This is a genomic window from Agrobacterium tumefaciens (assembly GCA_025559845.1).
In the GTDB taxonomy this organism is placed as follows: Bacteria; Pseudomonadota; Alphaproteobacteria; order Rhizobiales; family Rhizobiaceae; genus Agrobacterium.
On sequence record CP048470.1, the window covers coordinates 1,916,281 to 1,973,951 of the forward strand.

General features: G+C 56.6%; 50 protein-coding genes and 1 tRNA gene (2 of these 51 only partly in view). 24 read left to right on the top strand and 27 right to left on the bottom strand.

What is annotated here, in order from left to right; all coding sequences use genetic code 11:
• From FY156_25150 to FY156_25185, 8 genes are all read right to left on the bottom strand, one after another.
• A protein-coding gene (locus FY156_25150; GenBank protein UXS04739.1) for a potassium transporter Kup crosses the window boundary here: on the bottom strand, positions 1–1,254 show its 5' portion. It extends 660 nt beyond the left edge of the window; 1,254 of the gene's 1,914 nt are visible here — the first part of the coding sequence; the start codon lies at positions 1,252–1,254; its stop codon lies beyond the left edge, outside the window.
• Positions 1,255–1,490: 236 nt separating this feature from the next.
• A complete protein-coding gene (locus FY156_25155) occupies positions 1,491–2,390 on the bottom strand; it encodes a DMT family transporter (GenBank protein ID UXS04740.1) in 900 nt (299 codons plus the stop codon).
• A gap of 158 nt (positions 2,391–2,548) precedes the next feature.
• Positions 2,549–4,303, bottom strand: a complete 1,755-nt coding sequence (locus FY156_25160; protein UXS04741.1) for a thiamine pyrophosphate-binding protein — start codon at positions 4,301–4,303, stop codon at positions 2,549–2,551.
• A 70-nt stretch (positions 4,304–4,373) separates the two neighbouring features.
• On the bottom strand, positions 4,374–5,663 hold the full coding sequence (locus FY156_25165; protein ID UXS04742.1) for an FAD-binding oxidoreductase: 1,290 nt from the start codon (positions 5,661–5,663) through the stop codon (positions 4,374–4,376).
• Between the two features lie 92 nt (positions 5,664–5,755).
• Positions 5,756–6,877: a cycloisomerase gene (locus FY156_25170; protein UXS04743.1), complete on the bottom strand. Its 1,122-nt coding sequence runs from the start codon at positions 6,875–6,877 to the stop codon at positions 5,756–5,758.
• A 27-nt stretch (positions 6,878–6,904) separates the two neighbouring features.
• Positions 6,905–7,666: an amino acid ABC transporter ATP-binding protein gene (locus tag FY156_25175; GenBank protein ID UXS05244.1), complete on the bottom strand. Its 762-nt coding sequence runs from the start codon at positions 7,664–7,666 to the stop codon at positions 6,905–6,907.
• A gap of 8 nt (positions 7,667–7,674) precedes the next feature.
• A complete protein-coding gene (locus tag FY156_25180; GenBank protein UXS04744.1) occupies positions 7,675–8,337 on the bottom strand; it encodes an amino acid ABC transporter permease in 663 nt (220 codons plus the stop codon).
• 66 nt (positions 8,338–8,403) lie between these two features.
• Positions 8,404–9,237 (bottom strand): transporter substrate-binding domain-containing protein, encoded by an 834-nt coding sequence (locus FY156_25185; protein ID UXS04745.1) that lies wholly within the window; start codon positions 9,235–9,237, stop codon positions 8,404–8,406.
• A gap of 232 nt (positions 9,238–9,469) precedes the next feature.
• Here FY156_25185 and FY156_25190 point away from each other — a divergent pair, with 232 nt between their 5' ends.
• The 9 genes from FY156_25190 (at position 9,470) to FY156_25230 (ending at position 19,683) form a co-directional block, all read left to right on the top strand.
• Positions 9,470–10,369 carry a LysR family transcriptional regulator gene (locus FY156_25190; GenBank protein UXS04746.1) on the top strand — a complete coding sequence of 300 codons (900 nt, stop codon included), beginning with the start codon at positions 9,470–9,472 and terminating at the stop codon, positions 10,367–10,369.
• 225 nt (positions 10,370–10,594) lie between these two features.
• Positions 10,595–11,587, top strand: a complete 993-nt coding sequence (locus tag FY156_25195; GenBank protein UXS05245.1) for an MsnO8 family LLM class oxidoreductase — start codon at positions 10,595–10,597, stop codon at positions 11,585–11,587.
• A 19-nt stretch (positions 11,588–11,606) separates the two neighbouring features.
• Positions 11,607–12,944: an LLM class flavin-dependent oxidoreductase gene (locus tag FY156_25200; protein ID UXS04747.1), complete on the top strand. Its 1,338-nt coding sequence runs from the start codon at positions 11,607–11,609 to the stop codon at positions 12,942–12,944.
• 63 nt (positions 12,945–13,007) lie between these two features.
• Positions 13,008–14,195, top strand: coding sequence for an amidohydrolase (locus FY156_25205; GenBank protein ID UXS04748.1), 1,188 nt, complete (start codon positions 13,008–13,010; stop codon positions 14,193–14,195).
• 26 nt (positions 14,196–14,221) lie between these two features.
• Complete coding sequence (locus tag FY156_25210) at positions 14,222–14,761, top strand: GNAT family N-acetyltransferase (GenBank protein ID UXS04749.1); 540 nt, start codon at positions 14,222–14,224, stop codon at positions 14,759–14,761.
• A 10-nt stretch (positions 14,762–14,771) separates the two neighbouring features.
• Positions 14,772–16,574 carry an amino acid ABC transporter permease/ATP-binding protein gene (locus tag FY156_25215; protein UXS04750.1) on the top strand — a complete coding sequence of 601 codons (1,803 nt, stop codon included), beginning with the start codon at positions 14,772–14,774 and terminating at the stop codon, positions 16,572–16,574.
• A gap of 19 nt (positions 16,575–16,593) precedes the next feature.
• Positions 16,594–17,538 (top strand): ABC transporter substrate-binding protein, encoded by a 945-nt coding sequence (locus FY156_25220; protein UXS04751.1) that lies wholly within the window; start codon positions 16,594–16,596, stop codon positions 17,536–17,538.
• Positions 17,539–17,628: 90 nt separating this feature from the next.
• Positions 17,629–18,570, top strand: a complete 942-nt coding sequence (locus FY156_25225) for an ABC transporter substrate-binding protein (GenBank protein ID UXS04752.1) — start codon at positions 17,629–17,631, stop codon at positions 18,568–18,570.
• A 39-nt stretch (positions 18,571–18,609) separates the two neighbouring features.
• Positions 18,610–19,683: an LLM class flavin-dependent oxidoreductase gene (locus FY156_25230; GenBank protein ID UXS04753.1), complete on the top strand. Its 1,074-nt coding sequence runs from the start codon at positions 18,610–18,612 to the stop codon at positions 19,681–19,683.
• 9 nt (positions 19,684–19,692) lie between these two features.
• On the opposite strand, the gene FY156_25235 is transcribed toward FY156_25230, so the two are convergent.
• From FY156_25235 to FY156_25280, 10 genes are all read right to left on the bottom strand, one after another.
• Positions 19,693–20,631: an aldo/keto reductase gene (locus tag FY156_25235; protein ID UXS04754.1), complete on the bottom strand. Its 939-nt coding sequence runs from the start codon at positions 20,629–20,631 to the stop codon at positions 19,693–19,695.
• Between the two features lie 69 nt (positions 20,632–20,700).
• The gene (locus FY156_25240; protein UXS04755.1) at positions 20,701–21,561 is read right to left on the bottom strand and encodes a VOC family protein; all 861 of its coding nucleotides are present in this window, start codon (positions 21,559–21,561) and stop codon (positions 20,701–20,703) included.
• An 11-nt stretch (positions 21,562–21,572) separates the two neighbouring features.
• A complete protein-coding gene (locus tag FY156_25245; GenBank protein ID UXS04756.1) occupies positions 21,573–22,181 on the bottom strand; it encodes an alkylhydroperoxidase domain protein in 609 nt (202 codons plus the stop codon).
• Positions 22,182–22,192: 11 nt separating this feature from the next.
• Positions 22,193–22,786 carry a CMD domain protein gene (locus FY156_25250; protein UXS04757.1) on the bottom strand — a complete coding sequence of 198 codons (594 nt, stop codon included), beginning with the start codon at positions 22,784–22,786 and terminating at the stop codon, positions 22,193–22,195.
• A gap of 17 nt (positions 22,787–22,803) precedes the next feature.
• The gene (locus FY156_25255) at positions 22,804–23,844 is read right to left on the bottom strand and encodes a putative FMN-dependent luciferase-like monooxygenase (protein ID UXS04758.1); all 1,041 of its coding nucleotides are present in this window, start codon (positions 23,842–23,844) and stop codon (positions 22,804–22,806) included.
• Entirely contained in the window at positions 23,841–25,520 is a 1,680-nt protein-coding gene (locus FY156_25260) for an ABC transporter ATP-binding protein (protein ID UXS04759.1), read from the bottom strand. The genes FY156_25255 and FY156_25260 overlap by 4 nt, the downstream gene beginning before the upstream one ends.
• Positions 25,517–26,398, bottom strand: a complete 882-nt coding sequence (locus FY156_25265) for an ABC transporter permease (protein UXS04760.1) — start codon at positions 26,396–26,398, stop codon at positions 25,517–25,519. Before FY156_25265 ends, FY156_25260 begins: the two co-directional genes overlap by 4 nt.
• Complete coding sequence (locus FY156_25270) at positions 26,395–27,339, bottom strand: ABC transporter permease (protein UXS04761.1); 945 nt, start codon at positions 27,337–27,339, stop codon at positions 26,395–26,397. The genes FY156_25265 and FY156_25270 overlap by 4 nt, the downstream gene beginning before the upstream one ends.
• Before the next feature lie 48 nt (positions 27,340–27,387).
• Positions 27,388–29,016 carry a TIGR04028 family ABC transporter substrate-binding protein gene (locus FY156_25275; protein UXS04762.1) on the bottom strand — a complete coding sequence of 543 codons (1,629 nt, stop codon included), beginning with the start codon at positions 29,014–29,016 and terminating at the stop codon, positions 27,388–27,390.
• A 246-nt stretch (positions 29,017–29,262) separates the two neighbouring features.
• Entirely contained in the window at positions 29,263–30,162 is a 900-nt protein-coding gene (locus FY156_25280) for a tRNA glutamyl-Q(34) synthetase GluQRS (GenBank protein ID UXS04763.1), read from the bottom strand.
• Positions 30,163–30,217: 55 nt separating this feature from the next.
• Here FY156_25280 and FY156_25285 point away from each other — a divergent pair, with 55 nt between their 5' ends.
• Complete coding sequence (locus FY156_25285) at positions 30,218–30,862, top strand: DNA-3-methyladenine glycosylase 2 family protein (protein UXS04764.1); 645 nt, start codon at positions 30,218–30,220, stop codon at positions 30,860–30,862.
• 3 nt (positions 30,863–30,865) lie between these two features.
• On the opposite strand, the gene FY156_25290 is transcribed toward FY156_25285, so the two are convergent.
• Positions 30,866–32,284: an XRE family transcriptional regulator gene (locus tag FY156_25290; GenBank protein ID UXS04765.1), complete on the bottom strand. Its 1,419-nt coding sequence runs from the start codon at positions 32,282–32,284 to the stop codon at positions 30,866–30,868.
• A 121-nt stretch (positions 32,285–32,405) separates the two neighbouring features.
• Between FY156_25290 and FY156_25295 the strand changes: the two genes are divergently transcribed.
• The 8 genes from FY156_25295 to glpD all read left to right on the top strand — a co-directional run bounded on the left by FY156_25295 (position 32,406) and on the right by glpD (position 42,020).
• Positions 32,406–33,938, top strand: a complete 1,533-nt coding sequence (locus tag FY156_25295; GenBank protein UXS04766.1) for an acyl-CoA carboxylase subunit beta — start codon at positions 32,406–32,408, stop codon at positions 33,936–33,938.
• Positions 33,939–34,039: 101 nt separating this feature from the next.
• The gene (gene yghU / locus FY156_25300; protein UXS04767.1) at positions 34,040–34,936 is read left to right on the top strand and encodes a glutathione-dependent disulfide-bond oxidoreductase; all 897 of its coding nucleotides are present in this window, start codon (positions 34,040–34,042) and stop codon (positions 34,934–34,936) included.
• A gap of 125 nt (positions 34,937–35,061) precedes the next feature.
• A complete protein-coding gene (locus FY156_25305) occupies positions 35,062–35,439 on the top strand; it encodes a hypothetical protein (protein UXS04768.1) in 378 nt (125 codons plus the stop codon).
• Complete coding sequence (locus FY156_25310) at positions 35,387–35,668, top strand: hypothetical protein (GenBank protein UXS04769.1); 282 nt, start codon at positions 35,387–35,389, stop codon at positions 35,666–35,668. The genes FY156_25305 and FY156_25310 overlap by 53 nt, the downstream gene beginning before the upstream one ends.
• A complete protein-coding gene (locus tag FY156_25315; GenBank protein ID UXS04770.1) occupies positions 35,665–37,674 on the top strand; it encodes an acetyl/propionyl/methylcrotonyl-CoA carboxylase subunit alpha in 2,010 nt (669 codons plus the stop codon). Before FY156_25310 ends, FY156_25315 begins: the two co-directional genes overlap by 4 nt.
• A 107-nt stretch (positions 37,675–37,781) precedes the next feature.
• The gene (scpA, locus tag FY156_25320; GenBank protein UXS04771.1) at positions 37,782–39,923 is read left to right on the top strand and encodes a methylmalonyl-CoA mutase; all 2,142 of its coding nucleotides are present in this window, start codon (positions 37,782–37,784) and stop codon (positions 39,921–39,923) included.
• A gap of 10 nt (positions 39,924–39,933) precedes the next feature.
• Positions 39,934–40,356, top strand: coding sequence for a methylmalonyl-CoA epimerase (gene mce / locus FY156_25325; protein ID UXS04772.1), 423 nt, complete (start codon positions 39,934–39,936; stop codon positions 40,354–40,356).
• A 152-nt stretch (positions 40,357–40,508) separates the two neighbouring features.
• Positions 40,509–42,020: a glycerol-3-phosphate dehydrogenase gene (gene glpD / locus FY156_25330; GenBank protein ID UXS04773.1), complete on the top strand. Its 1,512-nt coding sequence runs from the start codon at positions 40,509–40,511 to the stop codon at positions 42,018–42,020.
• Positions 42,021–42,040: 20 nt separating this feature from the next.
• Here glpD and FY156_25335 read toward each other — a convergent pair whose 3' ends face one another.
• The gene (locus FY156_25335; GenBank protein UXS04774.1) at positions 42,041–43,282 is read right to left on the bottom strand and encodes an ROK family transcriptional regulator; all 1,242 of its coding nucleotides are present in this window, start codon (positions 43,280–43,282) and stop codon (positions 42,041–42,043) included.
• 242 nt (positions 43,283–43,524) lie between these two features.
• Between FY156_25335 and xylF the strand changes: the two genes are divergently transcribed.
• From xylF to FY156_25360, 5 genes are all read left to right on the top strand, one after another.
• A complete protein-coding gene (xylF, locus tag FY156_25340; GenBank protein UXS04775.1) occupies positions 43,525–44,565 on the top strand; it encodes a D-xylose ABC transporter substrate-binding protein in 1,041 nt (346 codons plus the stop codon).
• A gap of 80 nt (positions 44,566–44,645) precedes the next feature.
• On the top strand, positions 44,646–45,959 hold the full coding sequence (locus FY156_25345) for a sugar ABC transporter permease (GenBank protein UXS04776.1): 1,314 nt from the start codon (positions 44,646–44,648) through the stop codon (positions 45,957–45,959).
• Between the two features lie 19 nt (positions 45,960–45,978).
• Complete coding sequence (locus tag FY156_25350; protein UXS04777.1) at positions 45,979–46,761, top strand: sugar ABC transporter ATP-binding protein; 783 nt, start codon at positions 45,979–45,981, stop codon at positions 46,759–46,761.
• A 522-nt stretch (positions 46,762–47,283) separates the two neighbouring features.
• Positions 47,284–48,075: a serine/threonine protein phosphatase gene (locus FY156_25355; protein ID UXS04778.1), complete on the top strand. Its 792-nt coding sequence runs from the start codon at positions 47,284–47,286 to the stop codon at positions 48,073–48,075.
• A gap of 333 nt (positions 48,076–48,408) precedes the next feature.
• Entirely contained in the window at positions 48,409–48,966 is a 558-nt protein-coding gene (locus tag FY156_25360; GenBank protein UXS04779.1) for an HNH endonuclease, read from the top strand.
• Between the two features lie 28 nt (positions 48,967–48,994).
• Here the strand turns inward: FY156_25360 and FY156_25365 are convergent, their stop codons facing one another.
• Both FY156_25365 and FY156_25370 read right to left on the bottom strand, forming a co-directional pair.
• The gene (locus tag FY156_25365; protein UXS04780.1) at positions 48,995–49,510 is read right to left on the bottom strand and encodes a disulfide bond formation protein B; all 516 of its coding nucleotides are present in this window, start codon (positions 49,508–49,510) and stop codon (positions 48,995–48,997) included.
• 299 nt (positions 49,511–49,809) lie between these two features.
• Positions 49,810–49,894 (bottom strand) — tRNA-Leu (locus tag FY156_25370).
• Between the two features lie 254 nt (positions 49,895–50,148).
• On the opposite strand from FY156_25370, the gene FY156_25375 reads away from it, so the two are divergent.
• Entirely contained in the window at positions 50,149–50,787 is a 639-nt protein-coding gene (locus FY156_25375; protein ID UXS04781.1) for a hypothetical protein, read from the top strand.
• A gap of 61 nt (positions 50,788–50,848) precedes the next feature.
• Here the strand turns inward: FY156_25375 and FY156_25380 are convergent, their stop codons facing one another.
• The 5 genes from FY156_25380 to secA form a co-directional block, all read right to left on the bottom strand.
• The gene (locus tag FY156_25380) at positions 50,849–52,120 is read right to left on the bottom strand and encodes a GNAT family N-acetyltransferase (protein ID UXS05246.1); all 1,272 of its coding nucleotides are present in this window, start codon (positions 52,118–52,120) and stop codon (positions 50,849–50,851) included.
• A gap of 8 nt (positions 52,121–52,128) precedes the next feature.
• A complete protein-coding gene (locus tag FY156_25385; GenBank protein ID UXS04782.1) occupies positions 52,129–53,544 on the bottom strand; it encodes a lipopolysaccharide biosynthesis protein in 1,416 nt (471 codons plus the stop codon).
• A 56-nt stretch (positions 53,545–53,600) separates the two neighbouring features.
• A complete protein-coding gene (locus FY156_25390) occupies positions 53,601–54,800 on the bottom strand; it encodes an acyltransferase family protein (GenBank protein ID UXS04783.1) in 1,200 nt (399 codons plus the stop codon).
• Positions 54,801–54,881: 81 nt separating this feature from the next.
• Positions 54,882–55,775: a DMT family transporter gene (locus FY156_25395; protein UXS04784.1), complete on the bottom strand. Its 894-nt coding sequence runs from the start codon at positions 55,773–55,775 to the stop codon at positions 54,882–54,884.
• A 118-nt stretch (positions 55,776–55,893) separates the two neighbouring features.
• Positions 55,894–57,671: the 3' portion of a preprotein translocase subunit SecA gene (gene secA / locus FY156_25400; protein UXS04785.1), read on the bottom strand. It continues 928 nt past the right edge of the window; 1,778 of the gene's 2,706 nt are visible here — the last part of the coding sequence; its start codon lies beyond the right edge, outside the window; its stop codon occupies positions 55,894–55,896.

The window sequence follows — 57,671 nt, forward strand, 5'->3', positions numbered from 1 at the left end:
AACCGCTTCGATCGCAAAGAGGGGCGCAAGCAGGATTGCTGCAGTGAAGGCAGATCTGCCTCTGACGGAACGAAGAAACTGGAAAGCCATCAGCGTTGTGACGACCATCGCTCCCGTTACCGAGATGCCGTAGGCGGTTGCAAGCGATTCCGAATCCCCGAACGAGAAGATCAGGACCAGCACGCCGATGAATAGAACCATGTTAACAGCCGGCACGTAGATCTGCCCAGTGTTCGTCTCGGATGTGAAGCGGATCATGAGCTTCGGCAGGAAACCAAGGTGAACGGCCTGGCGAGCAAGGGAGAATGCGCCCGTTATAACGGCCTGACTTGCGATCACAGTCGCCATCGTCGCCAGGATCACCATCGGAAGCAGCGCCCACTCTGGGTAGAGCAGGTAGAACGGATTTTCGATTGCCGCAGGGGTGCTGAGGACAAGCGCGCCCTGACCGAGATAGTTAAGGGCAAGAGCTGGAAACACAAGGATGAACCAGGCTGCGCTGATGGGTTTGCGCCCGAAATGACCTAGATCGGCATAAAGAGCCTCCGCGCCCGTAACAGTCAGAAACACTGCTCCAAGAACGATGAGCCCGGCCCAGCCCGCGTGCGTAATGAACCAAAGCGCATTGATCGGATTGAGCGCTTCGAGGATTGTCCAGTCGTCGCCGATATGGATAAGGCCGCCCCAGGCCATTGCCAGAAACCAAACGACGGTAATCGGACCGAAGAACTTTGCAACCGCCCCGGTGCCTTTCGACTGAACCGCAAACAGTCCAACCATTATGAGTGCTGACAACGGTAGAACATAGTCAGAGAAAGCCGGTGTAACCAGCTTCATTCCCTCCAAAGCCGACATCACGGAAAGGGCGGGAGTGATCATCGCGTCACCGATGAAGAGAGCAGATCCGACCAGGCCAGCGAAGAACAGCACGGGCATGTAGCTTCCTGTCTTCTTCATCAGAAGCGCGAGAAGCGATAGCGTGCCACCTTCACCATCATTATCTGCACGCAACAAGAATAGCACGTATTTGAATGTGACGATGATTGTCAGCGTCCAGATCATGAGGGAGATCAGGCCGACAACGTGCTCATGCTGAACACCGTTTGCCGTAAAAGGGCGCAGCGATTCCCTGAACGCGTAAAGTGGGCTTGTGCCGATATCTCCGTAGACGACACCAATGGAGCCGAGGAGTAAAACGAGAAACTTTCTGGTCTCAGACCGAGTGCCGGAGACTTGGGAGTTCGAGGACGTCATATGGTCTCCGGGCGTTCGGTCATTGCGGCTCTTTATGGTGCATCGTGAAACTTCACGCAATTCCCCTGTTCCAAGATCCGGACCGAGGTCGCGAAAATCGCACCATTTGATGCCTGTCGGATTTCATCTTTTAGCGACGTGCTTTGTTCGGCGAACGCATGGACCTCACGCTGGGGCTTAAACGCTGCTTGGACGCTTTCCGCTTTTTTCGCCTGATCAGGCGCGTGGGCAGTTTGCTACGAAGGACACGACTGTTTTGGAGCCGATTTTCCTGCACGGCTTTCCCAGACAACAAGGAAAAGGCTTGAGCTGACAATCAGAAGCGCTCCGGCAAATACACTGGTAGAGGGGATTTCGGACCAGATTGCATACCCATAAACGAAAGCCCAGATCAGGCCGGTATATTCGGTAGGTGCGAGTGCCGAGGCAGGAGCATGCCGAAAGCCCTCGTAAAGGAGATACTGGCCGACCGTTGCGATCAGGCCCAATCCGATCATCAAGGCCCATCCCATCAGGTCAGGCGTTTTCCACAGCCATGGCAAGGACAAGGCACAGGCGATCGCAAACAGCAAACTTGTCGTCCACATCTGTGTCAGGGTGGTTTCGGTTCTGCTCACCAGGCGGATCAAAATTGTGCTCCATGCCCAGCAGAAACCGGCAACCACACACAGTGCAGCCGGGATCAAGCTCGGCGAATGGGTGGGATTGGCCGCAATCAGAACCCCTGCAAATCCACCGAGGCACGCGATCCATCTGCCAGCGCCAACCTTTTCTTTCAAAACCAGAATTGAAAGAAAAACCACGATGATCGGTGCAGAGAAATAAAGCGTAGTCAGTTCGGCAAGCCCGAGATGCCGTGCGGAATTATAGAAGAGAAGCCATGCCGTCAGCATCAGCATGGCGCGCACGACCACCGTGCCACGGTACTGGCTCTTCATGATCGATGGGTGCCGATAATATTGTGCGAGAAAGCCCGCAATCAGGGCGATGACGAGGCTACGCATGAACAGGATTTGCGGAACCTCGTAGTCGGCCACCAACCACTTAACGATGGCATCCTGGGCTGCAAAACATGCATATCCACCAGAGGCAAGGGCGATGCCGACAAGTGGGTTGGTATTCGTTGTGTTCGACATCGTCTCAACGTCTTTATAAAGATCTATTTGAGGCGTGTCTTAGCCGTTGGCTCGGCAGCAAGCCAGTGTCTCGATTGCCATTTTTTACAAGTCCTGACGAGACCTGGAACCGCGATGGAGGACCGGCTGCTGCACGGCCTCCTCGGACGCGTCAAACGTCAGAAATAACGGACCTCCTCGGCCTCGATGCTGAGTGGATCTTTGCCGCGTTTCGTCAGCCAGGAATAGACTGGCGGCACACGATCGGCGATCGATTCCACGTGGATGTCGATCAGGCAGGGGCCGTTCCTATAGGCGAATGCTTCGGAGAGTGCGGCGTCAAGCTCAGTTGAATTCGTCGCCGTCCAGGCCTTGACGTCGAAAGCCTCCGCGATTGCCTGCCCGCGTGGTGGCATGAAGTCGACACCGAAGCACTGGTTATGGCCTTTCAGCCGATGCAGTCCCTTGATCCACCCGAACGTGCCGTTGTTGAACAGCAACAGGATGGCTGGCACCTGCAACCGAACCAGTGTTTCCAGTTCGCCGACAGTCATCCCGAACGAGCCGTCGCCAAACATACCGATCGGGCGGCGTTCCTTGTCGGCGAACCATGCGCCGACGGTTGCCGGTAAAGCCGAGCCAAGGCCGCCGAATGCACGGGGAATTGCGATCCGTGTCCGAGCGTCGGTGAGTTTCAGGAAACGGGTCATATGTGGCGTAGGTGTTCCCGCGTCCGAATAGATATGGGCGGGCTTCCCATAGGCCTCTAACGCTTCATTGAAGCAGCGAACTGCACGCTCTGGTCTGAGCGGTGAAGCTTCAGAGCTTAAAAGGCTTTCGGCATTGTCCCAGAAATTTGCACGAAGATCATTCAGTTCATCAACCCATTCCTGGGTCCGACCATGATCGGCATCGGTTGGAGCCATTGCGATCAGGCGCTCAAGTACGAGGCGCGCATCGCCTTGGACGGAGACGACGTTCTCGTAGTTGTTGGCCATGATTTCCGGATCGATATCGATCTGGGCGACGCGCTTGTTCAGGGTGATCTTGGGGAAGGTCCAGCCGATGGTAACGACAGAGCCCATTTTCGAACCAACGAAGAGAACGAAGTCGGCGTGCTCCAGCGCCCAATTGGCATGAGGATGAAATCCGTTGTCGCCGATAACGCCGACTGCCAGGCGATGATCGTCCGGCATTGTGCCCTGTCCAGTCATGGTCGTGCAGACGGGAATGTTGAGGCATTCTGCGAGTGCGGTCACTTCGGGACCCGCGCAGGATCGGTTCACGCCGCCGCCTGAGACAATCAGCGGTCGACGGCTAGTTGTCAGCAACGACATCAGCGTGTCCAGCTTGTCTGGTGATGGCAGGGTAGGGTAGGCGGGGAACTGCTTGCATTCCGTTTCAACATGGAGCGAGATCCTGGCGGGATCGACATTCGCCAGCAGCATGTCCTCAGGGATTTGCAGGTGGACTGCGCCGGGTTTACCCGAACAGGCAACGCGAAATGCTCGGCGAATGATCTCTGGCAGCTTTTCCGCCGACTTCACCTGAACAGACATCTTCGTGATCGGATCGAACAGGCGCGCGCAATCGAGTTCTGTCAGAACGCCGCGTCCTTCACCCGGAAGAGGAATGTCGATGGTCAGCAAGATGACCGGCACGGACGACGAATTGGATTCAGCCACGGGCGGCAGCGAATACATGGCGCCGGCACCCGATGGGCATTCGAAAACGCCGGGTTTTCTGGTGAACCGACCGTAAGCATCGGCCATGTAGCCGGCAGACCGCTCATCGCGGGCCATAACGTGACGAATTTTGCCTTCCCGCTCCTGCAAAGCTTCATAAAGAGGGACGTTGGTGTCACCTGGCACGCCGAAGATGACTTCGACGCCATAACCGATCAGCATGTCCACTAGAATATCCGCGCCGCGCACAGCGATCTCCTTTTGTTTGTGAATCCGAGGTTGGACAACTTTCATCGCAAGATGTGATCCGCGATGACGCTCATGCATTCTTTCCGGCGAACCTGAATCGACGCGGCGAATAGCAACCTATCTCGTCGCCCTGGGGTTTACCGGAGAGCTGTTCAGCGACGATGCGGCCGGTAATCGGGCCAGTCGCAAAGCCGACATGTCCGTGGCCAAAGGCGTAGAAAACATCCGGGGAGCGCGAGGAGCGACCGATGACGGGCAGGCCATCGGGAGTAGACGGGCGGTGGCCCATCCACTTGTCTACCGAGATGTCACGCATCGTGGCCAATGCGGGGTAGGTCTTGCGCGCGTGATTGAGCAGGATCTCGACGCGTCGCCAGTTTGGCGGCGTGTCGACGGACGCCAGTTCAACCTGGCCGGAAAGGCGCAGGCCCTTCAGCGTGGGCGTATTGGCCATCTTGCCATCGCTTGGCATGACCGGATGTTGCGGTCCGCCATCAGCAAGAAAAATCACGCCGTGATACCCTCTTTCGCTCTCAAGAGGCACCTTGTCACCGGCCTGTCTTGCAAGGGTCTTGGACCAGGCGCCGGCAGCAACCACGGCCTGATCACATTCGATCATCCCATCGGTTGTCTCTACGCCGCGCAGCCGATCTCCATCAAACTTCAGTGCGTTTGCCCTGGCCCTGACGATGTGCAGGCCGCGTTTGACCGCAGTTTCGGCGATACGGGTGATGTAGGTTTGGGGATCGACGCAATGGGCGCCGTTTTCTGCCACAACGCCGAACGTATAGTGTCCGTCGAGGCCTGGTTCCCGTTTCAGAAGCGCATCCTTGTCGAGTTCTTTCCATTGAAGTCCCGTCATCCTGCGCAAATGCCACGCCAGAGCTTCCTTCTCGAAAGCCTGCCGGTCCGGATAGGCATAAAGGAGCCCCTCGCGACGGACGAGGTCTGCAACACCGACTTCGGAACTCAAGGCTTCGTGGCGATCCGGACTGTCCTTGAGCAGCCGGTTCAGGGCTCGTGCCGTCGCCTCTACCCGCGATATGGAAGCCCCTGCCCAGAGAAAGCGTAAAAGCCAGGGTGAGAGCCTCAAAATATGGCGCCACCGGATGACCAAGGGGCCATCAGGGTTCATCAGATATCCGGGAACCTGCTTCCAGAGCCCGGGCATGGACATCGGAACAACTGAGGCAGGGCTGATCCAGCAGCCATGGCCGTAACTCGCAGACTGCCGGCCACCCGGCTCGCCACTTTCCACCAGGGTAACCTGATGCCCTGCGCGAAGTAGCTCGAGAGCGCTACAGACACCGACGATACCGCCTCCGATCACGACCGTGTGCTTCGCTGCAGCCTTGGGCATGTGAATTTCCTGATAATGAGTCAACAGTTCACCCTCCCGCCGCAGATAGCCCGCGGTCGGCACTTCATCTCTTTGTCTTTCGACCTGTGGCGTTAGCGCTCTGCGATGACTTTCGCGTTGGAGCGCAGCGATTGCTCCGAAACCCGAATACCCAGCCCCGGACCATCCGGTACGATGACTTCGCCGTTACGGTTTTCGATTTTGACCTCCAGAACATCTTCGGTCAGCACGTGGTGCGGCATGTAGAATTCGCATCCGAGCGAAATGCCGGGTGTTGCGGCAATAAACTGGGTGCCAGCCGCAAGGGCCACACCACCTTCCCACAACGTGCCGCCATAGCCGGGAAGGCGGGCCGTATCGGCCAATGCCATCAAGGACTGCGCCTCAAGAAGCCCACCGGTTTTCATCAATTTGACCGAAATGGCGTCTGCTGCTCCAAGTCGGATGATTTCCATCAGGTCGCGCGTATCGAAGCAGCTTTCATCGGCCAGGATCGGCGTGTCCAGATCGGCCGCGAAAGATGCCATCGCCGCGAGGCAATCCCTTGGAACGGGTTGTTCAATGAAGGTTGGTCGAAACTGATCGACATCGCGCAACGTCTTGATGGCACCAAAAGGCTGGAGTGCCTGATTATAGTCAAGGCGAAGGTCGATGGTGTCGCCAAACGCGTTGCGCATGGCTTCAAGATGCGCAAGATCATCCTGATGCGATTTCACGCCGGTTTTCACCTTGAAGATGCGGTTGCCCTGGGGAACCATTTCTTCCATGCGTCGCATGTCCGCGCCGAAATCGGGATCGGCGATCGAGAAGGAGAGGGGGATGGTATCGCGGACCCGACCCCCAAGCAGATCGGCAATCGAAAGGCCTGATGATTTGCCGAGAATATCGAGCATCGCCGTTTCGATCGCGAGTTTCGCCTCGCCATGGCCCACCAGCACTTTTTTCATCTTGAGCGTCAACTCGCGGACGCGGTTGACCGGAGCACCGATCACCAACGGGCGAAGATAGATGTCGATCGCCGCGAACGCGGCTTCGGCTGTACCCGTAAACACCTCCCAGGGCGCAGCCTCACCCCAGCCAACCGTGCCGGACGAGGATGTCAGTTCGACCAGCACGCGTTTTACCGTGCCCTTGACGTTTCCCACTCCCTGCAGCCGAGCCATCTTGATCGGGCTTTCGATCAGGAACACGCGGAGTCTATCGATCGTTTCCATCTTGTCTTACCTGCAATCTTGGTCCGTTTACCTCGCGGCCGAACCTTTGTGAAAATGACTGAGAAATGTCTTGGTCGCGTCCATCTGCGGTGCGTCAATGACCTGTTGGGCGGTGCCTTCCTCGACGACATATCCATCGCGCATGAAGACGATGCGATCTGCGACTTCGCGGGCAAAGGCTATCTCGTGGGTCACGATCACCATCGTCATTCCATCTGCTGCGAGCTTTTGCATTGTCTGAAGCACCTCACCCACCAGTTCAGGGTCGAGCGCGGAGGTGGCCTCGTCGAAGAGCATGACTTCGGGTTGCATCGCCAAAGCGCGAGCAATGGCCACGCGCTGCTTTTGGCCGCCAGACAGGGTTTGCGGCGCCTGCTTGGCGCGATCAGCAAGCCCAACCTTTTCGAGTTGGAACATGGCAAGGTCCGTCGCTTCCTTCCGTCCCATGTGTTTCACATGGATCGGTGCTTCGATGACGTTTTCCAGCACCGTCATATGCGGGAACAGGTTGAAATTCTGGAAGACCATCCCCGTTCTGGAGCGAAAGGACGCCAGTGCCTTGATGTTCGGCTGCTTGACCGCTTTCCCAAATTCGAACGTCGTATCGCCGACACGAATGCGCCCGTCGTCGGGGGTAACGAGAAGGTTCATGCAGCGCAGAAGCGTAGACTTTCCCGACCCGGATGGACCGATCAGTGCCAGCACACCGCCTGGGTCAACCTTCACACTGATGTCCTTCAGGACCTCGAGAGGGCCGAACGACTTTCGCAGGTTCGAGATTTCGATCATTGGCGTTGTCATCGTGCCTCTCCCAGCTTGCGTTCGCGGTTGCGGACAAACAGTGTCAGCGGGAAAAGGATGATGAAGTAGGCTACTGCGATCGCCGTATAGGTCTCGAGTGGACGGAAGCTGTCGTGGGCTGCCATCTGTCCCTGGTAGACGAGATCGGGCACCGCGAGAACGGAGACCAGTGATGTATTCTTGAATTGCAGGATCGACTGGTTCATCAGCGATGGCAGCATGCGCCGCAAGGCCTGCGGCAGGACGATCCGGCGCATGGCGAGTGCCGGTGTCATGCCAAGAGCTGCGGCCGCTTCCGACTGCCCTTCATCGATCGATACGATCCCGCCGCGAATGATCTCTGCGTAAAATGCTCCGCCGTAAAAGGAGAGTGCCAGGAGGGAAGCCGTAACCGGTGTCATCTCGATCCCGGCGATGATCGGTAGTGCGTAGTAACACCAGATCAACTGGACAAGGATCGGCGTGCAGCGAAAGATCTCGATCACGGCAAGAGATATGCCGCGCAAAACGGAAAATCGCGAAAGCAGACAGATGGCTTCGATGAGCCCGACGGTCAGCCCGCCGATGATGATTGCGATGGTAAACCCGACTGTCACGCCGAGGCCCTGGAGAAGTAACCATCGGTACTCCCAAAGGGTCCAGAAATCCCATTCGTACATGATTCAAGTGTCCGGATATCAGAAGTCAGCTGGGGCAGCGGAGGATGGCTCCGCTGCGTTCGGATATTAGATCTCGAAACCGGCCGGGAAATCGGATTCCTTTACGCCAACAAGCGCCATGTTGCGAATGATGGCATCTTTGACGAAGCCGCTTGCGCGGTTGTCTTCGATCCACTTCGTCACGTGTGTACGCCAGGTCTGGTCTTCCTCCCGGCGGAAACCGGCATTGGACGTGGTCGAATCCAGAGGTGTCGGTAGAAGCAGCTCGCCGATCGACGGGTTCTTGGCGCGCAGGGACATGGCGAGGACCAGAACAAGGCACTGTGCATCGGCTCGCCTTGCCTGAAGAGCTGCGGTGGCGTCGCTTGCGGTTTTCAGGCGGGCGACCTCTGCTTTCGGGGCGTGGCGTGTGACCGCAGAATCGTGCGACGAGCCGGCGTCGACCGCAATGCGCATTTCAGGTTTGTTGAAGTCGTCCCAGGTCTGGCCTTCTACACCTTTGCGAACGATCAACGTGAACGCGTTCTTGAATACGGGGCCCGAAAAATCGATAACTTTCTGGCGCTCCGGTGTCGGGTTGAGGCCGAAAAAGACGTCGATCTTGTCGGCTTGCAGATCAAGCACCGAGTTGCCCCAGGTGGTCTCAGTGATGGAGAGTTTTACGCCCAGATCTTCCGCAAGCTTTGTGCAGATATCGATGTAGAAACCGCGCCAGCTACCGTCAGCAAGGCTCTTTTGATAATAAGGAGCCCCGTCCGCGACAGCGCCGATGCGAAGCACGCCTGAGGCTTTAACCCGCTCCAGAGAATCTGCGGCTAGGACCGGGGTGACAAAGGCGCCAATACCTGCGGCGGCAACGCCCATTCCAACCAACTTACTGAAATCTCTTCTTTTCATCATGTTCCCCTTTGTTTTGGGCATCGAATTCTGGTCGATGCCTCCTACCTGCAAAGTCTCTTTGCATTCGCACCGCGGCATCAACGACGTTCTCGCGACTGGCATCAACCGGCCGGGGTGTTGTTTGGGAGCGGATACTCGCCGGATAATTCTTGAACCAGGGGGAGGCAAAATAAAAACGTTGAAAAATCTCCTTTGCATGAATTAAATTCATGGTGAAAATCGGGGGAATGCGATGAGACGTTACCTTCCTTCTTTGGCATCCCTGCATGCCTTCGAAGCTGCCGCACGGTACATGAATTTCACCAAGGCAGCCGATGATCTTGGTCTGACACAAAGTGGAATCAGCAAGCAGATACAGAACCTTGAGGAGTTTCTCGGTGTCACTCTTTTTCATCGTTCCGGCCCTCGGCTTGTGCTGACGGAACTTGGCGCCAACTACTATCGTGACGTTGCACTGACGCTCGACAGGTTGCAGGAAATTTCAATCGATGCCGTGCGAGGACGCACGGTAGACAGCTCACTCATGATCGGCACGCACCCGACCTTTGCCGCACGCTGGTTACCGGAACGGCTATCATCGTTCATCGAGGCTCATTGCGACATCCCGTTGGAGATCACGACAACAACCCCCGCTATGGATTTCGAGACCACTCGGTTGGACGTGACCGTTCTTCGTGGGGCTGGCACGTGGCTTCATGCCCGAGCGATCGAACTGTTTCCGGAAACCTTGGCGGTCGTTGCGTCGCCACGCCTCATTCCGTTCGGGCAGAAGCTGCAACCGCTGGAATTTTCGAACTATCCGATGCTGCAAAACGCTGGCCGGCCGAGCCTATGGCTGAATTGGCTGAGGCTCGCCGGACTGTCCTATAGCGGCAGAATTCAAGGCACGCGGTTTTCAAATCACGAGATGATTATCAACGCGGCCCTTAACGGTATCGGCATCGCAGTGGTACCAACGTTCTATGTCGAGCGCGAACTGGAAAGCAAAGCGCTTCATATGCCTTTCGGAGAACCGATCCGGTCGGATGACTCCTATTTCGTGGTTTACCCCGAACGAAAGGCCCACAACGCCAACATCATCCTCTTTCGGGATTGGCTTCTTCGCCAAACGAAGAAGCCGGCACACAAATAGCGTTTTTGTAACGCGGGCAAGGGCCGGTTGATGCTTGAATTCAAGCTCGGAGCAATGATTGTCTGCGCCGCGGCAGCAAAAGACCTCACTGCAAATTGTTCGCTCCGTCTGAAAACCCGACAAAGATTTTCTCTCTTTCGGCAGGCAATCGGAAATTGCGCCCTTCATTGTCTATAAAATAAGTAGACTAATAAGCGCATGATCGAAACTGCCAGCGAGGCGACGATGTATGCATTGAGTCTGCTCGATAAGAGCCCGATCTCTTCAGAGGAAAATGCCGTCACGGCACTTTCCAATACGGTCAAGCTCGCAAGACGAGCGGAAGAGCTGGGTTATCGGCGGTTCTGGGTTGCAGAACATCATGGAAGCTCCGCCCTTGCGAGTTCGGCGCCTGAAGTGCTGATCGCCTGGATTTTGTCGAACACGTCTCGTATTCGCGTCGGTTCGGGCGGCATCATGCTGCAGCACTACAGTCCCTACAAAGTAGCAGAAGTGTTCAACGTGCTCTCGTCGCTGGCTCCGGGTCGTGTTGATCTCGGTGTAGGCAAGGCGCCAGGCGGATTGCCGCAATCGACGGCGGCCTTGCAAACGTATCATTCTTCCAAACCGGATTTTAATCAGCAGCTTGCTGATCTGCAGACATTTCTGGCCCATTCGCTGGATGCTGACAGATCAGTCGGGGCTTTTCCCGGTCCGCAGCCTCTGGTGGCTGCCGAGCGGTTTTTGCTCGGCGCAAGCCCGGACAGTGCCCGGCTTGCCGCAGCGCAGGGATGGGATTTCGTCTTTGCAGGGCATCTGAATGGCGATCCCGAAAATCTGAGGCTTAGTCTCGAAGACTATCGTGGCAAGAGTGGCGGCAAGGCGCCCATTTTGGCGCTGTCCGCCTATGCGTCCGAAAACGCTGCTGATGCGGCGGCGCTTGTTGGCGAACTGAAGGTGTTCAAGGTTTTCCTTGAAAACGGCCAATCAGCCAGCTTGGGCAGCCACGAACAGGCCGAAGAATTTGCAAGACAGGCCGGCTCAAGGGATTTCCGCATCGAGGAGCGCAAGCCGAGCGTACTGCATGGCACGCCGGATAGCATTCACGCGGAGCTGTCGCGACTTTCAGCGCTCTACCAGATCGAGGAATTCATTCTCGAGCCGCCGCCCGTCGGCGCCAACCGGCGGCTTGCATCCATAGAGCTTCTGGCTCGCCACCCCCTATCCGCGGCAGCGTAACGTCTTGAGGAGATATCCTATGGCAAATAAGATCAAGTTCGGCATCATGTTGCAGGGCGCCGGTGGTCACATGAACGCCTGGAGGCATCCAAGCAGTCCGGTTGACGCCAGCGTCAATCTCGACTTCTTCAAGACCATAGCTCTGAAGGCGGAAGCCGCCGGTATCGCATTCGCCTTCGTGGCAGACGGGCTCTATATCAACGAGAAATCGATCCCGCATTTCCTCAACCGTTTCGAGCCTCTGACGATCCTTTCAGCTCTTGCAACGGTGACGAACAGAATAGGGCTCGCAGGCACCGTCTCCACCTCGTACAGCGACCCCTTTACGATCGCCCGGCAGTTCGCATCACTGGATCTCATCAGCTGTGGACGTGGCGGCTGGAATGCGGTCACGACGCCACTTGAGGGGACCGCCAAAAACTACAGCCGAAACCATCCGGAACACGCGCTCCGATACGAGATTGCCGACGAGTATCTTGAGGTCGTCAAAGGGCTCTGGGACAGTTGGGATGATGACGCATTCACGCGCAACCGTGACAGCGGGCAGTTCTTCGATCGTGAAAAATTGCACACGCTCGGTCACAAAGGGCGCTTCTTTCAGGTTGAAGGCCCGCTCAATATCCAGCGCTCAGCACAGGGGCAGCCGGTGATCTTTCAGGCGGGGTCGTCAGATGCGGGCGTAGGGCTTGCCGGCAAACATGCCGATGCCGTCTTCACAAATGGCGTTTCGCTCGAGGACAACCAGACCTTTTCACGACGGGTCAAACAGGCTGCAGTCGCCCAGGGACGGTCCGCCGACCACGTCAAGATTTTTCCCGGCATTGGGCCGATCGTGGGCCGGACACAGGCAGAAGCCGAAGAAAAATACAACGTGATCCGCAATCTGATTTCGATAGATGAAGCGCTCGCCTATCTCGGTCGCTTCTTCGATCATCATGACTTCAGTGCCTATGATCTCGATGCGCCTTTTCCCGAGCTTGGCGACATCGGCAAAAACAGCTTTCGCTCCACCACCGACCGCATCAAGCGTGTTGCGAAGGAACAGGGACAGACCTTGCGGGAAGCGGCGCTTGGTGCGGCGACACCGCGCGAAGGTTTTGTCGGCACACCTGACGCGGTGGCCACAAAGCTCATCGAGTGGTTCGATAGCGGCGCGGCTGATGGCTTCATCCTCGGCTTTCCTGTTATTGCCGAGGGCTTTGATGATTTTGCCCGCCATGTTTTGCCGATCCTTGAGGAGCGCGGTTATTTCGACCCGGAGCTGAGGGGAGTAACCCTGCGGGAAAACCTCGATCTTCCCTACCGCCAAAGCGTTTATGCAGGCGTCGACGACGAGGCGGAGAAGGCCCACGCATAACGATCGGAACAGGTGAAACACCCGGCCGAGATCGGCTGAAGCCAACCTTCGGAAAGTAAAATCATGAACATCCATATTGACGGCGCGCGTCATCGCGACGACGCCGAACGGACAATCCATGCCTTCATCAGCGAGTTGGTGACGATCCGTCGGGACCTCCATCAGTATCCGGAGCTTTCCTTTCACGAGGGGCGGACCGCAGGCATCATCGCCAAATATCTTCTGTCCTACGGTTACGAGGTGACGGAGGGTGTCGGCGGCTATGGCGTCGTCGCCACCCTCAGGCGGGGGAATGGCGATAAACGGATCGGGATCCGTGCTGACATCGATGCATTGCCAATCGAGGAAGCCACAGACCTTGCTTATTCCAGCCGCAATCCGCGCGTCATGCATGCCTGCGGTCACGATGGACATACTGCCATTTTGCTCGGTGCTGCACGCTACCTAGCCGAACACGGGCGCTTTTCCGGCACATTGACGCTGATTTTCCAGCCTGCCGAAGAAGTGGGTGCAGGCGCGAAGAAGATGATCGAGGACCGCCTGTTTGAGCGTTTTCCGGTCGATGCGATCTTCGGTCTGCATAACTGGCCGGGGGTCAAGGCAGGACAGTTCGGCTTTGTCGAGGGACCAGCCATGGCCTCGGTCGATCAGGCTTTGATCCGTATCATTGGTCAAGGTGGGCATGGTGCCTCACCACACGAAACGGTCGATCCCGTCCTTGCCTCCGCATCCTTCATCACTGCGTTGCAGAGCATCGTTGCCCGCAATGTCGATCCACTAGAAATGGCGGTGCTGACGGTGGGCTCCATTCACGGGGGCTCTGCCTCGAATGTCATTCCTGACAGTGTCGAACTGAAGCTCACGGCGCGAGCCTATTCTCCGGCCGTCCGCGACAGGCTGGAACAGCGAGTGCCGGCGCTCGCCCGCGCCCAGGCTGAAAGCTTCGGCGCGGAGGCGGATGTGCAATATCGCCGCGGATTCCCTCCGGTGATCAACCACAGCGAGCAGACCCGTTTAGCGCGAGGCGTGGCAGAGGCCGTTTTTCCCGCTGAACAGGTTGCTGGCGATTTCCGGCCCCGCACGGCGAGTGAGGATTTCGCCTACATGCTTCAACAGCGACCGGGCTCCTATCTCTTTGTCGGTAATGGCGAAAGTGCCCCGCTACACAGCCCACTTTACGACTTCAACGACGACATTATCGCACCGGGCGCACTTTATTGGGCCCGTCTTGCCGAGACCTTCCTTTCATGACCGAACGAACCCGAGGAGTAAGCCACGTGAGTGATCGCTTTTATTACACGACACCCCTCGATCCACTGGCGCGGCCACTGATCGAGGAACTGACGTTCGAATACGATTCCCGATACGGCAGTTTTTATGATGCCGAAGGCGCGACGAAGGAGATGAACCGTTTCGCGCCGGAAGTCTTTGCGCCGCCGCACGGCAACTTTGTACTGGTCTTACGCCACGGGAAGGCAATTGCCGGTGGCGCCTTCATGCGACACGAAGATCACGGAACGTCCGAAGTCAAACGCGTCTGGACACATTCAGGCTATCGCCGCCAGGGGTTGGCAAAACGCGTTCTCGCCGAACTTGAAGAACAGGCTCTGCGACAGGGGTATTCGCGCATTTATCTGACCACTGGATTTCGTCAGCCAGAGGCGGTCGGCCTTTATCTGACCAATGGTTACACGGCGCTTTTCGACACCAGTGCGGATCCTGAAACCATCCGCAAGCTGCCTTTCGAAAAGTATCTCTCGGCAAGCCACTTCGTTACGAGCACGGCGAGCCAAATATCTCCCCGGCATGACATTTGAGGAGATCATAATGACGATCTCGACGGATTTTCACGAGGTGCAGGCAACGGGCCAGTCGGCAGCGGTAAAGCGGGGTGACTACTCCCATTACCGGATCGTTCCGGCGCGCTATCCCGCCCGCACAGTCGGAACGATTTTCGCTCTCCTGGTCATTGCTGCTACATTGCACTCTGTTCTGGGCAATCCGCGCTGGGGCTGGGATGTGTTCGCTGAATGGTTTTTTGCCGAACCGGTTCTGGTGGGCCTTGGCCGCACGCTTTTACTGACTGCACTCGGTGCCCTTTTCGGCTTCATTCTCGGAACGGGCCTTGCCCTTGCCCGGGTTTCACGCTCGCCGCTTCTGGTCGGCGTATCCTGGACCTATATCTGGATATTCCGATCTATCCCATTGATCGTACTGCTCCTGATCCTCAACAATCTCGGTTATCTGTATGAAACGATTACCGTTGGGGTGCCCTATACCGGTGTAAACTTTTTCAGTTGGAATACGACGCAACTGATCACTCCCTTTGCCGCTGCTGTGCTTGGTTTGACACTCAATCAAGCTGCCTTTGCATCGGAAATCATTCGTGGCGGGATCCTTTCCGTTGACCAGGGGCAATTGGAAGCGGCCTCTGCGCTCGGTTTGCCGCGTCACCGCCAGGCATCGCGGATCGTCTTGCCGCAGGCTATGCGTTCGATCCTGCCGACGGCCTTCAACGACATCATTGGTCTGGCCAAGGGTACGTCACAGGTCTACATCCTGGCATTGCCGGAGTTGTTCTACACAATCCAGATCATCTATCGCCGAAATCTGGAGGTCATCCCTCTGCTGATGGTGGCAACCGTCTGGTATCTCGTCATTCTCACAGTCCTGTCCATCGTTCAGCATTACATCGAACGGCACTATGCGCGGGGTGCGCTGCGCAACCCTCCACCGTCGATTTTCTCTGCTCTCTATCGAACGATCGTGCCTGCCAGAACAGCGGCATCCGTCACAGACGATGAGCCAGTGATCAGGACACCCGCCAAGACGACCGTCTCGGGTCCCAAGTCCAGCCCGCTTCACACACGCGGCGGCGAGGTGACGATCCACGGCGTTTCCAAAAGTTTTGGTCAGCTCAAGGTTCTGGATGACGTGTCTCTGCGTATTCCAGTTGGCAGCGTAACGACCATTCTTGGTCAGTCAGGGTCGGGTAAATCCACCTTGCTGCGCACCATCAATCACCTCGAACGCGTCGATGACGGCTTCATTGCAATCGATGGTGAACTGATTGGCTACAGGCAGGACGGCGAGACGCTCTACGAACTCAAGGAGAAGGACATTCTGAAGCGACGTGTCGAGGTCGGCATGGTGTTCCAGAATTTCAATCTTTTCCCGCATTTGACCGCCCTGGAAAATCTCGTCGAGGCACCGATCACCGTACGTGGAATTTCGCGTGAGCAGGCAGAAGCAGAAGCACGGGATCTGCTCGCTCGCGTTGGACTGGCGGAGAAGGCACATGCCTATCCCCGCCAGCTTTCCGGTGGCCAGCAGCAACGTGTGGCCATCGCCCGCGCACTCGCCCTCAAGCCCAAGGTTTTGTTGTTCGATGAGCCAACGTCGGCACTCGATCCGGAACTGGTCGGCGAAGTGCTCGACGTCATTAAGGAACTCGCCCGTTCCGGCGCGACGCTGGTGATCGTCACCCATGAAATCGGCTTTGCCCGTGAAGTCTCCGATCAGGTGGTCTTCATGGAACAAGGCCGCATCCTTGAAACCGGTACGCCGGACAAGGTCTTCAGCCGGCCGGACCATCCGCGCACGGCTGCCTTCCTCGCCAAAGTCCTCTAACAATAAGGAAACACCCAGAATGTCTTACACACAAAAACTTCTTGGCATTGCCACGGGCGGCTTCCTGTCGCTTGCAGCGCTGGCGTCCCTCTCGTCGTCCGCCCAAGCGCAAGCGCCTGATCTTTCTCCGGAGCAGAAGGATCGTATCCGCGCGGAAAAGGTGGAGGCGGCTGCCAAGCTCGTCCCTGACAATTTCAAGCTCGTCACACCGGGCAAACTGACGGTCGCATCCATTCCCGGACGACTGCCCTTTGCAGTCTATGCAAGTGACAACAAAACCCCCGTCGGAAGTGAACCGGATATCGCCCAGCTTGTTGCTGACAGTCTGGGGCTGGAGCTGGAACTGGTGCCGATTGCCTGGGCCGATTGGCCGCTTGGTGTCACATCAGGTCGTTTCGACGCTGCGATCCACAATATTACCGTGACCGAGGAGAGAAAGCAGAAATTCGATTTCTCGACGTACCGCACCGACCTTATCGGCTTTTATGTGCCGCTTAACAGCAAGGTGCAAAGCATCTCCAAACCTGAAGACGTTGCAGGCCTGAAGGTCATCGTTTCTTCCGGCACCAATCAGGAGCAGATCCTGCTGCGCTGGATCGAAGCCAACAAGGCCAAAGGACTGCCGGCAAGCGAGGTTCAATATTATGACGACGAGGCTGTTCTCGATGTTGCCTTGCAGTCGGGACGAGCCGACGCGTATCTCGGTCCGAATGCGACCTCTGCCTATAAGGCTGCACAGGAAAATAAGACCAGGCAGGTCGGGACGTTCTCCGGTGGATGGCCGGAAACGGCTGAAATCGCCGTCGCGACGAAAAAGGACTCCGGGATCGCCGAGGCGATTACCACTGCACTGAACGCGCAGATCGAAAATGGCAATTATGCCAAGGCGCTGGCTCGCTGGAACCTCTCGGCAGAGGCCATCAAGCAGTCGCGGACGAACCCACAGGGATTGCCGAAGAGCTGATGAATTCTGCCGCTGTCAAAGCGCAGGGCGAAAGGAGCGTGGGCTGTTCGCCGGCCCGTGCTCCAAATATTCTCAACCGGATTTAACAGAATGACGATCATCAGAAAAGTCGGCCGTGCAATTCGTGCCGGTCTCCTAATGTTACCGCTATTGACGGTCAGTGCCCCTGCCGCAGACGACATCTTCGATCTTTCTCCGGAGCAAAACGGACGGGTACGGGCAGAAAAGGACGAAGCTGCAATTGCCGCGATCGCAAATGAGTTCAAGTTTGTGACACCCGGCAAGTTTACCGTCGCCATATCGCCAGGGGGGCCGCCGCTCGCCACCTATGCAACCGACGCCAAGACCGTGGTCGGTGCCGATCCGGATTACGCTTTGGCCGTTGCCGACAGTCTCGGCCTTCAGCTCGAGCTCGTTCCTGTCGCTTGGGCTGACTGGCCACTTGGCCTCGCGTCGGGAAAATATGACGCAGTGATATCCAATGTCGGTGTGACCGAACTGCGCAAGGAGAAATTCGACTTCTCGACCTACAGGCAAGGCCTCCACGGCTTTTTCGTGAAGGCCGACAGCCCGATCAAGGAAATCAAGGAGCCGAAGGATGCCGCGGGGTTGCGGATTACGGTCGGCGCCAGCACCAATCAGGAGCGTATCCTGTTGAAGTGGAGCGACCAGAACGTCGCCGCGGGGCTGAAGCCTATCGAGTTGCAGTATCATGATGACGAAGCGGCGCGTGTGGTCGCGCTGCAAGCCGGCCGCGTCGACGTTATCGTCCAACCGCACGCACAGCTGGTCTACATCGCAGCGCGCGACAAGAGCATCAAGCGTGTTGGTACGCTCTCCGCCGGCTGGCCGGAAAGGTCGGACGTGGCGATTGCAACCCGCAAGGGGGCAGGTTTGGCAGACGCGCTGACGCTTTCAACCAACGACCTCATCAGGAGCGGCGCTTATGCCAAGATTCTCGATCGTTGGCAGCTTTCGGAGGAGGCCTTACCGGAATCACGCACCAATCCGCCAGGCTTGCCCAAAAGCTGAAACCCGTCCTTAACCGATAACGGCTGAAAGATCCGAGACATGGCATCACGCGCAATTGCTATCCGGCGCATTGGTTTTTTGACGCCGGGAAATTATCCGGACCACGATCCGGCATCGGGTCTGGAGGCGACCCTCAAGCTGTTTGAGGCGGGCGAAGCGCTCGGCTACGACAGTGCCTGGGTGCGCCAACGTCATCTCGAACATGGAATTTCGTCTGCGGCTGTGTTTCTGGCTGCGGCCAGCCAGCGGACCACACGGATCGAACTCGGCTCCGCCGTCATTCAGATGGGCTACGAGAGCCCTTTTCGCCTGGCAGAAGATCTCTCCATGGCAGACAGCCTGTCTGGTGGTCGGTTGAATGTTGGTGTCAGTGCTGGACCTCCCCTACATGCAGAACTCGTTGCCCCGCTGGTCTTCGATGGGGATTGGCGGAGTTTTGATTTTTCCTATGGGCGTGTCGAGCGCCTGCTCGCCAATCTTTCCGGCGAATTCATTGGAGACGGCGAGACCTATGTGGTTTCGCCCGGCAATCGCCAGCGGGCGAGGCTGCAACCATACGCGAGGGGTTTACGGGACAGGGTCTGGTATGGTGGCGGTTCTCTCAAGTCCTGCGAGTGGGCAGGAAAGGTAGGGCTAAACCTCTTGATCGGCAGCCTGACATCGGGTGATGTGTCCGACGATCTTTTTGAGGCGCAGACGATGCAACTGCAGGCATATCGGCTTGCACTTCCGGAAGGCCGGTTTCCTCGCGTTGCGGTCGGCCGTGTCATCTTGCCGACCGATAGCGCCGATCCCTCCACGCGTCGAAAATACCAATCTTACGCGGCTGGTCGTCATGAGCGCACGCTTTCGCCGCAGGGGCCGCGCCGGACGTTGTTTGGACGCGACCTTGTCGGCAGCGCGAGTGAAATAATTGAGCAGCTCCTTGCCGATCCTGTGCTCGCCGAGGCCAATGAACTTCGCCTCGAATTGCCCTACGAGTTCGCAATTGAGGAATATCTGCAGATTATCAGTGATTTTGCAGAGAAAATCGCGCCGGATCTCGGATGGACACTCTCCACCGCTGACCAGCGAGGCCAACAGAGTTCCAAGGCGCATACGTCTTTTGGATAGGCTTTGCGCTTAGAATTTCAGGATAGTGGCCTCAGTGAGGGCGTTCCAGAACGCTTCTGGAATGGTCTCGTTGAAGGCTTCAACGGTGCGGTCGACATTGACCGGCTGGGTTGTCGACCAAAGTACGGAAAGAACAGAAGGATAGCGACGACCGAACTGCAGAAGAGCCGCATTTTCCGAAATGTTGAAGTTTTCACACACGGCCTGCAACGCTTGGCGAAAACCGGTATTCGTTTCTGCAAAATACTGGCCACTGGAAAAGGGCGAGGCAGCAATGATCCCAATGCCACGGCTCTCACAGGCGTTGATGACAGGCTGAGCGAGGCTGTGATCGAGAAGAGAAAAACCGCCCGCAAACAACAGGACATCGATATCGAAACGCTCAATGAAGGCCATGGCGATTGCCGGAGTGTTTGCGCCGACCCCGACCATCCGGACATGTCCCGCTTCGCGGAGGTCGAGCAGGGCAGGCATGCCCGTTTCAAGCGCAGCCTCCAACCCTCCCGGGCAAATCGACAGGCCGTGCATGTAGGCAATATCGACAAGAGGCAAACCCAGTCTGTGAAGCGAGGTCTCGAACGAGTGCCAGATAGCGTCATGGCTGTAATCGCAAACCGGCTGGAAGTTCGCATGATAAGGGTAGTGGCGGGTCACCGCTGTGCCACGACCAAAAGGATCGAGATCGACACCGACCTTGCTTGATAGAAGATAGTCGGAGCGGTCTTTCCAGGCCAAGCCGGCGCCAAGTCGGCGCTCACAAAGTCCGCTCCCATAATAGGGAGCGGTATCGAAGTATCTGATACCTGCCTGCCAGGCTTTCTCGACGATGTTCTGCGATGTTTGGTCGCCGTCTCTGCCTGGAAGACGGCTCCAACTGCTTGAACCAAGAGAAAGCTCGGAGAACCATGCGTCGTGGCGTGGATGTTTGCGTCTTGATAGTGAGTTCATTCTCTGTCCAGGCAGTAAGGTGATCAGGGGCTGGCGACTCCTGCTCGAAGCACACCAGCAGATTGACCCTCACACGACAAATTCGATGATGGTTCCGCTGGCGTCACCTGGCGCAACAACAATGTTGCCGCCTTCTGTAACCGAATACGCGACGTCATTATCGGCCAGAACGTTTTTGACGCGTTCGATGTCCGAGACGGAGATGCGCAGCGCGAGCAGACGGTTGGTGTCGTTTTCCCGGGGTGCAAGGGATGGGTAAAGCGCTAGCGCGGTGTCTGCGTTGACGAAAAGCAAGGGGGCGGATTTTTCCCCTGTTTTGACACTGAATCCACCCTCTGCCGCAGATACGCTTCCATTGGCGTAGAACCGGGCATAGGTTTCCGCGGTCGCCTGCGGATCTTCGTGAATGCCGATGATCCCCGCAATGGAGATGGCACCATTGTCGTGCTGCTGCAATTCCTTTCGCCAGACAAGATGAGGCGTTTCATGCTGGCAAAGGAAAAAGTGTCCGAGCGGCACGCCATCAGGCTCGAAGCTCAGGGTTCTGAAACTGGCAAGCCCTTCGCCACCGCCGGGTAGGGGCAGGGGGCGGGAGAAGGCACTGACATCTCCCGTTGCCAAGCCCAGTTCGGCCAATGCCTGCTTGGCGGCATCGGCGCTCTCAGTGCGGTTGGCGATCGCCTTCAGACCTTCCCCGTCCCGCGCCAGCATTTGCCGTTGCGGAAGATTTTGATCCGTCTCCCTGACAATGCCGAGAAGTTCGAAATAGTCATCCGCAAATATGATCGTATGATTTGCCGTTCCCTTCTGCGGACTGTGGAGCCCGCGTGGAGACAGTGTAAAACCGAGTTTTCGATAGACCTCGGAACTTGCGTTCAGATCATCGACCAGCAGATAGGCATGGTCTACGCCGAGTACGGGATGGGGCATGGTCTTGGTTCTCAGGCTTGTGGTGCGGGTGTTGGTTCGCCGATCGACAGCATCAGGCGGTTTGCCCAGTTGAAGAACGCAGCGCCATGCACCACGTCGGAGATTTCCTCGTCCGACAGTCCCGCTTGCCGCAGGCGGTTGACATGGTCTTCAGCGAAAGACGGAGGCGTGGATGTCAGGGCTACGGAGGCCGCTATGATGGCATTCCAACGCTCTCCGAGATCAGCAGTGATGCCGTCGTCGAGAAGTTTCTGGATATCTGCTTCACGCTTCGAAAAGTGAGCGGCAAAACGGGCATGGACAGATGCGCAGAAGATGCAGCCATTGGAACGCGAGGCGGCGGTGGCGGCCAACTCGCGCTCGGCGCGAGGAAGACCGTCCTTCGTGTTGTAGAAAATGTCGTTGTCAGTCTTCGTCCGGGCTTCCAGAATATCCGGATCACGCACCAGAAGGGCAAAGTAGGGCGATTTGGCACGAGCGCGATCGACCAGCGCTTCGTAGTCGCGGTCTGTCAGTTCAGTTTCCTTGAGCGGCGGCAGCCATGGTGTCCAGCCAATATTGTCACGTGTAAAGGCGACAGGTGGTGTTTCGACGATCGGCTCGATGATGCTGTTGGTCATGATGATCTCCGTTAGGCGGCCAGAACCTTGAGGCCCGCGACGACGCGGATCTGGAAAGCGAGAAAAGAAACAAGCTGCGACAGGGTGACGACACCGGTAGCACTCCAGCCGGCAGACAGGAGTTTTTGCAGATGCGCCGGCTCTGCATCGCGAGGATGAAGGACGAGCAGATGTGCATGTTCGAGAGCTGCCGCCAGCCGGGGGGTGAGTGCCTTGCGTTCAACATCCGACAGATGCAGTGTTGGTCCTGCGACATCCTCCTGGCTCAACGGTCCGGACGGATAATGGCCGTAAGGACCGCTTGCCTTGATGGTATCTGCGGCCGCCTTCACCAAAGGCAACAATGTTGCACCCGTCTCTGTCTGGGAGAGCTTTCCGGCGTAGAATTCGGCAACCTTCCACTCACCATGCAAGGCGGCGACAAACGTGGCTATGGCGAAGCGTTCGGTCAGCGATACCTCGCTTTCATCTTTCGGAGAAAAGAGCGCTAGCCAGCTTCTTTGTGCATTCTCCTTGGTGATAGGTCGCCGGTTGCGCAGCGTATCGCCGCGCGAACCTGGTTTAATGCCCAGGAGATGATCGATGATGTCTATGGTTTCGGTCATGGAGTGTCTCTTTCCGTCTATTGAGCAGCGATCAGATGAGGTGTTGAGGAACGGGTCCAGCCGAGTGCCGGTGCGACTTCGGCGGCAATCAATTCGATGGAGCGAAGAATATCCGCGTGCGGAGGGTCAACCGAATGCACCTGGAAGGTAATGTCGGTCACACGTGCTAGCGCACTGTCCGCCTTCAGCGACGCGATCACGTCATCAGGCGTACCAACGTGCGTATCCAGCGCCCTCGTAAGATCTTCGATTGTGCTGCCGGGAATCTTGTGGCCGGCCGCGGCAAAACGATCGGCCACACGTCGAAGGCCGATCTCCGCGAGGTCGAGGGCGCGCCGGCGGTCATCCGCAACAAAGAGGCTGCGGGAGCCAAGAATTCGGGGAGCAGCGCTTTGCGGCAAGGACGACAAATAGGCGTCTATGATGGGGTTTTGGATGTCATCAAGCTTTGCATCGGGAAAGCCGACCGGCCGAGGCTGCGTCCGCGACAGCATCAATCCATGTCCGCTGCGACCAGCGAGCTGCGCTCCAGATGTGGAGAAGGTTGCAAGCCAGACACGGTTCAAAAGTTCAGGGACAACAGGATAGAGATGATTTTCGCCCTTGAGCGGTTTTCCCTGCCAGGCGTCATAGAGGGTTGCCAGCTTTTCCGCGTAAACTTCACCCTTCTTGTCCGGATCAATTCCAAAGGCTTCGAAGGATTCCCGCGTTCCGCCTGTCCCGAACCCGACCTCAAGCCGCCCGTTGGATAGGAGGTCCAGAACCGCCGTGTCTTCTGCGACCCGGAGAGCGTTCTCCATTGGCAGGGTAATCACGCCCGTTCCAAGTCGGATCGACGAGGTTTTAGCCGCGACATGGGCAAGAAAGACGGTGGGAGAGGGAAGGCCGCCTTCATCGGCATGGAAGTGGTGCTGTGCGATCCATGCACTGTCATAACCGTGTGTTTCGGCGTGGACGATCTGCTCCGTCGCCAACCGGTAACGTTCGCCAGCGGGTACATCATCGAGAAGGCGCGTGAAAAATCCCAGGCGTTTGCTGGTGGGTATCTGATTGGTCATGAGTGCAATCCTGCTGCGGCTGTTTGCCGGCTTGCGGCAGTCAAATGAAGCGCCTTTCCGGGGATCGCTTCGATAAGTTCGCGCGTGTAGGCGCTGGACGGATTGGAAAACACATTTTCCACTGGCCCGTAGTCCACCTGTTTGCCGTTATGAAGAACGGAGACCGTGTCGGCGATCTGCCGTACAACGGCGAGATCGTGGGACACAAAAACATAGGTCAGGCCCAGATCTCTTTGCAGTTCAGCCAGGAGATTCAGAATTTGTGCCTGAACCGTTACATCCAGAGCGGAGACGGCCTCATCGAGAATGACCACTTCTGGTTCCAGGATCAGAGCGCGAGCAATTGCCACACGCTGACGTTGCCCGCCGGATAGAGCGTGGGGAAATCTTGATAGAACATCCGCGGGAAGTCCTACCTTCTCGATGATCGCTCTGACACGGATGTCTCGCTCATCGCGCGGTATCTTATCGAAATTCAGTAGCGGCTCCTCGACAATCGCCCGAATGGTCTGACGCGGATCCAGTGACGCCCAGGGATTTTGATAGACGAGCTGGACCTTGCGTCTTAGCTGCCGCAGCGCTTCGGAACGAAGGCTCGCAATATCGATGCCGGCGATCTGCACATCGCCGCCGCTTGGCTTCTGAAAGCCGGCGATCGTTCGGATCGTCGTTGTTTTGCCCGAGCCGGATTCGCCGACAATGGCATGTGTCGTGCCGCGTGCGACGCTGAAAGAAACGCCGTCAACGGCGCGGAAATTTCTGTTTCCCGTCAGACCGAAAGTCTGGATGAGGTCCGTGACTGTAACGATTGCCGGTTGTTGCGACGGCACCGGGGAACGGCCCGGCACAGATGAGAGTGCCGGTGCGTCCGACAGAAGCTTGCGTGTGTATGCACTGCGTGGTGCTGACAGAACCTCCTTTGTCACACCCTGCTCCTGAATTCGCCCGCCCTGTAGAACCACAATCCTGTCGGAGCGATCTGCAGCGACGCCGAGATCATGTGTCACCAGCAACAGAGCCGTTCCATACTCGCGACGAAGATCGTCGATGAGGTCAAGAATGCGCTTTTGGACCGTGACATCCAGTGCTGACGTCGGTTCATCGGCGATAATGAGTGCGGGCCTGAGCGCGACAGCGATGGCGATCAGCACGCGCTGTTTCATGCCGCCGGACAACTCGTGCGGATATTGCCTTGTTCGCAATGCGGGATCAGAAAGACCGACCTGGGTCAGCAATTCGATGACGCGCTTGTCTGCTTCCCGGCGTGAGATCCGTCCATGAATACTGAGCATCTCGCGGACCTGCTCGCCGATGGTCAAGACCGGGTTGAGTGAGTTGCCCGGGTCCTGAGGTACAAGGCTCACCACCGTGCCCCGGATGTTTCTCAGCCGTTTTGCATTCCAGTGGGATATCTCTTCTCCATTGATGCGGATGGATCCGGCTTCGACGCGACCGTTATCGGCAAGCAAACCGATGACAGCCTGTGCGGTCGATGTCTTGCCGGAGCCACTTTCCCCGACCAGGGCAACGACTTCGCCAGGATTGACACTGAAAGAGACACCATGGACCACAGTCGTACGATCGGAGGGACCGGCATAAGATATCTGGAGATCCCGGACATCGAGGATGGGTGCCGCTGCTGTCGCAACGACGGTTTCAGGCACAGGAATGCTCATGGCGCCTTCTTTCCGATAGATTGGCTGATACGATTGGCGGAAAGAACGACCGCGACGACGATGAGGCCGGGCGCTGCAGTCAACCACCAGGCGGTCGCCAGGTAATTGCGCCCTTCCGCTATCAACAAGCCCCATTCGGGTGTGGGAGGGGGAGCACCGTAGCCAAGGAAACCGAGTGTCGAAATCTGCAGGATTGCCCAACCGAATTGAACGGCCGTGTAGGCGACGACTGACGTGAGGGAATTCGGCAGGATATGTCGCCAAAGGACCTTGCCAAACGTGCCGCCGCTACCGAATGCCGCCTCTACATATTCCGCGCCGCGGACCCTGATGACTTCCGAGCGCATCAGGCGCGCAAAGCCGGCGATGGCTGTGGCACCAACGGCGATCGCCGCGTTCATGGTTCCGAAGCCGAGCAGAATGATGATGCTGAGTGACAGCAGCAGCGTCGGGATCGACAGCAAGACGTCGACAAATCGCATCAGTATTTCGTCAAACAGTCCGCGAACCGATCCGGCAAGAAGGCCGAGCACTGTCCCTGCAACAAGACCGACACCCACGGCTGCTATCGCACCGGAGAGCGAGTTGACGGCACCGTAGACGATGCGGGCAAAAAGGTCGCGGCCAAGTGAATCCGTCCCGAGGAGATGGACGGCAGACGGTGCTTTCAACTGCCCGCCGGGAACCCCGAGCAACGGATCGTAAGAGGTGAACAAGCCCGGCGCGACGGTCCAGAGAAGAACGAGACCGATTACAAACCATGCAAGCGCCAGGCTGATGGGGAAACGTACCAACCTGCTGGTCAGGCTTATTTGCCCGCGACCGGTTTGATTTGCCGCTGCCTTCGGAATGACGTCGTAGTTATCGGCAGTGGTCATTTGCTGTTTCCGTTCGTGGTTCTCAGGCGCGGGTCGAGAAGTGGGTAGGCAAGATCCACAGCGAGGTTGATGGCGACGAAGGCGGCTGCCGAAATCACGACGACAGCCTGAAGAACAGAGAGGTCCTGATTGCTGACAGCTTTTTCCGTTAGTCCGCCAATGCCGTTCAGCCCAAAGACTGTTTCTGTAACAACTGCGCCGGCAAGCAACTCGCCGAACAGAACGCCGGCAATTGTGAGGGTCGGTAGCAGCGCATTTCGGGCAACGTGCTTCCAGAGCAGACGGCTTTCGCTCGCGCCCTTGGCGCGGGCCACCGATACGAATGGACGTGTGCGAATTTCGTCGATGTTGCGGATGAGGATCTGCGCGAGTGGAGCCGCGATCGGTACAGCAAGAGTGGCGACCGGCAAAGCCAGGCTTTCCCAGGGGCCAGGGTTGATGACCGAGACCAGCTTCAGCCTGAAGGAAAAGATCTGGATGAGCATGATCGCCAGCCAGAACACCGGTATCGAAATGAACAGCGCCGGTACCGACTGGATCGCATTTCGCAGCCAGGCGAAGGGCGCCATTGACGAAAGGATTGCGATCAGCACAGCCAAAAGAACCGCGGCGGCGAAACCAAGACCGGCCAGTTTCAATGTCGGCGGAAGATTGGTTGCAAGTTGTGCTGAGACGGATACTCCTGCCTGGAGAGAGTACCCGAAATCACCCTTCAGGAAGTTGGTGAGCGTACTGAAATACTGCACGAACACACTGGAATCGACCGCGTAGGATTCTCTGATCTCGCGGATCTGATCGGCGCTGAGCCCAAACTCTGGGTTCAGAAATTTGATCAGAACGGCGTCGCCAGGCATCGCCTGCAGCAGAATGAAAGACAGCGTGAATGCGGCCCAGAGTACGAGCAGCGCCTGGCCGACCCTTCCGACGACATATCTTGTCATATTGCGTCTCCGGAAAACGGGACGGCGTGAGCGCCGCCCCTGAAAGGCTTACTTGTCGAGCCAGGTGCTGTAGAAAGAAGGCCGACCGACGGCTTCGAACGCAACGCCCTTGACATAAGGGGCACCGGCGAATGCCTGTGGTTCCTCAAAAAGCGGCACCGCGTAAGCCTGCTCCAGCACATATGCCTGAGCATCTTTGACGGCGTTCAGGCGTTTCTCGCGATTGGGTTCAGAGGCAATGTCATCGAGAATGGCATTCAGCTTGTCGTCTGAGAAGGATTTTACCTTGTCGCTGGTCCCGCCCTTTTGCAGCAGCAGATTTCGGTTGGTCGGGTAATACTGGCTTTTGACCACATCCGGATCGGCGCGACCCACCATGGCCACAGCAACAGGTGTTTTTGCCGGATCGAGTTCATCGACCGTCTTGCTGCCGGCATCGCCCGCGAGCACGTTGAATTTGACGCCGATTTTCGCCCACTGCTGTGCAATCAATTGCAGCGTCGCCCGGCTCTGAGGTTGTGGCAGAGACTCGTATCCTGTCAGGACAAGCTGCTGGCCATCCTTGGCACGAATGCCATCTGGTCCGAGCTTGTAGCCTGCCTCGTCCAGGAGGGCCTTAGCCTTTTCGGGGTCGTACTGAAGCTTGTCGGTCTGCGGTACATAACCGATGGCACTCGATGCTAGGATCGAAGTGGCTTTTGGATAATTCTTTGAAAAGATCGTGGAGATGATCTCGTCGCGATTGACGGCGAGAGACAGACCCTGGCGGACACGGAGGTCGGCAACAAGCGGGTTGTCGGCGCGGAAAACAATGGAGTTGTTCACGCCGCGCGTGCCGGGGGCGTAGATATTGAAGCCTTGGGTTTCCACCTGAGGCTCATCATAGGCCTGGATCTGGCGAATATAATCGGCCTGTCCGGCAAGAAGCGCGCCGATACGAACGCTGTCTTCTCCGGTGATGATGTACTTGATACCATCGAGATAGGCGCGGCCCTGATGATCAAGCTTCGCAGGTCCCCAGTTGTAGTCCTCGCGTGCTTTGAGATCGAGCGACTTGCCAAGCGTCTCACCCGAAACAACGAAAGGACCTGAGCCGATGATCTTGGTTGCGTCGCCAAGCTGTTCAAAGGGAAGCTCAAGTGTCTTGAGCGACACGATGCCGGAGCCAATGACGGATGTACCCTGAAGGAAGCCAGGTGAGGGCTTCTTGAAATGGAACTTCACTGTCAGTGGATCGATGACTTCGCTGCGATCATAATTGTTGACGACTTCGGAGACAGGCTGTTTGAGCGCCTTGTTGCCCAGTCCGAAGGTGTCGAAGTTCTTGGCGACCGCCGCAGCGTCAAGTGGGGTACCATCAGAAAAGGTAATTCCCGGGCGTAGTTTGAATGTGTATTCCGTTGCATTATCATTGACTTGCCAGGTTTCGGCCAGCCATGGCTCAATCTCGAGCGTTTTGGGATTCTGATAGGTCAGCTTGTCGGTGATCTGGTTGAGAATACCGCCATTCGGATAAAAACCGCCGGCTGGTGGGTAGAGATTGGTGTGTGCCTGTTGCTCAAGATAGACAAGTGTTCCGCCTTTGACAGGTTGATCAGCCGCGCTGCTTTGCGATGTCAGGGCGGAGGCAGCCAGGAGGCCAAGGCTTAGGGCAATAATTTTTCGATAAGGCGTCATCGGCAAAATCCGTCGTTAATGGTTTGCCGATCCTATGAGGAAAACTGATAAATCTATCGATTTTATATTCTATTTTCCTGGCAATCTGCGGAATGTTCTTTTGTTGATTTTTCGCAATGAGGAACTGCTTTTCACGGGCGGGAAATCCCGATCAAGGGTGAGCATGTTGCCGTCTGCTGCTATCGTCGTCACGCTGTGCATCAGTCAGGTCGGCAGACGACATTCTCATCACCATCATACCGTGGATCAGTCGAGACCTATGAGACGGCGAACATCTGCAGCGGTAGCGCCTGCTGTTTTGAGTGCGGCAAGACCAGTGCTGCCTTCACTTTTCGAAAGCTTGCGTCCGTCAGTTCCCAGGATCAGCCGGTGGTGATGATAGAGTGGGGCGGGCAGATCAAGCAATTGCTGCAGCAGCCGGTGGATGGCGGTCGCAAAAAATAGGTCCATGCCTCTTACAACATGGGTAATCCCTTGCAGTGCATCGTCCAGCACAACGGAGAGGTGATAGCTCGACGGCGCATCGGAGCGAGACAGAATGATGTCGCCCCAGATCGCAGGATCAACCGCAATTTCTCCCGTTTCACCATCACCGCTTTCTCGCCAGAAGAGCGAAGCGCCCGCTGTTTCTATTGCCTTTTTCATATCCATCCGCCAGGCAAACTGTCTTCCCGACGAGAGTAGTGCGGCGCGGTCGCTCGTTGATCGCTCCCTGTCGATCGATGGATAGTGTGGCGCACCATCAGGATCGCGCGGCCAGATTTTGCCATCCTCTTCATGAGCCCTGACGAGCGCCTTCGTTTCGCCGCGACTTAAAAACGCCGGGTAGGCCAAACCTGCGTTTATCAGGTTCTCAAGTGCACGGCGATACTCGTCGAAGTGCTCGGATTGGCGGCGAACCGGCTGCTCCCAGTCAAGTCCAAGCCAATGGAGATCGTCGTAGATCGCTTCTTCGAAATCCGGTGTGCAGCGCGTCCGGTCGATATCCTCGATACGCAGCAGAAAGCGTCCCCCAGCTTCCAGAGCCATATCGTGGTTCAGGAATGCGGAGAAGGCATGTCCCAGATGCAAGGGACCGTTTGGGCTCGGTGCAAAACGATAAACAGGCTTTTGACGGGCGGGCGAAGGCATGGTTTCTTCTGCCATGTTTTGTAGCGCTTCGCCATCCGGCTTGAAATAGGCGCAGTCATGGTAGGCGTAAATGAAGATTATCAGGGGTATCGACGAGATCAGCGAAGGTCTTGATCATCTTGTGCGTCTCGATCCACATCTCCAGCCGGTTGTCGAAAAAGCCGGGTCTCTGGAACTGCGTCTTGCTGAACCAGGTTTTGCGGGTCTGGCCCATATCGTCGTGTCACAAATGGTGTCCCGTGCCAGTGCCAACGCAATATGGGGCCGGATTGTCGCGGGAACGGGTAAAGTCACTGCGGAGAACTATCTTGCTGTCTCGTCGGAGCTGCGTGCCGGTTTTGGCCTTTCAGGCGCCAAGGCGCGCACGTTGGAAGGTTTGGCCAAGGCTGTCATAACCGGGGAGATCGATCTACAGGCGGTCAGTCGGATAGAGGCACCTGACGCACTTGCACAACTGACAGCTTTACGCGGCATCGGTCCCTGGACGGCTGAAGTTTATCTGATGTTTTGCGGCGGACACCCCGATATTTTTCCGGTGGGGGATGTGGCTCTAAGAGCGGCGGTTGGACACGCGCTGGTGCTGGAGAACCGGCCGGAGGCAAAATGGCTGATGCAGCGTGCCGAGGTTTGGACGCCATGGCGATCAGTTGCGGCCCGTCTGTTCTGGGCATATTACGCCAGTGTCATGCGGCGCGATGCGATACCATTGCCTTGATCGTCAGTAGTCCACGATCTGATAGGGCAATGGGCCACGAGAACGGTGGTCGACATGCAGTTTGCGCTTCAATGGCGGCACGGCACGCTGCACGCAATCGACACGCTCGCAGACGCGACAGGACACACCAATGGGTTTGAAAGAGGAGGTGTTGGCGAGATCCAGCGTGTCGGCGTAGACGAAATTGTCCGCATGGGAAATTTCACAGCCCAGTGCGATGGCATAACGTGGTCTGTCGGCATCGAAACCGGCGCTTGCTTTCTCGATTTGTGTTGCGATGGACAGATAGCGCACCCCATCCGGTGTTTCGGCAAGCTGGCGAACGATGCGGTCAGAGCTTTCAAAGGCCTGATGGATGTTCCATAGCGGACAGGCCGCACCAAAACGGGCAAACTGCAACTTTGTCGCACTGTGTCGCTTGGTGATGTTGCCGGCCCGGTCGATCTTGGCAAAAAAGATCGGGACGCCCTTCATCCCTGGCCGCTGCAGCGTGCTTAACCGATGAGCAACCTGCTCCAGACTGGCGCCAAAACGCGCCGACAGCAGCTCCAGATCGTGACGTAGCTCTTGGGCCGCCCGGTGGAAGTGGCGGTAGGGCAAAACAAGGGCTGCGGCGAAGTAGTTGTGGAGACCGATGCGACAGATTTCTTTCGCTTCCGTTGTCCGGAAACCAGCATTCGACAAGACATTTTCGATTGCGTGACCGGCATCGAGCTGGGCGATCTGCAACGCCACCTGAAAGCTGCGCGTCGCCATAGGTGCATAAGCGTTAATCGTCAGCGTCTTTCGTTCCGGATCGAAGCGCCGGATCAGGGTGCCGGCTGCATCCGCTCTTTCAATGCGGATGGCATGGTTTTCACGCAGATGCGCGGAAAGGATGCCGTAGGTCTCGCCGCCGTCGATGTCCAACTGATATGCTAGGTTCTCGGCAAGTGTGTCGATTTCATCGACATAGTTGTCAACAAAATGAAAGAAGTCTCTGACTTCCTCGTATGGCGTGGTTTCCACCTGAGAGGCACCTCGTCCCAGGCTTTCATCCAGACGAAGCAGTTGCTCGCTGTTCTGGCGATAGGCCTGATGGGCACGCAACAATGCGTGCGCGAAACCTGGGGCGTTTTGCGCGATCAGCTTCAATTCCTGCAAGCCTGGCTCATAGTTGAGGAAGAGAGGGTCTTTCAGGGCTTCTCGGACCGCCGATACAAGGCGGTCACTCTCGCCCGCCGAAAGTTCGGTCATGTCGAGCTGAAATTTTTCCACCAAGGTAACGAGGACAGCCGCTGAAACCGGGCGCTGGTTGTTTTCGATCTGGTTTAGGTAGCTTGCCGAAATGCCGAGCCTCTCTGCAAACTGTGCCTGCGTTGTGCGGGCGTTCTCGCGCAGGCTGCGCACTTTGCGGCCAATGAAGAGTTTTTCTGTCGCCATGTTTGCAACTTTGCAAATTTTAATATTGCAAATATTTATTGCACACATACGCACACGATCAAGCCTTCTTGGCAGCTTCATTCTCGGCTATTGATACCCTTGCAAATTGCGTGGAGGAAACATGTCAGGCATCATCGACCAACTGGAAGCCCGCCGAGCCGAAGCACGGATGGGAGGCGGCCAGAAACGCATTGATGCGCAACATGCCAAGGGCAAACTTACTGCCCGTGAGCGTGTCGAGGTGCTTCTTGATGAGGGGTCCTTCGAAGAATACGACATGTACGTCACGCACCGTGCGGTGGATTTTGGGATGGCGGACCAGAAGATCGCTGGTGATGGCGTTGTGACCGGCTGGGGGACTATCAACGGGCGGCAGGTTTACGTCTTTTCACAGGACTTCACCGTGCTCGGTGGCTCGCTTTCCGAAACGCATGCACAAAAGATCTGCAAGATCATGGATATGGCGGTTCGAAACGGCGCGCCTGTCATAGGTCTCAACGACAGCGGCGGCGCGCGTATCCAGGAAGGTGTTGCTTCCCTCGGCGGTTATGCCGATGTGTTCAAGCGCAATGTCGTGGCCTCCGGCGTCGTGCCGCAGATTTCGGTAATCATGGGGCCGTGCGCGGGCGGAGCGGTCTATTCTCCCGCCATGACTGACTTCATTTTCATGGTCCGTGATACGTCCTACATGTTCGTGACGGGACCGGACGTAGTAAAGACTGTGACCAATGAGATTGTTACGGCTGAAGAGCTTGGCGGTGCATCGACCCACACAAAGAAATCTTCGGTTGCTGATGGTGCTTATGAAAATGATATCGAGGCGCTGGAAGCTGTGCGCGCTCTTTTCGATTTCCTGCCGCTGAACAATCGCGACAAGCCGCCGATCCGTCCGTTTTACGACGATCCGGCCCGGCTTGAAGAGCGCCTCGATACACTGATCCCGGATAGTTCCAACAAGCCCTACGACATGAAGGAGTTGATCCACGCGCTGGCCGATGAGGGCGATTTCTTCGAGCTTCAGGAAGCTTTCGCCAAGAACATCATCACCGGTTTCATCCGTCTCGAAGGCCAGACGGTTGGTGTTGTCGCCAACCAGCCGATGGTGCTTGCCGGTTGCCTGGACATTGACAGTTCCCGCAAGGCAGCACGCTTTGTCCGTTTTTGCGATGCCTTCAACATTCCGCTGCTGACATTGGTCGATGTGCCCGGCTTCCTGCCGGGAACGGCGCAGGAATATGGCGGCGTGATCAAACACGGCGCTAAGTTGCTCTTTGCTTATTCGGAAGCGACCGTACCAATGGTCACGCTGATTACCCGCAAGGCTTACGGTGGAGCCTATGATGTCATGGCGTCGAAACATATTGGTGCCGATGTGAACTACGCATGGCCGACAGCAGAAATCGCGGTCATGGGCGCAAAGGGGGCTGCTGAAATCCTCTACCGCTCAGAGCTTGCCGATCCGGACAAGATTGCTGCCCGCACCAAAGAATATGAAGAGCGCTTTGCAAATCCCTTTGTTGCGGCAGAACGTGGCTTCATTGACGAAGTCATCATGCCGCATTCATCGCGCCGTCGCATCGCGCGCGCCTTCGCTGCCTTGCGCAACAAGCAGGTCGAAACGCGGTGGAAGAAACACGACACGATACCGCTATGAAGGAGGCGACCTTTAAAAACGCTTCGGCAACCTTACTATAGTGATGTTGAGGCGTCCGGTTTGATCCGGCGCAGTCTTTCAAAAGCACAAGGACAGATTTCATGGCCGAGAATTCCCCCGCAGATAATTTCCCCGCCGGTTACGTGGTGCCGAAGGTCTGGACCTGGGACAAGGGCAATGGTGGTGCGTTTGCCAGTATCAACCGGCCGATCGCCGGTCCGACGCAGGAGAAGGAATTGCCTGTCGGCAAGCACCCCTTGCAGCTTTATTCGCTGGCAACACCGAACGGCCAGAAGGTCGGGATCATGCTGGAGGAAGTGTTGGCTGCAGGTCACAAGGGTGCAGAATACGATGCATGGCTTATCAAGATCGGCGACGGCGATCAGTTCGGCTCCGGTTTTGTCAGCGTCAATCCGAACTCAAAGATCCCTGCATTGATGGATCACTCCACGCCGGAACCAACAAGGGTGTTCGAGAGTGGCTCCATTCTGGTCTACCTCGCAGAAAAATTCGACGCGTTCCTGCCTAAGGAACACAAAGCCCGTACAGAAGCTTTGAACTGGCTGTTCTGGCAAATGGGCTCTGCACCATTCCTTGGTGGCGGTTTTGGTCACTTTTATGCCTATGCGCCGATCAAGATTAAATACGCCATCGACCGTTACGCGATGGAAGTGAAGCGCCAGCTCGACGTGCTGGACCGGCATCTGGCTGAAAACCGCTATCTGGCAGGGAGCGACTATTCTATCGCCGACATGGCTGTCTGGCCCTGGTATGGCAAGATTGCACTCGGTCAGGCCTATGGCGACGCAGGTGCATTCCTTGAAGCGGACGGCTACAAGAACGTCATGCGCTGGACGCTGGAGATTGGCGAACGCCCTGCGGTAAAGCGCGGGTCCATGGTCAACAAGACCTCGGGCGATCCGTCAGAGCAACTGCATGAACGCCACGATGCCTCTGACTTCGATACGAAGACGCAGGACAAGATCGGCAAGGCATGATCAAAGCGCCTCTCGCAAACGTGCGATGGGTTAGGCGAGAACGGCGCGCAACGAAATAAAGCTGAAAGCATGTCGCGAATCTGAAAGACCGCGACATGCTCTAGAAGACGAAAAAGGGAAAGACCATGGCGAACCTGCCTGAAATGACCAAGCATAGGGGATTTCCGTCCGGCATGCCGAGCACGGGCGTCCAGTTCACGATACGTCGCGCCAATCCAAAAGGGGTGACGCCTATCAAGATGATTCCGAGAAGGGCACGCAACGATACCAAGGAACACCGCATCGACGCTGCCTTCCTGCACTCGCTCTGGCATCATTTCGGTGCCGAACCATTCGAGCGCGGTAATCTCGATGCCGCCCGCCTCAACCTGCTGTTTGGCCGTGAGGTCGTGGCTGCAGACAAGAACTTCGATCCGCTTTCATACCAGGCAATGCTGAGGATCGACGAACGTGTTGCGCGGCAGAATTTCCCGGAGTCTTTCGAGAACTTTTTCGAGATTTGATGTAGTTGTCCGCCAGCAAGGGCCACGGTTCGATGTCGACAAACACCAAGTTCTTGAGTTTGGGCAGCGACATGGAAAAACGGTAATTCTGGTGGTCGATTATGACCGCATGCATGCCGATGGTTACAGTTTTTATCATGCCGACAATGGTGTCTGGCTTGCCGATGCGGTTCCTGTCGCGAATTTCGCATTGACTGAAAATGACGTCGCGGGAGGCGACGGCAAATGATCAAGAAAATTCTCATTGCCAATAGAGGCGAAATCGCCTGTCGGGTTATCAAAACGGCGAAGAAACTGGGGATCGCCACAGTTGCGGTTTATTCCGATGCCGATGCCAATGCGCTGCATGTGAAAATGGCGGATGAGGCGGTCCATATCGGACCGGCGCCCTCTTCTCAGTCATATATCGTCATTGAGAAAATTCTCGATGCGATCAAGAAAACCGGCGCAGATGCCGTGCATCCAGGCTACGGGTTCTTGTCGGAAAATGCTGCATTCGCTGAGGCTCTGGAAAAGGCGGGTGTGACCTTTATCGGTCCACCGGTCGGTGCCATCAAGGCAATGGGTGACAAGATCACCTCCAAGAAGCTGGCGGCTGAAGCGGGTGTTTCGACCGTACCCGGCCATATGGATTTGATCGCGGATGCCGATGAGGCAGTGAGAATTGCTACAGAGATCGGTTATCCCGTCATGATCAAGGCATCCGCTGGTGGTGGCGGCAAGGGCATGCGCATCGCCTGGAATGATACGGAAGCACGCGAGGGGTTCCAGTCTTCGAAAAACGAGGCGAAGGCCTCCTTTGGTGATGATCGAATCTTCATTGAAAAGTTCGTGACCGAACCGCGCCACATCGAAATTCAGGTCTTGGGGGACAAGCACGGGACAGTGCTCTATCTTGGCGAGCGCGAGTGCTCCATCCAGCGTCGAAATCAGAAAGTCATCGAAGAGGCACCGTCTCCGTTTCTGGATGAGACGACACGCCGCGCGATGGGTGAGCAGGCTGTGGCGCTGGCCAAAGCTGTGGGCTATCACTCTGCCGGGACTGTCGAATTCATCGTCGATGGCAAGGCGAACAAGTTCTATTTTCTTGAAATGAACACCCGTCTCCAGGTGGAGCATCCCGTTACCGAGCTTGTGACGGGCATCGATCTGGTCGAACAGATGATCCGTGTCGCATCCGGAGAAAAACTGACCTTCCGTCAGGAAGAGGTGAGATTAAACGGCTGGGCGGTCGAAAGCCGTCTTTATGCGGAAGATCCCTATCGTAATTTTCTGCCATCGATCGGCAGGCTGACCCGATACCGTCCACCGCAGGAGGGATCTCGGGACAACGGTACTGTTGTCCGCAACGACACCGGTGTTTTCGAGGGCGGTGAAATCTCGATGTATTATGATCCGATGATAGCGAAGCTCTGCACTTGGGCGCCGGATCGTCTAACTGCCATTGATGCAATGGCGGATGCATTGGATCGGTTTGAGGTCGAAGGCATCGGTCATAACCTGCCGTTTCTTTCTGCAGTCATGCAGCACGAGCGTTTCCGCGACGGCCGTCTGACGACCGGCTTCATCGCCGAGGAGTTTCCGGATGGTTTCACCGGGGTTGATCCCGACGAAACGATGAGGCGAAAATTGTCGGCGGTAGCAGCTGTTATCCATCAGCGTCTCCAGGCCCGAGCAGTCGAGATTTCCGGGACCATTGGCAACCACCGCCGTATCGTTGGCAATGACTGGATCGTGTCGTCTGGTGTATCGTCAAACCACCGGGTACGAGTTGAGGCAAACGCCGATGGAGGCGTTGCCCGCTTCAAGGACAATGAGGCGCTGGCAGTCTCTACCAGTTGGTTGCCGGGGCTGACACTCGGCCTGTTTAAAGTTGATGGTGAGGTTCTTTCCATTAAGGTTGATCTTACTGTTTCAGCCATTCGCCTTCGGCTGCAGGGTGTTGATGGGCTTTTCCGGGTCCGTAGCCCTCGCGTTGCAGAACTCGCGCAACTGATGCCGGAAAAGCTGCCGCCGGATACATCGAAATTGCTCTTGTGCCCCATGCCCGGGGTCATCACAGGCATCTCTGTTCAGGAGGGAGAAGATGTCGAAGCCGGTCAGGCACTCGCGACCGTCGAGGCGATGAAGATGGAGAATATCCTTCGTGCTGAAAAGCGCGGACGGGTTTCAAAAGTTGCCGCCAAACCGGGTGACAGTCTCGCTGTGGACGAAATCATCCTGGAATTCGAATAGTTGGGAACGGATTTAAGGCGCGGGCGGTTGTCACGGCGTCAACAGGGTCACGGCCGCACTTGTGGCAGGCCGTGAAAAACGCAGAGACGGCAGAAGGGATGAGGTGCATGTCCGACGAAAAGAAGCGCAACGACTGGCAGCTTCTTGCCGAAAAGGAACTGAAGCGTTCGCCCGATGATATTGTCTGGCATACGCCGGAGGGTATCGACATCAAGCCGGTTTACACGGCCAGTGACATTGCTGACGTAGCCCATCTCGATAGTCTTCCCGGGTTTTCTCCTTTTGTGCGCGGTCCTCGTGCCACCATGTATGCCGGTCGTCCCTGGACAATTCGCCAATATGCCGGTTTTTCGACGGCAGAGGCGTCCAACGCCTTTTACCGCAAGGCATTGGCTGCCGGACAGCAAGGCGTTTCGGTGGCTTTCGACCTTGCAACACATCGCGGTTACGATAGCGACCATCCGCGTGTTGAGGGCGACGTCGGCAAGGCCGGAGTGGCGATCGACAGTGTCGAGGATATGAAGATCCTGTTCGACGGCATTCCGCTCGAGAAGGTTTCAGTGTCGATGACCATGAATGGCGCCGTCATTCCGGTTCTGGCGAATTTCATAGTTGCGGGAGAGGAGCAGGGTGTTTCGCGTGCCGAGCTTTCGGGCACCATACAGAACGACATTCTCAAGGAGTTCATGGTCCGCAATACCTACATCTATCCGCCCGAGCCGTCGATGCGTATCATTGCCGATATCATCGAATACACGGCGAAGGAGATGCCGAAGTTCAACTCGATTTCCATTTCCGGCTACCACATGCAGGAAGCCGGAGCGACGCTGGTTCAGGAACTGGCTTTCACGCTGGCAGATGGTCGTGAGTATGTCCGTGCCGCACTCGCCAAGGGCTTGAATGTCGATGATTTCGCCGGCCGCCTGTCATTCTTTTTCGCCATCGGCATGAATTTCTTCATGGAGGCGGCGAAGTTGCGTGCTGCACGTCTGCTCTGGTCGCGCATCATGGAAGAGTTCAAACCCCAAAAGCCATCGTCGCTCATGCTCCGCACCCATTGCCAAACATCGGGCGTATCACTTCAGGAGCAGGACCCTTACAACAATATCGTGCGTACTGCTTTCGAAGCGATGTCCGCGGTTCTCGGTGGTACGCAGTCGTTGCATACGAATTCCTTTGACGAGGCGATTGCCCTGCCGACGGAGTTTTCGGCACGTATTGCCCGCAACACCCAGCTTATCCTTCAGCACGAGACCGGTGTGACCAAGGTTGTCGATCCCCTGGCTGGTTCCTACTATGTCGAGAGCCTGACGACAGAACTGGCAGAAAAGGCGTGGGCACTGATCGATGAGGTCGAAGCCCTTGGTGGTATGACCAAGGCTGTGGCCGAAGGCTTGCCCAAGCGACTGATCGAAGAAGCTGCGACCCGCCGTCAGGCAGCCGTAGACAAGGGCGAGGAGGTCATTGTCGGGGTCAACCGTTACAGACTTGAAACGGAAGACGAAATCGAGGTTCTCGATATCGACAACGCGGCTGTGCGGGCGGCGCAAGTTCGCCGGATTGCGGATACGAGGCGGCGTCGAAACGCCAAGGAAGCAGAATCTGCCTTGGCAGCTTTGTCCGAGGTGGCGCGCAGCGGAACGGGCAATATTCTCGAGGCTGCCGTGGTGGCTGCCCGGGCCCGCGCGACGGTCGGCGAGATATCTGATGCACTTCGCTCGGCCTACGGGGACCATGCGGCAGTTCCAGAAGTGGTCAGCGATATCTATGGTGAAGCCTATAAGAACGAGCCGGAGCTTGCTACACTCGCTGCCCGCCTTTCGGGCGTGGCGGAAAAGGTTGGCACCAAACCGCGCATCATGGTCGCCAAGCTTGGGCAGGACGGACATGATCGCGGTGCTAAGGTCATCGCTTCGGCCTTCGGTGATATCGGTTTCGATGTGATTGCCGGGCCGCTGTTCCAAACCCCGGACGAAGCCGCAGACCTCGCCGTGAAGAACAGAGTGCATGTCGTCGGCATGTCGTCGCTGGCGGCGGGGCACAAGACGCTGGCTCCGCAGCTTGTCGAAGCCCTTAAAGCCAAGGGCGCACAGGATATCATCGTGGTGGCCGGTGGGGTCATTCCGCGTCAGGACTACCAGTTCCTGCTCGACCACGGCGTTTCGGCCATTTTCGGACCGGGCACCAATGTCATGGATGCGGCCAACAAGGTGCTCGACCTTCTGGAAGGCATCCGCCGCAACGCGTGAGGAAACAGGAATGTTTGGAAAACTGAACCACATCGCCATCGCGGTGCCGGATCTCGATGCCTCCGTGGCGCATTACAGGGCACTCGGGGCTGCCGTGTCGGAACCGCAATCGCTACCGGAACATGGCGTGACCGTCGTGTTCATTCAGGCCGACAATACCAAAATCGAGTTGTTGTATCCGTTGGGAGAAGGGTCTCCTATCGCTGCGTTTCTCGGCAGGAATCCAATGGGCGGCATGCACCATATCTGTTTCGAGGTGCCTGATATTTTGGTCGCCCGCGACGGTCTTGTTGCGAAGGGCATTCGTATTCTCGGAGATGGAGAACCCAAAACAGGTGCACATGGCAATCCGGTTCTCTTTCTACATCCCAAGGACATGTCGGGAGTGCTTTACGAACTGGAAGAAGTCAAATCCCCGCCGACACATGTCTGAAACACAACTGCCGTAGGGCTGCGTCGACTTAAGACATGCGCGTGAAATCGAATGTTCGTTTCCTTTCTTTTGACATTCGTTTAATTTTCGTTTTTATGGTTGCTGTCTTTCAACGGCCGAGGAAATCGGCCCGGTAACGACGTGGAGGCAGCATGTCTGGCAAAAAAATATACGACATTTTCGTGATTGGCGGTGGCGTGAACGGCTGCGGGATTGCGCGCGATGCGGCAGGCCGTGGTTATTCTGTTGCGCTTGCGGAAAAGGGTGATTTTGCCTCTGGCACGTCGTCTGCTGCAACCAAGCTGATCCATGGCGGTCTGCGTTATCTCGAACATTACGAATTCCGGCTGGTGCGCGAAGCGCTGATGGAGCGCGAGGTGCTGTGGGCGATGGCGCCGCACATCATCTGGCCGATGCGCTTCGTGCTGCCGTTCCAGAAAGGCGGCGTGCGCCCGGCCTGGCTGATCCGGCTCGGCCTGTTTCTCTATGACCACCTGGGTGGCCGCAAGCTGTTGCCGGCGACGAAGACTCTCGACCTTCGCCGTGATGTGGCCGGCAAGCCGCTGAAGCCGGTGTTTGCCACGGCGTTCGAATATTCCGATGGCTGGGTCGATGATGCGCGTTTTGTGGTGCTGAATGCCCGCGATGCGCAACAGCGCGGTGCGACGATCCTGAACCGCACCCGCGTGGTGTCGGCACGGCGCGAGGATGGCCTGTGGCGGATCGAGACCTTTGACGAAAAGAGCGGGCAGGCGGGTGTCTATACGGCCCGCATGCTGGTCAATGCCTCCGGTCCCTGGGTCGATACGGTGCTGTCAGGCGTGTTCGGCCGCAACAATGTGCACAATGTCCGGTTGGTGCAGGGTAGCCATATCATCGTGAAGAAGAAGTTTGCCGATCCGCGTGCCTACTTCTTCCAGAACCCGGATGGGCGTATCATCTTCGCCATCCCCTATGAGCGGGATTTTACGCTGATCGGCACGACCGACCGCGACTATACCGGCGATCCGGCCCATGTGCGTATCAGCGCCGAAGAGACGAGCTATCTGTGCAATGCGGCAAGCGAGTATTTCTCCGAGCCGGTCAAGGCTGAAGATATCGTCTGGACCTATTCGGGGGTTCGCCCGCTGTTCGATGATGGTGCATCGAAGGCGCAGGAAGCAACGCGCGATTACGTCCTGAAGGTGGAAGGCGCCGATGGCGAGGCACCGCTTCTCAACGTGTTCGGCGGCAAGCTGACAACCTACCGTCGCCTGGCCGAGCATGCGCTGGAAAAGATCGGTTCAGCCATTGGAGCAAAGGGCAACGCGTGGACAGCGTCTTCCCATCTGCCGGGCGGTGACTTCGGGGTGAATGGTTATGAGGAACAGGTGAAGGCGCTTTTGGCTCGCTACCCGTTCCTTGAGCGTGTGCATGGTGAGCGACTGGTGCGCAACTACGGTACGGATGCTGGTGAGTTGCTTGGCGCTGCATCGGGCGTTGCCGATCTCGGTCGCCACTTCGGTGGAACGCTCTATGAGATCGAGGTGCGCTGGCTGGTCGAACGTGAATGGGCCGTCACCGCAGATGACATCCTCTGGAGACGCACAAAACAGGGTTTGCGGTTAAGCAAGGAGCAGATCGCCGGGCTCAACGACTTCTTGCGGGTGCCTGAAGCGGCCTGACCGCTCGTGCAGCAAATCGTTCAATCCGTATTGGCGTTTCTGCCGTTTTTCAGCACGCTGTCCTGTGTAAGGATATAGTCGTCTGCAGCCGACAGAGCGAGGTCCAGATGGCCTTCGAAAACCAATTCGGATTCATCGGGTCTAATCTGGAGTTTCGGCATTCCGCCAAAACGAACGGCCTGAGATTGGGCGAGGCCGTCGGTGATCCCGCTTTCCAGAAGGTCGAAATATCGTGTGCCCGGTCCTGTCAGGTAAACAGGCATGTGGCCGTGCAGGCTGAAGAGCCGTGACAGTCCGTTGCCAAGCGACAGTCCGGCTGTACGAAAGGCAAGACGTGGCATGCGTGCGCCAACACGTGCGGCGACAGCAATCTTGTCGACTTCTGCGACTGGCACGAATTTAGCCGGTTCGGCATGGGCTGGCGCTTCAAAGGCTGAACGGAGGATCGCGTAAAAACCGCTATAGGCCTCGATACAGCCTCTCGTGCCGCAACGGCACAAGGCACCGTCAGCGAGATGGAGCATGTGCCCGAAATTGGGGGCGCTGAGGTCGATGGTGTCACCGTTTCGTCGCGCAATCCCAAGTCCGATGCTGTGACCCAATGACAAGGTGACAAGCGCCTCTGCGCCGGCCGCCAGCTCATCTCGCATGTTTTCCCTGATTGCCACCGCTTTTGCTGCAAGCAGGGTTTCATTGTTCAGAGTGACCCGAACATGCCCGTTCTCGCCCAGAATTTCCTGAAAGTTGATTTTCTCGTTACCCAGTACCGGCGACCAGACAAGCGTGGCGTAGGTCGTGTCGACCAATCCTTTACTGCTGATGGAGATCTGGAGAATGTCTGCTCTAGATATGTGTGAACGTAGTGCGAGCCTTTCCATGCCGGCGACGATGGAGTTGGCGAACGTACCTTTTGCGGTCACGTTCCGTTGTTCTGCGAACCTGTCGACCAGTTTGCCCGAGTAATCCACAAGCGAATACTGCACGCTGTCGGACGAGATGATGATAATTGCGACGTAGCAAAACGCTCCGTTTGGACCAAAGAGAATTCGGGGACGTCCGCGTCCTGCAGCGTTTTGTTGTTCCTTGCGCTGTATCAGTCCAGTCCGTTCAAGATCTGCGGTTATGGCAGAGACCGTCGCTGATGCCAGTCCGGTGAAAGATGACAGATCCGTGTGTGACAGGCTGCCTTGGCGACGAAGGGCCGACAGCACCGAAAGGCTGTTTTTCTGGCGCACCAGTTCGGTACTTGCAATGACGGACATGTGCCGTGTCTGCTCCCTGAAGGGTCTGTTCTTGTTGTGCCTGCGGGCATGCCAATGGCCGAAGCCACAAGCCAAATCAAGACACCAAAGGACTACCCGCAGCCGTTGTTGACAGCCTGGGGAATCTCTGACATTAATTTTCTCGACTGTCGAGAAAATTGTGAAATCACAGTGGCCGGCAGCAGTTTTCGGGCGGTTTTCCTGCATGGAGGTGCAGGCTTCGCCCTTACCGGGAGGACATCATGAATTCATTTGCCAAGCTTTTGGCGGGCACCGCTGTGCTCGTTTCTCTGCATACCGCCGCTATTGCTGCCGACCTCGTCGTGGGCGTTTCCTGGTCCAACTTCCAGGAAGAGCGCTGGAAGACCGATGAGGCAGCGATCAAATCCGCACTGGAAAAAGCCGGAGCGAAATATATTTCTGCGGATGCTCAGTCATCAGCTGCCAAGCAGCTGACGGACGTTGAATCGCTGATCTCGCAGGGCGCCAATGCGCTTATCATTCTTGCGCAGGACAGCGACGCAATCGGCCCGGCGGTAGAAAAGGCCGTTGCTGAGGGTATTCCGGTCGTTGGTTATGACCGCCTGATCGAAAACCAGAGCGCGTTCTATATTACCTTCGATAACAAGGAAGTTGGACGTTTGCAGGCTGCTGAAGTCTTCAAGGTCAAACCTGAAGGCAACTACGTCTTCATCAAGGGGTCGTCTGCCGATCCGAACGCCGACTTCCTGTTTGCCGGGCAGCAGGAGGTCCTGAAAGCCGCTGTTGACAGCGGCAAGATCAAGAATGTCGGCGAAGCCTATACGGATGGCTGGAAGCCAGAAAACGCCCAGAAAAACATGGAGCAGTTCCTGACCAAGAATAACAACAAGGTCGATGCTGTTGTTGCTTCGAATGATGGAACGGCTGGCGGTGCAATCGCTGCTCTGGCGGCGCAGGGTCTTGCAGGTTCCGTTCCTGTTTCGGGTCAGGATGCTGACTTTGCAGCCCTTAATCGAGTTGCGCTCGGCACGCAGACGGTTTCCGTCTGGAAGGACAGCCGTGAACTGGGCAAGGAAGCAGCGGGCATCGCGCTGGAACTTGCCGGTGGCAAGAAGATGACAGAAATCAAAGGTGTGACGACCTTTGAAGGTGGTCCGAAGAAGGTCGCGATGCAGTCGGTATTCCTCAAGCCGGTTGCCATCACCAAGGACAACCTCGGTGTTGTGATCGACGCTGGCTGGATCAAGAAAGAAACAGCTTGCCAGGGTGTGAAGGCCGGAACCGTCAAGGCCTGCAACTGATACATCAAGTGTCCGAGCTTGGGCGCTGCGCTGCAGATTGTGGCGCGGCGCCTTTCAGCCGTGAGGAGGACCGGCAGTCCATGGCCGACATTACCCAAACCAATTCAACCACGCCGTCCAAGAGCGACAAATCTGGTTCAATTGCGCGCTTCATTGGCGCGACCGAACTGGACACTCGTCTTCTTGGCATGGTCGGTGCGCTTCTTCTGATCTGGATAGGATTTCATATCCTTTCCGGCGGCCTGTTTCTGACGCCGCGAAACCTCTGGAACCTGTCGGTACAGACAGCCTCCGTTGCAGTTATGGCAACGGGGATGGTGCTTGTAATAGTAACCCGCAATATTGATCTCTCGGTCGGATCCATACTTGGCTTTTCCGGCATGATCATGGGTGTGACCCAAGCAGAGATTTTGCCGCAGATCCTCGGTTTCGAACACGGCGCGACATGGATCATCACGCTTTTGGTCGGCATTCTCGTCGGTGGTGGCATAGGCATGCTGCAAGGCTCCATCATTGCCTTCCTCAATGTGCCGTCCTTTATTGTCACGCTTGGTGGCCTGCTGGTTTGGCGTGGTGGTACGTGGTTCATCACCAGTGGTCGTACGGTTGCCCCAATGGACTCGACCTTCCGGCTTATGGGTGGTGGCACAAGCGGGTCGATTGGCGCTACGTGGAGCTGGATCGCTGCCATCGTCGCCTGTCTCGCCATTGTTGCAGCGATCCTGAATTCAAGGCACCAGCGTCGCCGTTTTGGCTTTCCATTGCGTCCCGTCTGGGCGGAGTATTTTCTGGCAGCACTCGGCTGCTTCATCGTTATTGGCTTCGTTGCGATCGTGAACAGCTATCCGTGGCCGGTCAACATCGCCCGCAACTACGCGGATGCGAATGGTATCGCTTGGCCGGATGGTGGCTTGTTCATCTCTCATGGCATTGCCATCCCGGTGCTGATGGCGCTCGCTGTCGGTGCCGTGATGACATTTATTGCCACTCGGCTGCGCTTTGGCCGTTATGTCTTTGCCATTGGCGGAAATCCGGAGGCGGCGGAATTGGCGGGGATCAAAACCCGCTGGGTGACGGTGAAGATATTCACGTTGATGGGCGTGCTCTGCGCCATCGCAGCCGCAATATCGACAGCTCGACTTAACGCCGCAACCAACGCGCAAGGCGAGCTGGATGAACTCTACACCATCGCCGCCGCAGTGATCGGCGGGACGTCGCTTGCTGGCGGTGTCGGAACGATAGCGGGCGCGATGCTCGGTGCGCTGGTCATGCAGTCGTTGCAGTCCGGAATGGTGCTTGTGGGGATCGATACGCCTTTCCAACGCATCGTCGTTGGCGTGGTGCTCGTCGTTGCCGTGTGGCTCGACACCATCTACCGCGCTCGCGCAAAGTAAGAACCGAGGAGACACCGATATGGTTGAACAAATCACTCCCCTCGTGGAAATGCGTAACATTTCCATTTCCTTCGGCGGTATTCATGCGGTGGAAAACGCCTCCGTCGATCTTTTCCCCGGAGAGGTCGTGGCCCTACTGGGACACAATGGCGCGGGAAAATCGACGCTCATCAAGATTCTTTCCGGCGCCTACAGGCGGGATAACGGAGAAATTCTCATCAACGGCGAGGATGCGGATATCCGCAATCCCCGCGACGCCAAGAAATACGGGATCGAGACGATCTATCAGACCCTGGCCGTCGCCGACAACGTCGACGCCGCAGCAAATCTTTATCTCGGACGTGAGCTGAAGACGAAGTGGGGTACGTTGGATGACGTTGCCATGGAAGCCTCGGCGCGTGAGGTCATGGGGCGGTTGAACCCGAATTTCAGACGCTTCAAGGAGCCGGTGAAGGCGCTTTCAGGTGGTCAGCGGCAGTCCGTCGCGATTGCACGGGCCATTCTGTTTGATGCCCGCATCCTCATTATGGATGAACCAACTGCAGCGCTTGGTCCCCAGGAGACGGCGCAGGTCGGTGATCTAGTAAAGGAATTGAAACGGCAGGGGATTGGCATCTTTCTCATCAGCCACGATATCCATGACGTGTTCGATCTCGCCGATCGGGTATTCGTGATGAAAAACGGAAAGGTTGTTGGTCACGCCCGCACACAGGATGTGACGAAGGACGAGGTCCTTGGCATGATCATCCTCGGCAAGGTGCCGGCTGGTGCGGTGCCCGGTCCGGGTGCGACGCAATCCTGACCCGATTTTCAGCTTGTACTCACTTCAATCCAATTGGCGTTCGTTTGCCCTTAGATCACGGCGCAACATGGTCTGAATCGGGTGAGGTTGGAACATAGTTATGATCTGGTGGGCACCGGGTAGCCGGTGCTCATTTCTATTTTCGCGAGAGCCAAAGGAAAATTTAGGATCCGCACAAATTTGGGCGGCCCACTTGGCCTGATGAATCGCAGAAATTTTGTTAATGCGCTCGTTTCACCATAGGGCGCACGGCACCAGGAGTTTGAATAGTCCCTTGGAAAATAGGGCAGGACTCGCGCCATGTGGCCCAGCAGTTGATTGCAAACTACCTGAAAATTAGGTTTGCGGAGAATTGAGCGACCTCCACCGAAAATGTGTCGGTTTAAAAAAACGAAGCGAATATCATCGATACAGAAGTAGTCTTCACATAGGGCTCGGTGTAAGGGAAATGTAATCCACGATGTTTGGCGTGGCACGCCCTCTGCCGGGTGTTCGAGTGGAAGTGGAGATTGCCTTCTGGTTATGTTGCGTATTTTTAAGACGCTGTTTACCCGCAGAAGCCCCGAGTTTTTAAAGGCACCGCCACGCCGGCGGATTGATTTGGGAGCCGGGACCTCCGCATTCTCGCTTTACGCGATCGGCGATGTGCACGGCAGGTTGGACCTGCTTCTTGATGCCGAGCGAAAGATCATGAATGACCTCAAAACGTGGAACGGCCGAGGGCTCATCATAATGTTGGGCGATTACATTGACCGTGGACCAAACTCAGCGGGTGTTATCTCGCATCTATTGGGTCGCACACCAGATAATCTGAAACGCATTTGTATTTGCGGGAACCACGAAAGTGCCTTCCAAAGTTTTATGCGCGATCCTCTCAGGAATATGTGGTGGTTGGACTTAGGAGGGAGGAACACACTCCTTTCGTATGGGATTGACCCAGATTATTACATTGACCAGCGTAAACGTTCGGTTGGGGATCTTGGGAGAGCAATGCTCGAGGCGATACCTCCGGAGCACAAAGAGTTCCTGGAAAACCTGCCGATTAGTGTCCAGAGTGGAAAGTATTTCTTCGTCCACGCGGGCGTACGGCCCGGGATACCGCTTGATGAACAGTCGGAAGACGATCTGATGTGGATTCGCGAGCCCTTTTTGTCCAACGGACCAGGCCTACCGATTACAGTTGTTCATGGACACACGCCAGTGGAGGCGCCACGGCTTTTTAAAGATCGCATCGGAATCGACACTGGCGCTGTGAATACAGGCCGACTTGCGATCTTAAAAATTAGTTCCGGGCATCCAACGCTCCTCGTCTAGGAGGCGTAGAACTCGGTTTCGCTCCGGCTCGGATGTCGTTAGATCTGGCGCAGTCTCAAACGCGATCGCTAACAGTGAACGTTTCCCGCCAAGTATCTTAAAGCCAGTTCTGACCCCAAATATTTTCTGCTATTGTGAGCGTAATGGGCATTGGCTTGGCTGACCATGTTCCAGTTTGAATGCTCGTTCCTGAAGGGCAGCTGGACGCATGTTTCTGAGCTTTCGTGGCGGTTAAAATACAGTCGGCATGCCGCGTAATTTATAGGCTTCACAATCCTGTAACAACGGCCCTAATATATGAAATGCAGATGCCGAATCGGTCAGGAGACGCCCTTGACGATTGCAGTTTCACCACAGGCCCTGCCGGCGCTCGTTTTGAACGCAGACTATAGGCCACTGAGTTATTACCCCTTGTCGTTATGGTCCTGGCAGGACGCGATCAAGGCTGTATTCCTAGACCGTGTGAACATTATTGCCGAGTACGATCACGCGGTCTCGTCCCCCAGCTTTTCTATGCGGCTGCCGAGTGTCGTCAGCCTCAAGACCTATGTGCAACCAACCCGCAACCCTGCATTTACGCGCTTCAACGTTTTCCTGCGTGACAAGTTCGAGTGCCAGTATTGCGGTTCTCGGGATGATCTCACGTTCGATCACGTCATTCCGCGCGCTCATGGCGGCGAAACAACCTGGCACAACGTCGTGGCAGCGTGCTCACCATGCAATCTCAGGAAAGGGAGCAAGCTTCCCAAGCAGGCGGGCATGTTCCCCTATCAGCGGCCTTTCCAGCCGACGGTTCAGGATTTGCACAATAACGGGCGGTCGTTTCCGCCGAATTATTTGCACGAGAGCTGGATGGACTATCTTTACTGGGACACGGAGCTGCAACCCTGATCTGTAAGGGTCGCAGCTTCGTTTCTGATCAGGCGCTTTTCCGGCTTGCACCAAAAAACGCAACGGCCGAAAGAGCGAGGCTCGCAATGACGTTCCAGCCTGCGAAAGACAAGCCGAGCACGCGAAGCGCTGCGTCGTTGCAGGACGGTGCCTTGATCGCGTTGAGATTGCCAAGCAGATCTCCTGCATTTGTGGTTATTGAGGGTGCGCCGGTGGCACAGGTGATCGGGCCTGGCCAGAAACCCCACTCAACGCCGGCGTGATAGGCACCCATTCCGGCACCAATCAGCATCGCGATTCCGATGAGCAGAAGAAGTAGACGCGTGATTCCGGCAGGAAGCCTGAAGATGCTGGCCGCGACTGCAAGAATACCAATCGGGATAGCGTAATAATAAGGGTCTCGCTGCAACAGGCAGAGCGCACAGGGCGTATAGCCTCCGATATGCTGAAACCCCAGTGCGGAACCAACGGTAAAAATCATTCCTGCTGTTACTGCCAGCGCGGTAAGGGTGCGGCTGTTGTCTGCGGACGTTGCATTGGCCATGTAATTTTCCTCAAACTTCGCGAAGAAGCGATACCCAGAACGGGATCAAAGAAGGCGGGCGCGATGGCGGAATTAAGTCGCACATCGAAGAGTGCGTTCCCGTGGAATCTGGAAGCGCTTTAGCCCTCTAATCCAGTCTTCTTTCGCTTGCAAACAAAAGCCTGTCCGTCATCTCGCAGGATGCAAGCAAAGTTTCGTGAGGTCGATGCGGCAAGAGCATTTAAATGGTGGGATTTCTTTGCTTTCGTGGGGGAGCCGCTACGAAAAGAATCAATAAAATCAAACTGATTTCATGAAAATGGTACCCCAAGCCGGGATCGAACCAGCACTCCTTTCGGAACCGCATTTTGAGTGCGGCGCGTCTACCAATTCCGCCATTGGGGCAACGGTGGTAATGCAACGGCGTCTATCATGGTTCTGCAGGAACGTGCAACCCCAAACCTGTCTAATCTCGCCAATTCTGTCTCTTTCCTGAGCGGCTGGATTTCCCAGTGCGAGACACGTTCCAAAGGGCGTTAATCCTACATTAGCAATCATTGATAAATTGGAATATGCGCAATTGCTAATTGAAGTATTATGGCGATGTGGATTGTCCATGGGGGGACACGGGATAGCAAAGAACGCCCAAGGAGGAAAATATGCGCTCGCTTTCTCGCAATTTGTTGTTGTCTGCATGCCTGGTGTTTCCAATTAGCGCCAATGCGCTGGATATTGGCATCGGCGGTGAAAATGGAATCAATGCCAGCGTTGGTAGCAACGACAGTGGCGGTCTTGGTGTTGGTGCTTCCGTAGGTGGTAGCGGCGGTGTCAATGCCAATGCAAATGTCGGCGGGAATGGCAGTGGCGGGCTGGGAGCAGATGTAAATGCTTCGGTCGGTGGCAGCAGCGGCGTAAACGCCGACGTTAATGCATCCGTAGGTGGATCCGATGGCATCAACGCCAACGTCAATGCGTCCGTCGGCGGATCAAACGGGCTCAATGCCAATGTCGGTACCAGTGTCGGTGGAGCAAGCGGCCTCGGTTTGGGGGTCGGCGTTGGTCTCGGAACGAGCTCGACGGGAACGCCGGGAAGTCCAGGCAGCCCGACAACACCTGGAGGAGCGGCCAATCCGGGTGGGGTGCCTCCGGCTGTCATTCGACAGGCCGTTCGGGCCTACAACGATATGTCGCGCACCGAGCAGATCAAGCTCGCGCGCCGTTGTGTTGATATCCTTGGCGGTGGGTACGATGCGGCGTTGACGCAACTTTGCAAGATGATCCGGACTGCGTCCCGCTAACGTCATGAAAGCCCCAGGACGCGATGGAGGGCGCTCGAATGCGCCCTCTTTCGTTCTATCTTCAACTGCCCTTACGGCCGAATGACATAATTTTCTGGCGAAGGCTTCGGGCGAGATTACGTGTGCTGCGGTACATATCTACGTGCGTTGAAACCTGGCGCACGTCGCGGTCGCTGTTTTGCGCCAGGCCGACAATCAGCGTGCCCATTTCCTGCCGCTCTTGCCAGAAGCGGCTCATGATCGGGTGATCGGGTACCGCACAACTATCACTGCGCAAAATGTTGGCGTCGTCCAGATGCCAGTCTGTCAGCTTCTGGATCAGCAACTTGCCAGGTGAGTATTTCGAATAAGACTCATCGAAAGCAGTTTTCCAAGTGTAAGCCTCACCTGCGGTCATGAAAACGACGATCGAGGCAATGGCACTTCCGTTCAGATCAATCGTATGGATGCGAACCGCGTCTGCTTCCGCGAGATTGGTGATGGCTTCGCGCGCAAATGCGGCGCGGTAACGGTCATTCACCAACGCACTGCGCTTGCGACCTTTCCAGCCGCTTGCCTCGAGTGCCAGAAACTCCTCCATACGGTATCGTATGTCTTTTGCTTGCCGGCTTACGGTGTAGGACACGGCCCCCAGTTTTTCGAGTTGGCGCCACTGTCGGCGCATCTCCCGCAAATGGTGTGGTGCAAGTGCTTGCTGGAGGTAGGTTTCTCCATCTTGCAGGCTCTCCAAGGTCGGGCGTTGATATGTACCGGTTGTCGTCAGGGGCAGGTTGCGGCTAAGGGCAATGGCTTTGACCAGTCGCGCGAACGGACCGTCCAGTCTGATATCGGGCAGAACCAGAACGTTCGGAAGCTTCATTTCCTTATCAGCAAGCGCATCGAAAAGATTATCGAGGGTCTCGGCGGCGCCTTCGGTGTCGACGAGCGGTGTCCCCAAAGGACCGAACGGATTTGCCCAGATGCGAATGATCGAAGGCCCGATGGCAAAACCCGGCTTTTCGACGGTAAACGGCATCAGAAGCCGCATCCGGCTCCTCGCCCCATTCTCATCGCGAATAAGGGCAAAGCGGACCGACTTGTCCTCAAGGCGCGGCATGGCTGGCGCGAGCAATCGTCCGGTAAAGAAGACATTTGCTTCCATGACGCGGTTCGACAGGAAATCGAGTTCTTCCTGCATCTCATATCCGAGCTGACCAGGGTAGATACAGAACTCGCGTCCTTCACGCCCGACACGCTTACTGCTGTCGGCAACAGGACGATCCTTCGCCGACGAGGCGACGAGCGCCGCAATCCGCGGGTCCTGAAGGTCCGGATTCTTGGGGTCGCTGGACATGGCCACCGTTAAACCGCCTTCCCCGTGTCAGTATTCGCCCGAAGATCGTTGAAGGCAAAAAGCACGATCCCGAGTGTGCGGCGAATAGCGACATGCAATAGCACAGCTTCAATCAGCATTGCCATTGCAGCGGCACCCGCGGCCCCAGCCAAACCATAGACCGGAATGAGCAACATGTTGAGTGCAATGTTGCAGCTAAAGATAAGAATATAAAGAAAAACACACAACTTCTGTTTGCCGGCCATATTGAGCAGGGTTTCGCCCGGTCCGATAGCAGCCTTTGCCAGGAAACCCGCAAACAGAAAGAACATCAGTTCGTAACCCTGGGTAAAGGCTGCGCCGAATAGCGACAGCAGAAACGGACCTGCGGCAAGGACCACCAGCCCCATGAAAAGAGAGGGCCAGAACGCCCAGCGGGCAGCTTGGCTTGCGAAGCTCGCAAGTCCGCGCCGGTCATCAGATGCGATGAGAGCAGCCAGACGGGGTGCGGCGGCAGCCTGAACCGAGAAAAACACGAATTGCATCAGCACGATGGTTTTTGCAGCCGCGAAATAGATGCCGACCTGGTCAGGAGGCAGGTAGAGGCCGACGATAACAACGTCGGAGTTCGTCATCAGGAACCCGATTCCATCGATCAGGAACATCGGGAAGGCGAAGCGCAGCCAGTGGCGAAAGTGAACGACGCGGGATGTGCTGTGGAAGTGGCGGTTGAGCCGGCGGTTCATGAAAATGAAGTGGAGAAGGGTGGTGACGTAGGTTGCCGCCAGTGCGGTCAGCATCGCTGTGGTCGCGGTTTTGTCTGCTCCAAGAGCGATAGCCGTAACCATGAAGACAAGAATGAGCACGGGGCGAATTATGTAGGTGGGGCTGAGTGCCGATATGGCCCAGCCATTTGCGCGTGCCGTTCCGTTCAGCACGTCGCCCAGTGCTACCATCGGTAATGTGAAGAGGGCCAGGAAAATTGGAATGACATAGTAACTGGCAATCCATTCGCCGAAGAAAAACAGGAATGCCAAGCCGAAAACGGCCACTGTGCTGGCTGAAAGCATGGCAAAGACCCGGGCGGTCGAGGTGAGGCCCATGATCTTGTCATTGGCATCTTCCAGTTTGTAACCCGGCAAAAACCTGATGACCGTCGCGTGAAAGCCAAGACAGGACAAATTGCCGAAAAGGATGACGAGAACCCAGACAAAAGCAAAGATCCCGTATTCGAACTCGCCCATCAGGCGCGCAAGAATGATCTGGGAAAAGAATGCAATGCCGGCACTGACGATACGAACCGCAAATGCGACCAATGCCATCCGCTGTGCGCGTGCGACGTCATCGCGACCGGAGACGATTGCGGAAAGCTTCTCCAGCACGGGAGCAAGTTTTGTCCGCAGGCCCACGGGCAAGGCTTTTTCCACCGTGTTCAGGATAGCCATGATCCGCACGCCATCATTTCCAGTTGAATGGTGATTCAACTGTAACAGACCCAACCTTAACGAAGGGTTTGGGAGACGTTTTGCGCCGATGGATGTGTCGGCGCCTGTGTCCTGCGGACCCCGTTGAAGAGCAAGAGGGCGAGGTCATTCTGGCGCAACGCCCGATGCAAAAGATAGGCAAGCCCAACTGTTGCGACGACGATGACACTGAATTCGACACTAGGGGGCAGGTTAACAGCGATAAAGGCCGTGCCAAACGCGTAAATCAAAGGATGGTGGACGAGATAGATCGTGAAGGACGCATCCGCCAGTCTTTTGAGGATGATGTTTGGCCGAACAAAAAAACGGCAGCAAAAATCCAGGAGAAGCCGCGCTGCCGCAATCGCGGCGACGGCGGAGGCCAGAACCTGCCAAACCGAGTTGCCGTAGGGTTGTTGCAGCCGTAGCATCACTGCGGCCGAGATGGCAACGACTGTGAGACATGCTGTGCCTGGTCCAGTTTGACGAAATCTATGAAACAGCGCCTTGTCACGGTTGAGGAGCGCGCCAATGAGGAAAAACGGGAGATAGCGAGCGTAGGGATCTGATGCACGTTCGTAAAAGCTCAGGATATCGTTTTCCCTGTCCCGCGCCATGAAAGCGGTTGCGTAAACGGCGAGCTCCCACACGATCGCAAGCATGCAGATGGCAGAGAGAAAAAAAACCGGATGTCGGCTTTTCAGCCGTTCGCAGGTTTGCTTGATTTGAAGACCCGGTCGCTGTTGCCCAAGAAGCAAAATAGCCGCGAGAAGCACTGAATAGAAAAGCAGGGCTGGCAGGAACCACAGATGCATGATCCAGCGCGAACTCAGCGCCAAAGTTTGCGGTAGCCTGCCGATCGCCTGCTCGAAACTCGCCTGTCCCTTCACGATCTCGGAAATGTCCAGCAGAAAAAGTTGTAGCGGTCCAAGAACAACGATGGCTGCAACGAACGGAATACCAAGACGTAAAAATCGGGATTGCAACCACGCACCGCTTCCCTTTTTCCCAATCGCCATTTCTGAGAAATATCCGGCGACCAAAAAGAAGGTCGGCATGCGGAACGTGGTCAATACGATACCGAGAATGGTGAGGACCGGACTGGTTTGGAAATCCTTGAGGCTCCAGCTGATCGCATCGCTATAGAGCAGAGATGCATGGTAGGGCACACCGAGCAACATAAGGCCCGCCCGCAAGGGATCCCAATAGTGTTCGTGCTGTGCGCTGCCCGCTTGCATTGCCACCCCGCGCCGCAACGCGATTTATTCTGACCGGAGACATCTGCGCGCGACTATTGGTGGAAAACACTAATAAACAATTCACGCGCCGGATGCGGCGGGTGGCAGCTTTCGCCCCGGGATAAGGCCGAGGACCAGCACGCAGCCAGCGGTAATCACCACCGCTCCAAGAAGCTGCAGGGCCGTCAGAGGTTCGTTCAACACAAAGGCGCCGACAAGGACGGCAACGATCGTCACCACGAACTCCACGCTGATGGCTTTCGTGGCCCCGATGTTCGACACCAGCCGGAAGTAGGTGATGTAGGTCAAGCTACTCATCATCACGGCCAGAAGGACGAGATAGCCGTAATCTGCGAGACTGGGAGTAACGGGAACCGGCACGGCAAACAGCAACGGCAAGGTCATCAAGCCGCCTGCCAGAAAGGCACCGATGGTAATCTCCCAGGAACCGGTTCCCTTGAGGTGCCGGCTTGCATAGTTGCTGCCGTAAGCCGCACAGAAACAGGCGGCGATGCAGGCAGCGCATCCAAGAACAAACGAGATGGTGACGGGAACTGCGGGAAAGCCGACGAGCAGGATTATTCCACCGAAACCGAGTATCAATCCAACCAGTCCCTGTCCGGTCATGCGTTCCAGTCCCCAGAGCTGCGAAATCAGCATGGAGAAAAGAGGAATTGTGGCGACGAGGATGGCTGCCATGGCCGTGCCGATCAGCGGAGTGGCATATGATAGGCCGATGAGTTGGCCTGCCACAGTGGTCGCGCCCACGATCGCAAAGGCTTTCCACCCTGCAGAAAACTGCAGCTTTCGTCCTGTGAGGCGCGCAATCAGCACGAGGCTAAGGCTTGCGATGAGGCAACGCAAGGTAACGGCCCCGATCCACCCGAAAACCGAGACGACGTGCAGCAAAAGCAGAAAGGACAAACCCCAGGCGAGCGCCAGAAAAATGTATGCAGCAAGGTCACCAGGCTTCATGGCGGATCGTCCGAAAGTCGTTTTGAGAGGAATTCAGGCGGGAGCGATCACCGCCAGGGCGCATTCAAAGCAAATCGCCCGCGACCAAAGTCGCGGGCGATGGAAACGTCACAGGTTTTTAGGCCTGCTCGTAGACACCGTGGCAATGCTTGTACTTCTTGCCGGAACCACAAGGGCAAAGCTCGTTGCGTCCAATCCGCCCCCAGGTCGCCGGATTGTTCGGGTCACGGTCTTCTGCCGATACAAAAGCGGGAGACTCCTGAGCCAACTCGTCTTCTCCGGTGACAGGATCGAGATGGTGTGCCGTCATTTCCGGAAGTTCAGGCTGCTGCGGCTCTTGCTGAACCAGTTCGACGCGCATGAGCTGTGCAGTCACGGCTTCACGCAGGTTCGTCAGCAGCGACTGGAACAGTTCAAATGCTTCGGCCTTATACTCCTGCAACGGATCACGCTGGGCATAACCACGGAAACCGACGACAGAGCGCAGGTGATCAAGGTTCACGATATGCTCGCGCCACAGGTGATCGATCGTCTGGAGAACGACGGAGCGCTCTACGTAGGTCATGATATCCGGACCAAACCGCTCTGCGCGTTCGGCTGCAAACTTGTCCGCCGCTTCCGTGATACGATGCAGAATATCGTCTTCGGCGATGCCTTCTTCCTTGGCCCACTCGTCCACCGGCAGATCAAGGTTCAGGAACTGTGCGACGCCAGCCTTGAGGCCTGCAATGTCCCACTGTTCAGCGTAAGCATTTTCGGGAACATGCTTCGTGACAAGTGCTTCGATAACTTCATGGCGCATATCGGCGACGGTTTCGCCGATATTGTCGGCCTCCATCAACTCCAGGCGCTGCTCGAAGATTACCTTGCGCTGATCGTTCAGAACGTCGTCATACTTCAGCAGGTTCTTACGGGTTTCGAAGTTGCGTGCTTCGACCTTCTTCTGCGCGCGTTCCAGAGCCTTGTTGATCCAAGGATGGACGATCGCTTCGCCTTCCTTCAGACCAAGCTTCTGCAGCATCGAATCCATGCGATCCGAGCCGAAGATGCGCATCAGATCGTCCTGAAGTGAAAGATAGAACTTCGAACGGCCGGGGTCGCCCTGACGGCCGGAGCGGCCACGGAGCTGGTTGTCGATGCGACGGCTTTCGTGACGCTCGGTCGCGATGACGTAAAGGCCGCCGGCAGCGAGCGCCTTTTCCTTCAGAATCTTGATCTCGGCGCGGATAGCCTGTTCCTTGGCGTCACGCTCAGCACTGTCTTCCAGACCTTCCAGCTCGCGCTCAAGGCGCATGTCGGTGTTGCCGCCGAGCTGAATATCAGTACCACGGCCAGCCATGTTGGTCGCGATCGTGACCGCGCCGGGAACGCCAGCCTGCGATACGATGTAAGCTTCCTGCTCGTGATAGCGAGCATTCAGAACCTGGAAATTCTCAAAGCCGGACTGGCGCAGCAGATTCGCCAGCAATTCGGATTTTTCGATTGAGGTCGTGCCGACGAGAACCGGCTGGTTGCGCTCATGCGCAGCGATGATCTCGGTAATGATCGCCTTGTATTTTTCTTCGCCTGTCCGATAGACCTCATCATCCTCGTCGATACGCTGGATGGGCAGGTTGGTCGGAACTTCGATGACATCAAGACCGTAGATGTTGCCGAATTCTTCAGCTTCCGTTGCTGCAGTACCGGTCATGCCGGCAAGCTTTTCATACATGCGGAAGTAATTCTGGAACGTGACCGAGGAAAGCGTCTGGTTTTCCGGCTGGATCTGAACCTTTTCCTTGGCTTCCAGCGCCTGGTGCTGGCCTTCGGAATAACGGCGACCCGGCATCATGCGGCCAGTGAATTCGTCGATGATGACGATCTCGTCATTGCGGACGATATAGTCCTTGTCGCGCG

Bases quoted from the DNA above. Each gene is read 5' to 3' on its own strand.
- FY156_25185 (UXS04745.1), bottom strand. From the start codon at position 9,237: ATGATGAAAAGAAGAGATTTCAGTAAGTTGGTTGGAATGGGCGTTGCC.
- FY156_25280 (UXS04763.1), bottom strand. From the start codon at position 30,162: ATGGCAGAAGAAACCATGCCTTCGCCCGCCCGTCAAAAGCCTGTTTAT.
- FY156_25285 (UXS04764.1), top strand. From the start codon at position 30,218: ATGAAGATTATCAGGGGTATCGACGAGATCAGCGAAGGTCTTGATCAT.
- yghU (UXS04767.1), top strand. From the start codon at position 34,040: ATGGCCGAGAATTCCCCCGCAGATAATTTCCCCGCCGGTTACGTGGTG.
- FY156_25165 (UXS04742.1), bottom strand. From the start codon at position 5,663: ATGCCCAAGGCTGCAGCGAAGCACACGGTCGTGATCGGAGGCGGTATC.
- FY156_25275 (UXS04762.1), bottom strand. From the start codon at position 29,016: ATGACGCCTTATCGAAAAATTATTGCCCTAAGCCTTGGCCTCCTGGCT.
- FY156_25305 (UXS04768.1), top strand. From the start codon at position 35,062: ATGGCGAACCTGCCTGAAATGACCAAGCATAGGGGATTTCCGTCCGGC.
- glpD (UXS04773.1), top strand. From the start codon at position 40,509: ATGTCTGGCAAAAAAATATACGACATTTTCGTGATTGGCGGTGGCGTG.
- FY156_25270 (UXS04761.1), bottom strand. From the start codon at position 27,339: ATGACAAGATATGTCGTCGGAAGGGTCGGCCAGGCGCTGCTCGTACTC.
- FY156_25240 (UXS04755.1), bottom strand. From the start codon at position 21,561: ATGCCCCATCCCGTACTCGGCGTAGACCATGCCTATCTGCTGGTCGAT.
- FY156_25245 (UXS04756.1), bottom strand. From the start codon at position 22,181: ATGACCAACAGCATCATCGAGCCGATCGTCGAAACACCACCTGTCGCC.
- FY156_25390 (UXS04783.1), bottom strand. From the start codon at position 54,800: ATGCAAGCGGGCAGCGCACAGCACGAACACTATTGGGATCCCTTGCGG.
- FY156_25170 (UXS04743.1), bottom strand. From the start codon at position 6,877: ATGGAAACGATCGATAGACTCCGCGTGTTCCTGATCGAAAGCCCGATC.
- FY156_25235 (UXS04754.1), bottom strand. From the start codon at position 20,631: ATGAACTCACTATCAAGACGCAAACATCCACGCCACGACGCATGGTTC.
- FY156_25355 (UXS04778.1), top strand. From the start codon at position 47,284: ATGTTGCGTATTTTTAAGACGCTGTTTACCCGCAGAAGCCCCGAGTTT.
- FY156_25265 (UXS04760.1), bottom strand. From the start codon at position 26,398: ATGACCACTGCCGATAACTACGACGTCATTCCGAAGGCAGCGGCAAAT.
- scpA (UXS04771.1), top strand. From the start codon at position 37,782: ATGTCCGACGAAAAGAAGCGCAACGACTGGCAGCTTCTTGCCGAAAAG.
- FY156_25225 (UXS04752.1), top strand. From the start codon at position 17,629: ATGACGATCATCAGAAAAGTCGGCCGTGCAATTCGTGCCGGTCTCCTA.
- FY156_25215 (UXS04750.1), top strand. From the start codon at position 14,772: ATGACGATCTCGACGGATTTTCACGAGGTGCAGGCAACGGGCCAGTCG.
- FY156_25395 (UXS04784.1), bottom strand. From the start codon at position 55,775: ATGAAGCCTGGTGACCTTGCTGCATACATTTTTCTGGCGCTCGCCTGG.
- FY156_25155 (UXS04740.1), bottom strand. From the start codon at position 2,390: ATGTCGAACACAACGAATACCAACCCACTTGTCGGCATCGCCCTTGCC.
- FY156_25200 (UXS04747.1), top strand. From the start codon at position 11,607: ATGGCAAATAAGATCAAGTTCGGCATCATGTTGCAGGGCGCCGGTGGT.
- FY156_25180 (UXS04744.1), bottom strand. From the start codon at position 8,337: ATGTACGAATGGGATTTCTGGACCCTTTGGGAGTACCGATGGTTACTT.
- xylF (UXS04775.1), top strand. From the start codon at position 43,525: ATGAATTCATTTGCCAAGCTTTTGGCGGGCACCGCTGTGCTCGTTTCT.
- FY156_25175 (UXS05244.1), bottom strand. From the start codon at position 7,666: ATGATCGAAATCTCGAACCTGCGAAAGTCGTTCGGCCCTCTCGAGGTC.
- FY156_25255 (UXS04758.1), bottom strand. From the start codon at position 23,844: ATGACCAATCAGATACCCACCAGCAAACGCCTGGGATTTTTCACGCGC.
- FY156_25295 (UXS04766.1), top strand. From the start codon at position 32,406: ATGTCAGGCATCATCGACCAACTGGAAGCCCGCCGAGCCGAAGCACGG.
- mce (UXS04772.1), top strand. From the start codon at position 39,934: ATGTTTGGAAAACTGAACCACATCGCCATCGCGGTGCCGGATCTCGAT.
- FY156_25260 (UXS04759.1), bottom strand. From the start codon at position 25,520: ATGAGCATTCCTGTGCCTGAAACCGTCGTTGCGACAGCAGCGGCACCC.
- FY156_25220 (UXS04751.1), top strand. From the start codon at position 16,594: ATGTCTTACACACAAAAACTTCTTGGCATTGCCACGGGCGGCTTCCTG.
- FY156_25365 (UXS04780.1), bottom strand. From the start codon at position 49,510: ATGGCCAATGCAACGTCCGCAGACAACAGCCGCACCCTTACCGCGCTG.
- FY156_25335 (UXS04774.1), bottom strand. From the start codon at position 43,282: ATGTCCGTCATTGCAAGTACCGAACTGGTGCGCCAGAAAAACAGCCTT.
- FY156_25290 (UXS04765.1), bottom strand. From the start codon at position 32,284: ATGGCGACAGAAAAACTCTTCATTGGCCGCAAAGTGCGCAGCCTGCGC.
- FY156_25345 (UXS04776.1), top strand. From the start codon at position 44,646: ATGGCCGACATTACCCAAACCAATTCAACCACGCCGTCCAAGAGCGAC.
- FY156_25250 (UXS04757.1), bottom strand. From the start codon at position 22,786: ATGACCGAAACCATAGACATCATCGATCATCTCCTGGGCATTAAACCA.
- FY156_25190 (UXS04746.1), top strand. From the start codon at position 9,470: ATGAGACGTTACCTTCCTTCTTTGGCATCCCTGCATGCCTTCGAAGCT.
- FY156_25380 (UXS05246.1), bottom strand. From the start codon at position 52,120: ATGTCCAGCGACCCCAAGAATCCGGACCTTCAGGACCCGCGGATTGCG.
- FY156_25385 (UXS04782.1), bottom strand. From the start codon at position 53,544: ATGGCTATCCTGAACACGGTGGAAAAAGCCTTGCCCGTGGGCCTGCGG.
- FY156_25350 (UXS04777.1), top strand. From the start codon at position 45,979: ATGGTTGAACAAATCACTCCCCTCGTGGAAATGCGTAACATTTCCATT.
- FY156_25375 (UXS04781.1), top strand. From the start codon at position 50,149: ATGCGCTCGCTTTCTCGCAATTTGTTGTTGTCTGCATGCCTGGTGTTT.
- FY156_25205 (UXS04748.1), top strand. From the start codon at position 13,008: ATGAACATCCATATTGACGGCGCGCGTCATCGCGACGACGCCGAACGG.
- FY156_25195 (UXS05245.1), top strand. From the start codon at position 10,595: ATGTATGCATTGAGTCTGCTCGATAAGAGCCCGATCTCTTCAGAGGAA.
- FY156_25230 (UXS04753.1), top strand. From the start codon at position 18,610: ATGGCATCACGCGCAATTGCTATCCGGCGCATTGGTTTTTTGACGCCG.
- FY156_25315 (UXS04770.1), top strand. From the start codon at position 35,665: ATGATCAAGAAAATTCTCATTGCCAATAGAGGCGAAATCGCCTGTCGG.